The sequence below is a fragment of the Mesorhizobium sp. AA22 genome (genome assembly GCF_001672375.2).
GTDB classification, from domain to species: Bacteria; Pseudomonadota; Alphaproteobacteria; order Rhizobiales; family Rhizobiaceae; genus Mesorhizobium; species Mesorhizobium wenxiniae.
Genome location: NZ_CP048406.1, coordinates 5,073,312 through 5,128,999 on the forward strand (window position 1 = coordinate 5,073,312; position 55,688 = coordinate 5,128,999).

At 59.5% G+C, this 55,688-nt stretch carries 58 protein-coding genes and 1 pseudogene (1 of these 59 only partly in view); 25 read left to right on the forward strand and 34 right to left on the reverse strand.

Translation table 11 applies throughout. The features are described from left to right. The first annotated feature begins 352 nt into the window (after window positions 1-352). A complete protein-coding gene (locus tag A9K68_RS24325) occupies window positions 353-826 on the forward strand; it encodes a phosphatidylglycerophosphatase A (RefSeq protein ID WP_065007847.1) in 474 nt (157 codons plus the stop codon). Between the two features lie 94 nt (window positions 827-920). Here A9K68_RS24325 and A9K68_RS24330 read toward each other — a convergent pair whose 3' ends face one another. The 7 genes from A9K68_RS24330 to A9K68_RS24360 form a co-directional block, all read right to left on the reverse strand. After that, window positions 921-1,613 carry a class II aldolase/adducin family protein gene (locus tag A9K68_RS24330; protein ID WP_065007848.1) on the reverse strand — a complete coding sequence of 231 codons (693 nt, stop codon included), beginning with the start codon at window positions 1,611-1,613 and terminating at the stop codon, window positions 921-923. Beyond that, on the reverse strand, window positions 1,610-3,070 hold the full coding sequence (locus A9K68_RS24335) for an FGGY family carbohydrate kinase (protein ID WP_065007849.1): 1,461 nt from the start codon (window positions 3,068-3,070) through the stop codon (window positions 1,610-1,612). The genes A9K68_RS24330 and A9K68_RS24335 overlap by 4 nt, the downstream gene beginning before the upstream one ends. 4 nt (window positions 3,071-3,074) lie before the next feature. Next, complete coding sequence (locus A9K68_RS24340; RefSeq protein WP_065007850.1) at window positions 3,075-3,923, reverse strand: sugar phosphate isomerase/epimerase family protein; 849 nt, start codon at window positions 3,921-3,923, stop codon at window positions 3,075-3,077. Between the two features lie 5 nt (window positions 3,924-3,928). Beyond that, window positions 3,929-4,924, reverse strand: coding sequence for an ABC transporter permease (locus A9K68_RS24345; RefSeq protein WP_065007851.1), 996 nt, complete (start codon window positions 4,922-4,924; stop codon window positions 3,929-3,931). Continuing rightward, on the reverse strand, window positions 4,921-5,922 hold the full coding sequence (locus tag A9K68_RS24350; RefSeq protein ID WP_065007852.1) for an ABC transporter permease: 1,002 nt from the start codon (window positions 5,920-5,922) through the stop codon (window positions 4,921-4,923). Before A9K68_RS24350 ends, A9K68_RS24345 begins: the two co-directional genes overlap by 4 nt. Then, window positions 5,915-7,429: a sugar ABC transporter ATP-binding protein gene (locus A9K68_RS24355; protein ID WP_065007853.1), complete on the reverse strand. Its 1,515-nt coding sequence runs from the start codon at window positions 7,427-7,429 to the stop codon at window positions 5,915-5,917. Before A9K68_RS24355 ends, A9K68_RS24350 begins: the two co-directional genes overlap by 8 nt. A gap of 88 nt (window positions 7,430-7,517) precedes the next feature. Further along, entirely contained in the window at window positions 7,518-8,507 is a 990-nt protein-coding gene (locus tag A9K68_RS24360) for an autoinducer 2 ABC transporter substrate-binding protein (protein ID WP_065007854.1), read from the reverse strand. A gap of 208 nt (window positions 8,508-8,715) precedes the next feature. On the opposite strand from A9K68_RS24360, the gene A9K68_RS24365 reads away from it, so the two are divergent. Continuing rightward, entirely contained in the window at window positions 8,716-9,774 is a 1,059-nt protein-coding gene (locus A9K68_RS24365; RefSeq protein WP_065007855.1) for a LacI family DNA-binding transcriptional regulator, read from the forward strand. A 273-nt stretch (window positions 9,775-10,047) separates the two neighbouring features. Here A9K68_RS24365 and A9K68_RS24370 read toward each other — a convergent pair whose 3' ends face one another. Beyond that, window positions 10,048-10,692 carry a hypothetical protein gene (locus tag A9K68_RS24370; RefSeq protein WP_065007856.1) on the reverse strand — a complete coding sequence of 215 codons (645 nt, stop codon included), beginning with the start codon at window positions 10,690-10,692 and terminating at the stop codon, window positions 10,048-10,050. 244 nt (window positions 10,693-10,936) lie between these two features. Here A9K68_RS24370 and A9K68_RS24375 point away from each other — a divergent pair, with 244 nt between their 5' ends. After that, complete coding sequence (locus tag A9K68_RS24375) at window positions 10,937-12,412, forward strand: FAD-dependent oxidoreductase (protein ID WP_065007857.1); 1,476 nt, start codon at window positions 10,937-10,939, stop codon at window positions 12,410-12,412. 27 nt (window positions 12,413-12,439) lie between these two features. Here the strand turns inward: A9K68_RS24375 and A9K68_RS24380 are convergent, their stop codons facing one another. The 4 genes from A9K68_RS24380 to A9K68_RS24395 all read right to left on the reverse strand — a co-directional run bounded on the left by A9K68_RS24380 (window position 12,440) and on the right by A9K68_RS24395 (window position 15,230). After that, entirely contained in the window at window positions 12,440-12,904 is a 465-nt protein-coding gene (locus tag A9K68_RS24380) for a YbhB/YbcL family Raf kinase inhibitor-like protein (RefSeq protein WP_065007941.1), read from the reverse strand. Window positions 12,905-12,959: 55 nt separating this feature from the next. After that, window positions 12,960-13,397 carry a DUF2267 domain-containing protein gene (locus tag A9K68_RS24385; protein WP_065007858.1) on the reverse strand — a complete coding sequence of 146 codons (438 nt, stop codon included), beginning with the start codon at window positions 13,395-13,397 and terminating at the stop codon, window positions 12,960-12,962. Between the two features lie 156 nt (window positions 13,398-13,553). Beyond that, entirely contained in the window at window positions 13,554-14,960 is a 1,407-nt protein-coding gene (locus A9K68_RS24390; protein WP_065007859.1) for a Do family serine endopeptidase, read from the reverse strand. Window positions 14,961-15,023: 63 nt separating this feature from the next. Further along, entirely contained in the window at window positions 15,024-15,230 is a 207-nt protein-coding gene (locus A9K68_RS24395; protein ID WP_029356015.1) for a hypothetical protein, read from the reverse strand. Window positions 15,231-15,533: 303 nt separating this feature from the next. Here A9K68_RS24395 and A9K68_RS31890 point away from each other — a divergent pair, with 303 nt between their 5' ends. Continuing rightward, window positions 15,534-16,034, forward strand: a complete 501-nt coding sequence (locus tag A9K68_RS31890; protein WP_246811226.1) for a hypothetical protein — start codon at window positions 15,534-15,536, stop codon at window positions 16,032-16,034. Between the two features lie 41 nt (window positions 16,035-16,075). On the opposite strand, the gene A9K68_RS24405 is transcribed toward A9K68_RS31890, so the two are convergent. After that, entirely contained in the window at window positions 16,076-16,507 is a 432-nt protein-coding gene (locus A9K68_RS24405; protein ID WP_065007861.1) for a hypothetical protein, read from the reverse strand. A gap of 171 nt (window positions 16,508-16,678) precedes the next feature. Here A9K68_RS24405 and A9K68_RS24410 point away from each other — a divergent pair, with 171 nt between their 5' ends. The 4 genes from A9K68_RS24410 to A9K68_RS24425 all read left to right on the forward strand — a co-directional run bounded on the left by A9K68_RS24410 (window position 16,679) and on the right by A9K68_RS24425 (window position 19,226). After that, window positions 16,679-16,861 carry a hypothetical protein gene (locus tag A9K68_RS24410; protein ID WP_082982326.1) on the forward strand — a complete coding sequence of 61 codons (183 nt, stop codon included), beginning with the start codon at window positions 16,679-16,681 and terminating at the stop codon, window positions 16,859-16,861. Between the two features lie 8 nt (window positions 16,862-16,869). After that, window positions 16,870-17,091, forward strand: a complete 222-nt coding sequence (locus A9K68_RS24415; protein ID WP_029356010.1) for a hypothetical protein — start codon at window positions 16,870-16,872, stop codon at window positions 17,089-17,091. A 393-nt stretch (window positions 17,092-17,484) separates the two neighbouring features. Continuing rightward, window positions 17,485-17,649, forward strand: coding sequence for a DUF3309 family protein (locus A9K68_RS24420; protein ID WP_065007862.1), 165 nt, complete (start codon window positions 17,485-17,487; stop codon window positions 17,647-17,649). A gap of 170 nt (window positions 17,650-17,819) precedes the next feature. Then, a complete protein-coding gene (locus A9K68_RS24425; protein ID WP_246811227.1) occupies window positions 17,820-19,226 on the forward strand; it encodes a PAS domain S-box protein in 1,407 nt (468 codons plus the stop codon). Here A9K68_RS24425 and A9K68_RS31440 read toward each other — a convergent pair. After that, window positions 19,182-19,619, reverse strand: a complete 438-nt coding sequence (locus A9K68_RS31440; protein ID WP_203546861.1) for a hypothetical protein — start codon at window positions 19,617-19,619, stop codon at window positions 19,182-19,184. The genes A9K68_RS24425 and A9K68_RS31440 overlap by 45 nt on opposite strands. Window positions 19,620-19,872: 253 nt before the next feature. On the opposite strand from A9K68_RS31440, the gene A9K68_RS24435 reads away from it, so the two are divergent. Further along, the gene (locus A9K68_RS24435) at window positions 19,873-20,112 is read left to right on the forward strand and encodes a hypothetical protein (protein ID WP_065007863.1); all 240 of its coding nucleotides are present in this window, start codon (window positions 19,873-19,875) and stop codon (window positions 20,110-20,112) included. Between the two features lie 204 nt (window positions 20,113-20,316). Further along, window positions 20,317-20,733: an HD domain-containing protein gene (locus tag A9K68_RS24440; RefSeq protein WP_082982327.1), complete on the forward strand. Its 417-nt coding sequence runs from the start codon at window positions 20,317-20,319 to the stop codon at window positions 20,731-20,733. A 52-nt stretch (window positions 20,734-20,785) separates the two neighbouring features. Here A9K68_RS24440 and A9K68_RS24445 read toward each other — a convergent pair whose 3' ends face one another. Next, on the reverse strand, window positions 20,786-21,196 hold the full coding sequence (locus A9K68_RS24445) for a DUF427 domain-containing protein (RefSeq protein WP_065007864.1): 411 nt from the start codon (window positions 21,194-21,196) through the stop codon (window positions 20,786-20,788). Window positions 21,197-21,589: 393 nt separating this feature from the next. Between A9K68_RS24445 and A9K68_RS24450 the strand changes: the two genes are divergently transcribed. The 3 genes from A9K68_RS24450 (at window position 21,590) to A9K68_RS24460 (ending at window position 24,979) form a co-directional block, all read left to right on the forward strand. Continuing rightward, window positions 21,590-22,027, forward strand: coding sequence for a CBS domain-containing protein (locus A9K68_RS24450; RefSeq protein ID WP_065007865.1), 438 nt, complete (start codon window positions 21,590-21,592; stop codon window positions 22,025-22,027). A 471-nt stretch (window positions 22,028-22,498) separates the two neighbouring features. After that, a complete protein-coding gene (locus A9K68_RS24455; protein WP_065007866.1) occupies window positions 22,499-23,449 on the forward strand; it encodes a glyoxylate/hydroxypyruvate reductase A in 951 nt (316 codons plus the stop codon). A gap of 399 nt (window positions 23,450-23,848) precedes the next feature. Then, on the forward strand, window positions 23,849-24,979 hold the full coding sequence (locus tag A9K68_RS24460) for a site-2 protease family protein (RefSeq protein WP_065007867.1): 1,131 nt from the start codon (window positions 23,849-23,851) through the stop codon (window positions 24,977-24,979). A 160-nt stretch (window positions 24,980-25,139) separates the two neighbouring features. Here A9K68_RS24460 and A9K68_RS24465 read toward each other — a convergent pair whose 3' ends face one another. Beyond that, window positions 25,140-25,796 carry a TerC family protein gene (locus A9K68_RS24465; RefSeq protein ID WP_065007868.1) on the reverse strand — a complete coding sequence of 219 codons (657 nt, stop codon included), beginning with the start codon at window positions 25,794-25,796 and terminating at the stop codon, window positions 25,140-25,142. Between the two features lie 386 nt (window positions 25,797-26,182). Between A9K68_RS24465 and A9K68_RS24470 the strand changes: the two genes are divergently transcribed. Next, complete coding sequence (locus tag A9K68_RS24470) at window positions 26,183-27,292, forward strand: ionic transporter (protein WP_065007869.1); 1,110 nt, start codon at window positions 26,183-26,185, stop codon at window positions 27,290-27,292. A gap of 48 nt (window positions 27,293-27,340) precedes the next feature. On the opposite strand, the gene phnE is transcribed toward A9K68_RS24470, so the two are convergent. From phnE to A9K68_RS24485, 3 genes are all read right to left on the reverse strand, one after another. Further along, window positions 27,341-28,135, reverse strand: coding sequence for a phosphonate ABC transporter, permease protein PhnE (gene phnE, locus A9K68_RS24475; protein ID WP_065007870.1), 795 nt, complete (start codon window positions 28,133-28,135; stop codon window positions 27,341-27,343). Next, on the reverse strand, window positions 28,128-28,877 hold the full coding sequence (locus A9K68_RS24480; protein WP_065007871.1) for an ATP-binding cassette domain-containing protein: 750 nt from the start codon (window positions 28,875-28,877) through the stop codon (window positions 28,128-28,130). Before A9K68_RS24480 ends, phnE begins: the two co-directional genes overlap by 8 nt. 79 nt (window positions 28,878-28,956) lie before the next feature. Then, on the reverse strand, window positions 28,957-29,814 hold the full coding sequence (locus A9K68_RS24485; RefSeq protein WP_065007944.1) for a PhnD/SsuA/transferrin family substrate-binding protein: 858 nt from the start codon (window positions 29,812-29,814) through the stop codon (window positions 28,957-28,959). 119 nt (window positions 29,815-29,933) lie between these two features. Here A9K68_RS24485 and A9K68_RS24490 point away from each other — a divergent pair, with 119 nt between their 5' ends. Beyond that, a complete protein-coding gene (locus A9K68_RS24490) occupies window positions 29,934-31,115 on the forward strand; it encodes an alpha-D-ribose 1-methylphosphonate 5-triphosphate diphosphatase (protein WP_065007872.1) in 1,182 nt (393 codons plus the stop codon). Beyond that, complete coding sequence (phnF, locus tag A9K68_RS24495; RefSeq protein ID WP_065007873.1) at window positions 31,112-31,897, forward strand: phosphonate metabolism transcriptional regulator PhnF; 786 nt, start codon at window positions 31,112-31,114, stop codon at window positions 31,895-31,897. Before A9K68_RS24490 ends, phnF begins: the two co-directional genes overlap by 4 nt. Window positions 31,898-32,005: 108 nt before the next feature. Here the strand turns inward: phnF and A9K68_RS24500 are convergent, their stop codons facing one another. The 5 genes from A9K68_RS24500 to A9K68_RS24520 all read right to left on the reverse strand — a co-directional run bounded on the left by A9K68_RS24500 (window position 32,006) and on the right by A9K68_RS24520 (window position 36,440). Next, the gene (locus A9K68_RS24500; protein ID WP_065007874.1) at window positions 32,006-32,461 is read right to left on the reverse strand and encodes an NUDIX domain-containing protein; all 456 of its coding nucleotides are present in this window, start codon (window positions 32,459-32,461) and stop codon (window positions 32,006-32,008) included. Window positions 32,462-32,702: 241 nt separating this feature from the next. After that, window positions 32,703-33,434, reverse strand: coding sequence for a glycosyltransferase (locus A9K68_RS24505; protein WP_065007945.1), 732 nt, complete (start codon window positions 33,432-33,434; stop codon window positions 32,703-32,705). 78 nt (window positions 33,435-33,512) lie between these two features. Then, window positions 33,513-34,328 carry a glycosyltransferase family 2 protein gene (locus A9K68_RS24510; protein ID WP_065007875.1) on the reverse strand — a complete coding sequence of 272 codons (816 nt, stop codon included), beginning with the start codon at window positions 34,326-34,328 and terminating at the stop codon, window positions 33,513-33,515. 108 nt (window positions 34,329-34,436) lie between these two features. Beyond that, window positions 34,437-35,606 carry a glycosyltransferase family 4 protein gene (locus A9K68_RS24515; RefSeq protein ID WP_065007876.1) on the reverse strand — a complete coding sequence of 390 codons (1,170 nt, stop codon included), beginning with the start codon at window positions 35,604-35,606 and terminating at the stop codon, window positions 34,437-34,439. 120 nt (window positions 35,607-35,726) lie between these two features. Next, the gene (locus tag A9K68_RS24520) at window positions 35,727-36,440 is read right to left on the reverse strand and encodes a sulfotransferase domain-containing protein (RefSeq protein WP_082982329.1); all 714 of its coding nucleotides are present in this window, start codon (window positions 36,438-36,440) and stop codon (window positions 35,727-35,729) included. Window positions 36,441-36,683: 243 nt separating this feature from the next. Between A9K68_RS24520 and A9K68_RS24525 the strand changes: the two genes are divergently transcribed. Then, window positions 36,684-37,658 (forward strand): sulfotransferase family 2 domain-containing protein, encoded by a 975-nt coding sequence (locus A9K68_RS24525; RefSeq protein WP_156768286.1) that lies wholly within the window; start codon window positions 36,684-36,686, stop codon window positions 37,656-37,658. A gap of 18 nt (window positions 37,659-37,676) precedes the next feature. On the opposite strand, the gene A9K68_RS24530 is transcribed toward A9K68_RS24525, so the two are convergent. The 7 genes from A9K68_RS24530 to A9K68_RS24560 all read right to left on the reverse strand — a co-directional run bounded on the left by A9K68_RS24530 (window position 37,677) and on the right by A9K68_RS24560 (window position 45,821). Next, on the reverse strand, window positions 37,677-38,363 hold the full coding sequence (locus A9K68_RS24530) for a sulfotransferase (protein WP_065007879.1): 687 nt from the start codon (window positions 38,361-38,363) through the stop codon (window positions 37,677-37,679). Next, window positions 38,360-39,124: a sulfotransferase domain-containing protein gene (locus A9K68_RS24535; RefSeq protein WP_128344597.1), complete on the reverse strand. Its 765-nt coding sequence runs from the start codon at window positions 39,122-39,124 to the stop codon at window positions 38,360-38,362. Before A9K68_RS24535 ends, A9K68_RS24530 begins: the two co-directional genes overlap by 4 nt. A gap of 38 nt (window positions 39,125-39,162) precedes the next feature. Beyond that, complete coding sequence (locus A9K68_RS24540) at window positions 39,163-40,197, reverse strand: hypothetical protein (RefSeq protein ID WP_156768287.1); 1,035 nt, start codon at window positions 40,195-40,197, stop codon at window positions 39,163-39,165. A gap of 192 nt (window positions 40,198-40,389) precedes the next feature. After that, complete coding sequence (locus A9K68_RS24545) at window positions 40,390-41,562, reverse strand: hypothetical protein (RefSeq protein ID WP_065007882.1); 1,173 nt, start codon at window positions 41,560-41,562, stop codon at window positions 40,390-40,392. After that, a complete protein-coding gene (locus A9K68_RS24550; protein WP_065007883.1) occupies window positions 41,552-42,739 on the reverse strand; it encodes a hypothetical protein in 1,188 nt (395 codons plus the stop codon). The genes A9K68_RS24545 and A9K68_RS24550 overlap by 11 nt, the downstream gene beginning before the upstream one ends. 7 nt (window positions 42,740-42,746) lie before the next feature. Continuing rightward, window positions 42,747-43,925 carry a hypothetical protein gene (locus A9K68_RS24555; protein ID WP_065007884.1) on the reverse strand — a complete coding sequence of 393 codons (1,179 nt, stop codon included), beginning with the start codon at window positions 43,923-43,925 and terminating at the stop codon, window positions 42,747-42,749. A 6-nt stretch (window positions 43,926-43,931) separates the two neighbouring features. Next, window positions 43,932-45,821 carry an ABC transporter ATP-binding protein gene (locus A9K68_RS24560; protein WP_082982331.1) on the reverse strand — a complete coding sequence of 630 codons (1,890 nt, stop codon included), beginning with the start codon at window positions 45,819-45,821 and terminating at the stop codon, window positions 43,932-43,934. Between the two features lie 322 nt (window positions 45,822-46,143). Here A9K68_RS24560 and A9K68_RS24565 point away from each other — a divergent pair, with 322 nt between their 5' ends. Beyond that, complete coding sequence (locus tag A9K68_RS24565) at window positions 46,144-46,986, forward strand: GSCFA domain-containing protein (RefSeq protein ID WP_245485711.1); 843 nt, start codon at window positions 46,144-46,146, stop codon at window positions 46,984-46,986. Window positions 46,987-47,055: 69 nt separating this feature from the next. On the opposite strand, the gene A9K68_RS24570 is transcribed toward A9K68_RS24565, so the two are convergent. Both A9K68_RS24570 and A9K68_RS24575 read right to left on the reverse strand, forming a co-directional pair. Beyond that, window positions 47,056-47,793 carry a TylF/MycF/NovP-related O-methyltransferase gene (locus A9K68_RS24570; RefSeq protein ID WP_065007887.1) on the reverse strand — a complete coding sequence of 246 codons (738 nt, stop codon included), beginning with the start codon at window positions 47,791-47,793 and terminating at the stop codon, window positions 47,056-47,058. Between the two features lie 480 nt (window positions 47,794-48,273). Further along, window positions 48,274-48,846 (reverse strand): transglutaminase-like cysteine peptidase, encoded by a 573-nt coding sequence (locus A9K68_RS24575; protein ID WP_245477107.1) that lies wholly within the window; start codon window positions 48,844-48,846, stop codon window positions 48,274-48,276. Between the two features lie 566 nt (window positions 48,847-49,412). Here A9K68_RS24575 and A9K68_RS24580 point away from each other — a divergent pair. Further along, window positions 49,413-49,652: a hypothetical protein gene (locus A9K68_RS24580; protein WP_156768290.1), complete on the forward strand. Its 240-nt coding sequence runs from the start codon at window positions 49,413-49,415 to the stop codon at window positions 49,650-49,652. A gap of 336 nt (window positions 49,653-49,988) precedes the next feature. Here A9K68_RS24580 and A9K68_RS24585 read toward each other — a convergent pair. Further along, window positions 49,989-50,145, reverse strand: a pseudogene (locus A9K68_RS24585) (type II toxin-antitoxin system VapC family toxin); the annotation flags it as partial. A 134-nt stretch (window positions 50,146-50,279) separates the two neighbouring features. On the opposite strand from A9K68_RS24585, the gene A9K68_RS24590 reads away from it, so the two are divergent. The 6 genes from A9K68_RS24590 to hisD form a co-directional block, all read left to right on the forward strand. Continuing rightward, window positions 50,280-51,053, forward strand: a complete 774-nt coding sequence (locus A9K68_RS24590; protein WP_065007889.1) for a glucose 1-dehydrogenase — start codon at window positions 50,280-50,282, stop codon at window positions 51,051-51,053. A 117-nt stretch (window positions 51,054-51,170) separates the two neighbouring features. Further along, window positions 51,171-52,316 carry an ABC transporter ATP-binding protein gene (locus A9K68_RS24595; protein WP_065007890.1) on the forward strand — a complete coding sequence of 382 codons (1,146 nt, stop codon included), beginning with the start codon at window positions 51,171-51,173 and terminating at the stop codon, window positions 52,314-52,316. 35 nt (window positions 52,317-52,351) lie between these two features. Then, a complete protein-coding gene (locus A9K68_RS24600; RefSeq protein ID WP_065007946.1) occupies window positions 52,352-53,458 on the forward strand; it encodes a PotD/PotF family extracellular solute-binding protein in 1,107 nt (368 codons plus the stop codon). Window positions 53,459-53,524: 66 nt separating this feature from the next. Then, entirely contained in the window at window positions 53,525-54,469 is a 945-nt protein-coding gene (locus A9K68_RS24605; RefSeq protein WP_065007891.1) for an ABC transporter permease, read from the forward strand. Next, window positions 54,466-55,266, forward strand: a complete 801-nt coding sequence (locus A9K68_RS24610) for an ABC transporter permease (RefSeq protein WP_029355930.1) — start codon at window positions 54,466-54,468, stop codon at window positions 55,264-55,266. The genes A9K68_RS24605 and A9K68_RS24610 overlap by 4 nt, the downstream gene beginning before the upstream one ends. A gap of 35 nt (window positions 55,267-55,301) precedes the next feature. Next, window positions 55,302-55,688, forward strand: the 5' portion of a protein-coding gene (gene hisD / locus A9K68_RS24615) for a histidinol dehydrogenase (protein WP_065007947.1). It continues 936 nt past the right edge of the window; only the first 387 of its 1,323 coding nucleotides appear in the window; it begins with the start codon at window positions 55,302-55,304; the stop codon falls past the right edge of the window.

Consider the following 55,688-nt stretch of genomic DNA (forward strand, 5'->3'; position numbering starts at 1 on the left):
TGCTCCTCTGATGATGTCGTTCCGCGAAGCTTAACCGGCAAATTGTGGGTTCGTTCCAGCCCGTCGGCGCCGACCGAGGTGGTCAGCGCGGCGGAGACCGATCAGGCCCGGCTCAACCAGCAGCGTTTCTTTGGCGAATGCGGCCAATGGATTAAGGTAGCCAGAGAACTGTCAAGCTGTCGGCGAAACGGAAAATTTCGGTTGCTGCTATAACCGTCCGATGTTGTTCCGATGTTTCTGCAACGCCCGTCGTGTCTGCCGCCGCACATCGACTGGCAGTCTAGCGGCAGTAACCCGAAAGATGTGACTATAATGCCTATTTACAATTCACGGGGAAGCCGTCCGAAACTCCATGCGTAAATTTCTGCCTAAGTTTGCTTGCCTACTCGCGACCTCTGCCGGCGCAGGATTCTCTCCGTTATGGCCGGGCACGGCCGGCGCGGGCGTCGGAGTGGCTCTTGCCGCGGTCCTGATACCTGCATCGCCTTGGCTGATCGTGCTTGCCTATATGGCCTTATTCGCCGTGGGAGTATGGGCGTCGTCGCATGTCGTCTCCCATACCGGGACGGAGGATCCGCAGATCGTCGTCGTTGACGAGACCTTCGGCACCGCCGCAACACTTTCCATGCTGCCGCTCGACCCGGTCTGGTGGGCAGCAGGTTTCCTTGCCTTCCGGTTTTTCGATGTCGTCAAGCCTTGGCCCATCGGCGTCGTGCATGAGAAGGTAAGGGGTGGACTCGGCATCATGCTGGACGACGCGGCTGCGGCTGTCTTTGCCGGCGCGTTGCTGCTTTTGCTGAACGATTTGATTCAACGTTTGCCGTAAGGGGGACATCTTCGTCTTCACCTGCCACTGTCGAGCTTATTGCGGCCCACCGGGAAAAACAGACCTCTCGCCACCAAAATCTGCCGGAGCAGCGCTAGACCGCAGCGTCGCGCGGCCGTGCCAAATCGTTCGTTCCCTCCGGATCCGGCGCTTGGCCATAGCTCATCTTCTTCATCTGCTCGATCACCCGCGCCATCTCCTCGTCGGAAAGGACGGGCGGCTCACCAAGTGTAAGCGCCTGGACATACATGCGCGAAAGGGTTTCGACCTCGTTCGCCAGCCACAACGCCGCTTCCATGGTCTTGCCGAGCGAAATTTGGCCGTGCTGGCCAAGCAGGCAGGCGAAGCGTTCCTTGAGTGCAACCAAGGCATTGTCGGACAAGGCCTGCGTGCCAAAGGTTGCGTATTCCGCGCAGCGGATCGTCGTACCGCCAGCCACTCCTGTCATATAGTGGAAGCTCGGGATCGTCTTGTGATGGCAGGCCAGCGTCGTGGCGTAGAGCGAGTGGCAATGCAGCACGACGTTGATCTCCTGCCGCTCCCTCAAAATGTCACGGTGGAAGCGCCACTCCGAGGAGGGCCGTCGGCCGACATAGGTGCCGTCAAAGCCCATCTCGACGATGTCTTCGGGCGTCATCGTTTCGTAGGGCAGCGACGAGGGCGTGATCAGGAAACCGTCGCTGCAGCGCACCGACAGGTTGCCGGCATTGCCCTGGTTGATACCGCTGGAGTTCATCCGGCGGCAAACATCGACCATCTCGCGGCGCAGCGCGCTGTCATCGGTCATCGATTGTCCCTTTTGCTGGTGTTGCCCTGTTGCAAGTTGTTTCGCTTCGCCAGTTCGCGCCACCGCTGTGCATAGGCTGCGAGCGCGTTACGGTCGCCGGCAAAGGCGGTCGGCCGGCTGAGTGCGATGGGAGCCGGCGTGTCACGAGTTTCATGTTCGCCAAGTAACGCCGCACCCGAAGCGGTGCCGTAGGAGTCGAGGTTGTAGACCGTTTCGGCGTTTGGCCGCAGCGCGGCAACAAACGTGGCGTAGAGCGGATCCCTCAGGAAGGTGCCATCCAATGCAACCAACCCGTCTTCGTTCAGCGCATCGATACATTCGGTCGTCAGCAGCGCGGCATAGAGCACGGCGAGCCCTTTGCGCTCAGCAGGGGTTTCTGCAGGCGGCCCTTCAAACCGGCCGCGCCCAGTGCTGCCGGGAAACAGGCCGTCATCGTCGCCGAACGACGGCAATGCGAAGGTGCCGCGCTCAATCGACAAGCTGACCAGCGCAGCGTCGGCCGCAGTTTCTTCTTGCCCCTGTCCTGCCACATGACTGAACTCTCGTCCGCCCATGGTCAAAACGCCGCCGACCGGGCCTCCCGTCACGTCGCTGTTCAGCACCATTCCGCGGTTTTCATCGAGGTGGTCGAGAGGTGTCGCCGCGCACATTCCGACAATCCAGGTTCCGGTAGAGATCACGCAGGCGTCGCGCATGCCTGCCGCCTGGTAGCGGTAGAGGTTCAGGCTGCTGTCGTGGCCGCCAGTCAGGACAGACAGCTTTTCCGGTATGCCGTGCCGGCGCGCCAGATCGTGCCGGATTGGCCCCAACGTCTCCCAGGCCGGATGGAATGGTGGCATGAGGCGCTGCCACCCCTGCCCCGCGACAATGGGTGACCACTGCTTGCGCACATTGTTCCATAGATGCGATTGCGCCGAGAGGATCGTCGGTTCGGCCGATGGCACGCCTGACAGCCGCCAGGCCCAATATTGCGGCAAGCCCAGATACCAGCGAGCCTGAGCGACGCGCTCCGGATCAACCTGCTGCATCCAGTACAGCTGGCGCGCCTGGTGGGCGGCCTTTAGCATGATCGCGCTGCCGCGATCGAAGAAATCGCCCGAAAGCGGCGCGTAGCCATCGCGAATTGCGGGCGGCAGATCCTGCTCGTAGTCAATCATCGGCAGGGCGGACGTCTCGTCGGGATCTGCGTTCACCAGAACTCCCGCGGAGCCATGTCCGGTGCCGACCACCTTTTCCAGCGGATGATGACGGCACAAACTGGCAAGCGAGCCGAACAGCCAGTCGCTAATGCCCTTGAGGTCGTGCTGCCGCCAAGGTGGACCGGGCCGCACTTCGTTGTGGACAGAGAGGCTCTCTACGAGCACGCCGTCGAGCGTCATCGCGGAGAGCTTAATATTGGTCTTCCCGACATCGAAGACGGCGATCCTCGCGCCGTCCGCCTTCTGCCCGTCACCCATCGTGTCAGATCAAACCGTATTGGCGAGCCTTGTTGCGCAGGAACGGCAAGCCATTACCCATCACCTCGGCCTCATCCTTCGCGACCGGGCGCCAGACCGAGAGACCGTAGGAGACTTCCGGCGGCATGTTGATGAAGCTTTCCATGGCAAGTCCGCCCTTGAAACCGATCGCCGCCAGCGTTGCGTAAATCTCGTCCCAGGGGCAGTTGCCAGTGCCTGGTGTGCCGCGATCGCTCTCGGACAAGTGGATGTACTTCAGGTGATCGCGGGCGGCCAGAATGCCATTGGCCGCCCCCTTCTCCTCGATGTTCATATGGTAGGTGTCGAGATGAACAAAGATGTTGTCGGCCCCGATTTTCTCGACCATCCAGACGGCCTGCGCGCCGGTGTTGATCAAATGGTTCTCGTAGCGGTTCACGGCCTCGATTCCGAGTTCGATGCCGCGCTTCTTGGCGTGCTTGGCGGCGACGGTCAGCACATGCGCGATGTTGTCGTATTCCTTTTCGGTCGGTGGCACGCCGGTGCGTTCGCCGATACCGCCGAAAATCACGCCGGAAAGCGCCAGCGCGCCCATTTCCGCCGTCTTGTCGATGGCCTCTTCGAGATGTTTGATGGCGGCATCCGGCCGAACCGAGGCCCAGGCGCGCTCCGGCAGGCCGAGCGAGCAAACGGCAGGAAGATTGTGCTTTTTGAGCAAGGCGCGTGTATGCGCGGCATCGACCGCCGGCGCGTTCAGAAGCGCGATCTCGATAAAGTCCATCCCGTATTTGACCGAAGCCGCGATCGCCTTCTCCGCGCCGGCCCGGTCCCAGTTCATCGTCCACATCGAGGTGTGGACCCCAAAACCATGCATCTAACTCATCCTCTGTTTGTGTTTAGGAATTTGAGGCGCCCGGCAAGCCAGCGCAGGATCATCACCGTGATCATCAAAATCCCCCAGACTGCCGTCGCAAGATGCTGGTTCGCGCCCATCAGATTGAGTCCCGAGGACAGAAGCTGGAGCACGACCAGCGCAACGAAGACCGGGATCACTCGACCGAAGCCGCCGAACGGATTGACGCCGCCCAGAAAACAGGCAAGCACGGTGATCAGCAGGTAAGACTCGCCGTGGCCGACACGCACCGAATTGAAGCGCGCCAGCATGATGATGCCGGCAACCGCGCACATCGCTCCGGACAATGTGTAGACGAGAACCTGCACCTTGCGCGTATTGATACCGGAATAGCGCGTGGCCTCGATATTGGAGCCGATCATGTAGGTGTTGAAGCCTAGCTTCATGCGCGTCAGCAAGACCTGCCAGATCAGCACGCAAGCGATGAAGATGAGCAACGGTACCGGGATGCCAAAGATCGAACCGTAGCCGATCGCCGCGAAGAAGCCGGGAATGCCGGACACGTCGCCGCCGCGCGTCAGGAATTCGCCGAGACCGCGCAGGAAGATCATCATCGACAGCGAGACCAGAATCGGGTGAGCCTTGGTGTAGGCGATGACGAGCCCCATGATCAGCCCACTCAGTGCTCCGACCACGATGGCAAGGATCGAGCCAAGGACAAAGGCGTCGATGCCTGCGTCGACGCCTCCCTGGCTTTGCAGTACCCAAGCCAGCGTCAGGCCGGCCATGTTGGCCGTGAAGGTGATGGCCAGGTTCAAGCCGCCGGTCAGGATCGGCAGCAGCATGGCAAGCGTGAGGAGGCCGAGTTCCGGCAGCTGGAAGGCGACCGATCCAAAGGTGGCACGGGAAAAGAAGTTCGGCGCGGCAAAGCCGAACACGACCATAACCGCTACGAACGCGGCGAGCGGACCTGCTAATTCGGGGCCGAGCGCGTTGCGGGCGCGTTCAATCAAAACCGTCATGAAGGCACCCGCCGGCTTTTCAGGAACGGCAGCAGGCGTTCGATGCTGGTGTTCGACAGGGTGATGGCGGCAAGAATAATGGCGCCGACGATCATCTTGAACGCGAAAGGCGATACACCCATCAAATTGAGTCCGTTTTGGGTGATCGAGACCAACAGAACGCCCAGAATGCAGCCGAGCACGCTGCCTTTGCCGCCGCCGAGCCGCGCACCGCCAAGGACCACGGCTGCCAGGACGTCGAGTTCGCGACCATAAAGGGCGTTCGGCACCACTTCCTGCGCGTAATGCGCTTGCACGAGACCGGCGATGCCCGCCATCAGGCCCAGCCAGCCGAATGCAATAAACTGCATGGCACCAATATTGATGCCGAAGCGGCGCGCCCCCTCCGGATTGTCGCCAAATGCGTAGAGCTGGCGCCCAGTGGTGGTGCGCGTGATCAACGCCCAGGTAGCGAACACGCAGATAGCCATAATGAGCACAGGTAGGGTGATTTCCGCCCAGCTGCCGTCAGCCATCTCTCGCTCGAACAGCACGACACGGTTGGTGAGCCAGTCCGGAAGATTGTAGATCGACACGCCGCCTGTGAAGAACATCAGCAAGCCGAAGAAAATGTTGAAAGTCGAAATCGTGGCGACGATCGAAATGATTCTGAACCCGTGGATCAGGAAGGCGTTGATGCAGCCCAACGCGACGCCCAATGCGCCAGCGATGATGACGCCGATAATCCAATTGCCGCCGCCGACCCAGCCGAGGACGGTCGCCGTCAGATATTGCACAACGGAGGCAGCAACTGCGAAGGAAATGTCAATGCCACCGGCGACCAGCACGACGAGCAGGCCGACGGCGAAAATGATGTTGACCGAGCTGGTGTTCAGAAGGTCAAACGCGTTGCCGAGGGTGAAGAACCGGTCTGTCGCGAACGAAAGGAAGACGCAGATGACTGCGATAACGGCCAGCAAAGCCAGTTCCGTTGCGTGGGAGCGGACAAACCTACGCATAGACCGCCTCCTCGATCGCCTGGAGGGTCGTAGCGCCCGGTGCATATTCGCCGACAATGCGCCCCTGAGCCATGTGCAGCACACGGTCCGCGTTGAAATAGACTTCAGGCACCTCGTCCGAGATCAGGATAATGGCCAGGCCGCTGTCTGCGAGCTTGGAAACGATGTCGAAAATGCCGGCGCGCGCGCCGACATCGACGCCGACTGTCGGTGCGTCGAGGATAAGCAGCTTCGGACCGGTCGCCAGCCATTTTGCAATGGCGACACGTTGCTGATTTCCCCCCGACAGGGTCGAGATCGCGTCGTCCTGCTTTCCGATCCTGACGCCGAGATCCCTTATCCAGCGATTGACCAGAGATCGCTTGCGATCGCTCGAAATGAAACCGCTCGAAAGGATCTTGTCCAGCGAGGCGATGACCATGTTGTCGGCGATTGCCTGGGGCTGAATGAGGCCGAGCGACAGCCGGTCTTCCGAAAGATAGGCGACGCCGGCAGCGATCGCGTCACGGTTGGAACCGAAGCGAACGGGTTTGCCATCCAGGACGACAGAGCCCGATTTCGGCTTGCGCATGCCAAACAATGTCAGCGCCAGCTCGGTGCGCCCTGCCCCGAGCAACCCGGTGATGCCGAGCGTCTCGCCGCGCCGGACCGCCAAGGACACATCCTGGAATTCGCCGGGCCGCGACAGTCCCTCGACCTCAAGCATGACCGGGCTCTTGCTCAAATCCCGATGCAGGACGGAATAGTCGAAGGTCTTGCCCGTCATCAGCTCGGTGATGCGCGATTGGGTCAGGCCCTTGGTTGGATAGACGCCTACCAGCGCGCCGTCGCGCAGCACGGTGACGCGGCTGGAGATTTCAAGAACCTCCGCCAAGCGATGACTGACGAACACAACGGCGACGCCCGACGACGACAGATTGCGCACAATGTCCAGCAGATAGTCGGTTTCGGATTGGGTGAGCGACGCCGTCGGCTCGTCCATGAAGACGAGCTTCGCCTCGCCGACGAGGGCGCGCGCGATTGCTACGATCTGCCGCTGTGCGATGGGAAAATGGTGGAGTGCTAAATCGACATCGAGGGTAACACCAAGACGTTGCAGGGCGTTGGTCGCGACACGGCGCATTTCGGCATAGTTCACCAGCCGCGGCCAGCGGCCGATGACAGTCTGGAACGCGATGTTCTCGGCGACAGTCATCTCGGGAAACAGGGCGAGGTCCTGCCAGATGACCTGAATCCCGCCGGCCTGCGCCGTAACCGGCGACATATTGGAGTAGCTCTGGCCATCATAGTCGATCACGGCGCCCGCCTCGGGCTTGTACACGCCCGTAATGACCTTGATCAGCGTGCTCTTGCCGGAGCCGTTCTCGCCGGCGAGGCAATGCACCTCGCCCGGCAGCACCTCAAAGCTGACATTCTTCAGCGCCTTCACGCCGCCGAACGTCACGCTGATGTTGCGGAGCGACAGCAACGGCCGTGATGTGGCGCCATCGAGTGCCTGATCAGCCATCGAGTTGAAACCCTGGATTCAATCCCGTTTGCAGTCCTGCAGCCGGGCCGGCTCGAGGCCAGCCCGGCTGCCATAGCCTTGGGAGGCTTTACAGGCCCATCGCCGCGAGATCGTCGACAGTATCCTTGTTGATGGGGACCAGCTGATCGACGATGATGTTACGGTTTTCGAAGTCGGGCTTGACTGTCCCTAGCCCTTCGATCGTATCGCCGTCCTTGATCTCGTTGCCCTTCATGAGATGGTCGGCCAGCGTGACGAAAACCTCGCCCGCCTGCTTCGGATTCCACATGAAGCCGCCGGAGATCGCGTCGTTCTTGATGAGCTTCTGGCCCTGGCCTGGCGAGAATGGGCCGAGCACGAATATTTCCCCCACCTTCCGCCGCTCTTCGATTGCGCGCCCAGCGCCGATCGGGCCTTGGCTGCCGAAGGCCAGAAAGCCCTTCAAGCCGGAATTCGCGGAAATCAGGTCAAGCGCAGTGCTGCGGCTTTTGTCGACATCCTCGGCGACACCATAACGTTCGCCGACAAGCTTCATGTCGGGATAGTTCTTCTTTAGATACTCGATTGCCGCATCGGCCCAGGCATTGTGCAGCGGCACCGTCAGCGAGCCGACGAACACTGCATACTCACCCTTGCCGCCCATCTTCTCCGCCAGGAGCTTGGCATGAGCTTCGCCGAAGCCGGTCGCGGACGCGAGTTCGAAATCCCAGTCGGCGCCCTTCTGGCCAGGCGATTCATGCGTGATGACGATGATGCCGGCGTCCTTGGCCTTCTGCAGCACCGGTTCAAGCACTTTGGCATCGTTCGGCACCACACCGATGACCTTGACCCCCTGTGCGATCAGATCCTCGATGGCGCGAACTTGCAGTGCCGGATCGGCGCTGGTTGGGCCAACCATGAACGCGTCGACGCCGAGCTTCTGGCCGCGCTCCTTGATACCCGCCTCCATTGCGTTGAACCACGGAATGCCGCCGATCTTTACGACGACGCCGACCTTGCCGGCCTGCTGTGCCATCGCAGCGAACGATCCGCCAAGCAAAAGGGTCGCGGCAAGCGCCGCGATCATGAGCTTTTTCATCTGTACTCCTCCCATAAGTTCCTAGTGGAACACACTCGAGCCGTCGAACGACGGCGGCCGTTAGAAACCTCCCCGAAAAACACGGGCGCTTCCCCATCGATTATCCACCGGTTTCCGCTTGCACAATCGATGGTGCAGAAACTATTATGCATGGAGAAGCTCTCGTCAAGCCGGATATTTGCTCTAAAAAGACGCGCGGGAGGGCCAGATGGATCAGCGGGTCAAGAAAAAGGCGACGATCTATGACCTGTCCGTGCTATCGGGCAGTTCGCCATCGACCGTGAGTGCCGTCCTGAACGGCACTTGGCGCAAGCGCCGCATCAAGGAAAGTACGGCGCAAACAATTCTCGGCCTCGCCGAACTCCACCAATACACCACCAATCTGCAGGCGCGAGGCTTGCGACGCTCGCGATCGGGCCTGGTCGGCCTGATGCTGCCCGTCCACGACAATCGCTACTTCTCCTCCATGGCGCAGACGTTTGAGGGGCATGTGCGTAGCCGCGGCCAATGCCCGGTCGTGGTTAGCGCCAGCCGCGACCCGGAAGAGGAACGGCGGACCGCGGAGACGCTGATCTCCTATTCAATCGACCAGCTCTTCATCGTCGGCGCCACCGATCCGGACGGCGTGCACGAGGTCTGCGAACCGGCGGGGCTGAGGCATATCAACATCGACCTGCCGGGAGCGAAGGCGCATTCGGTGATCAGCGACAATTATGAGGGCGCACGGATGCTGACGGAAGCAATCATCCGCCGCTTCGGCAACGACGATCCTCTGCGGCCGGACGAGCTGTTTCTGTTTGGCGGCCGCAACGACCATGCCAGCCGCGAACGCATCGCCGCTTTCCATGCGACCAAGAAGGCACTGCTGGGCGCCGACCCTGAAGACGGTGTGCAGTCCTCCGGGTATTCGCCCGATATAACTTTGCGTGCCTTCGAGGCGTTTTACCAACGCCACGGCAAGCTGCCGCGCGCGCTGTTTGTCAATTCGTCGATCAATATGGAAGGTCTGCTGCGTTTCATGGCGGGCCGGCCGGCGGAGATGTTTAGTGAGCTCGTCGTCGGTTGCTACGACTACGATCCGTTCGGCTCCTTCCTGCCCTTCCCGGTAATCATGGTGCGGCAGAACATTGAGGCGATGATTACGAAGGCGTTCGAGCTGATCGATAACGCGACGACGACGCCACAGACCTTCCTGATTGCGCCAGAGTTGATCCAGCCCAGGTCTGCGCTCAAAGGGCCGCTCGACACTCTGAAGGATATAGCGTGAGTGCGAAATGGCGCGACAGGGTGACCCTGCACGCCCTGAGATTTCAATGGCTTATCATGCCGATCGGCATTGAGACCGGTGCCGAACCGCCGCAGAACCTCTTCTCCGAAAGTGCCGCCGGCCGCCTTCTCCTGGCTGCTTCGCTCACAAGTGATCCCATATTGGAGCCACAGTCGCCATCTCCGTGCAAACCTATCACGAAAGTGTCGCCGGTTCACTGTGAGCCCAATACGGGACACGTGGGCGCAGGCCAAAGACCAACAGCAGCGAGCATTAGAAGCGATAACGGATTCCAAGAGTGTTCGCATTAGAACCCTCGTTCATATCGCCAATTGTACCATCGGCGCCGGATCTATGGTGGAGTTGGTAGACAAGTTCGACATTGGGAGCTTGCCTGACTCTGAACGAAAGCTCCGCACCAACGAAGCCGAGGAATGATGCATCGCCATCGTAGCGGATTTCGCGATCGCGCTCGATCTCGGTAGGGCCTGTAACGGCACTGAATCCAGCGGTCAGTGCGGGCGCAATCGCCAAATCACCAATGACAAGGCCCTGGTGGCGAAGTCGCGCTCCGGCCCAAAGTTCGCCAGACGTATCGTCGTCCTGGCCAAATCTTATGGCCACGCCGGTGACGCCACCAAGAACGAAACCAGCGCCTATATCGACGAGATCGCGACCGTATGCAGCTCCGATTATATAGTTGTCCGTGTAGTCGGCACCAAAAACATTGATCGTGTCCCCGAAGGCCCCGCTCGCAAACACGCCACCAAAGACATAAACATCATTCTTGGTCGGCAGACCGTCTGTGAAAGGGTCTTGGGTCGCAAAATAAATAAAGGGAGAATTGTCATCGGCGAGTCCAGAACTGACTGAAGTGCTCAAGATCACCGCAGCCAGGGCCGCTTGCAGTGCGTGCATAGACAAGCTCCGAATCAATCCATGCCATTGTTCGCAATTGCACAGGGGAAAACAAGGTACGAATTGGTTTGTCGCCAGAATACTGGATGTGGTTCATCCCATACCTCGAACTCTTCTTTTGGCTCTGCCAAGCGGCTTGCGACACCTGCCTCAGGTAACCCGGTGGTGCGCGCCGTAAATCCGGGAACGTTTTCGCGTCGGCGCGGGTTGTGGAGATGCCTCAAACGCATGGGACGCCGGTGAAATGGCCATTCTTTCAGGAAAATCGGGAAGCTGTTGGGTGGCGGCAGCCCCCGCTACGAATTATCCCCCGCTCGAGGGCTCGATCCATGCGGAGGCCGTTGTCGTGGGCGCCGGGATTGTCGGGCTCACGACGGCGCTTCGCCTTTGCGAGGCCGGTCGGTCGGTGATCGTCATCGAAGGCCTGCGGACAGGCGGCCAGGTGACCGGCCGCTCGACGGCCAAGATCACGACGCAGCACGCGCTGATCTACCACCATCTCATCGACACCTTCGGCCGGGACCTGGCGCAAGCCTATGCCGATGCGAATTCCGCCGGCGCTGTTCAGATCCGGGAATGGGTTCGCAACTATGGCATTCCCTGCGATCTCGAGGCCAAAGACGCCTATACCTACACCTGCGATGCAAGCCGGCGCGCGGAGATCGTGGCCGAGGCAGAGGCCGCGCGGCAAGTTGGGCTGAACGCCGATAGTCTCGAGCGCGCGCCGCTCCCTTTCGAAACGGCCGCCGCTCTGCGTTTTTCAGACCAGGCGCAGTTCAATCCGGCGATGTATCTGGTTGGCCTGGCTCGAGCGGTGACGGCCCGTGGCGGACGGATGTTCGAAAACAGCCGCGCGATCTCGATCGGCGAGGCAAGCCGCTGGCGCGTCGTCACCGACAGCGGCACCGTCCACGCCGAGCATGTGGTCGTCGCCACCAACATGACGGTGAAGAGCCCCGTCGGTATGGCGAACCGGACCCAGCCGCGCTGCCACACTGCCATGGCGTTCCGGATCGATGACCCTCTTGCTGTCGACGGCATGTTCATCGGCATCGACCATCCAACGCATTCCATCCGCACCGGCCGCGATGCCGAAGGCCCGCTGCTGGTCGCGCTCGGCCCCAAATTCGACACAGGCCAGGATGGCGACGTGGCGAAACGGTTCGTCGAGCTGGAACAATGGGCCAGAATGAGCCTTCCGGTTGGGGACGTTGCGTGGCGCTGGTGTAATGAGGACTATGATACGGCCGATAGAGTTCCGTATGCCGGCGAACCCGATCCGGACAAAGCCTCCGGTTTTCATATTGCCACGGGATTCAACGCCTGGGGCATCACCAATGGAACGGCCGCAGGCACGATGATCGCGGATTTGATCTGCGCTCGGCCGAGCCCATGGCAAAAGCTCTATGATCCGACGCGGTCTTATCCCGAGGACTTTCATAGGAATGGCCGCAGCCAATCGATTGTCTCAAGCATCGACGACATCGTGCCCGGCATGGGCGGTGTGATCGTCAGGGGTGACGAAAAGATCGCGGCGTGGAGAGACACTGAAGGAGTACTCCACCCCGTTTCGGCGACATGCACCCACAAAGGCTGCACCGTGACCTGGAACAACGCGGACAACACCTGGGATTGTCCCTGCCATGGCTCGATTTTCGCCGCCGACGGCACGGTTATCCACGGCCCGGCTCGAAAACCGCTTGCCCCGGCCGCGCTGTAAAAAAGGCGGCGACCGACACGGCCGGCGTTACCGCGCGTAGGTTCCGACCAGCTCAGTCTGCTCCAGCGCATGCTTCTGGGCTTCCTTCCAGACAGACTGCACGCCCGCCTGTCCCGGCACACTGAGGCTCGGCACGTCGAGCACGGCCAGCCGGAAATGATAATGATGGACGCCATGTCCCACCGGCGGCTGTGGGCCGTCGTAATAGGCATTGCCGAAATCGTTGGTGCCTTGCCGAAGTGCCGACGGACCTGGCTTGCCATCTTGCGCCTCGGCTAGCTCGCTGGCATCGGGCGGGATATTGAACACCGCCCAGTGCCCGAAGGTGCCGCTCGGCGCGTCGGGATCCTGCACGACAAGAACAAGGCTCTTCGCACCATCCGGAACCCCGGACCACTTCAGCGGCGGCGAGACGTTCTGGCCGTCACGGGTATACCTTTCAGGGATTTTCCCGCCCGCCGGAAACGCAGGGCTGATAAGGGTGAGTGGCATTTTCATTTCCCCAAAGAAGCGTTACGGCCGAGACCATCGAGGTCTGGGCGCCATTTCACGCCGCTTGCTGAGCTTCCGCGGCGCGCCTGATTTCTGCCGGCAAGGATTCCCAAACCTTGGTCATTTGCCCCTCGTCCACGTGGTGAACGAGCACCTTGGATACGACCCTGAATGCAACGTTGGAATCGACCGGCCGGGTGAATTCCAGCTCTGCCTTGATTTTGGCGAGAAACTCATCGAGCGACCGCAACTTCTCGGGCGTCTTGGAAGGCTGATATTGGTCGTAATAGGCGCCGCGTACCAGGATCGGCAGCTGCGAGCCGAGGTGGGCTGCAAGATCCGGCTGCATGCGGTCTCGCAGCGCGTGCAGCACCGCTCCAAGAACATGCCATGCGATCTGCCGATCCGGTCCCATCTCGGCCATGATATCGTCGAGCCAGATGTTTGTGGTCTGCAGCGTCTTGTCGAATACATCGAGTCCGGTGGCGCTCATCGAAGCCTCCTGTTCAACGGTTTGAACGCCTCATCAGACGAAACGACCGTGGGTCGGCTGTTGTTCCCGTCCGCAAGCTTAAAGGCCGTCTCTCGCGAGGCGTGTGATCCATCCGGCCAAGCTTTCGCTGCGTGTGTTTCCGCCAAGATTGCCCCGTCAAGATTTGGCCTTGGCGACGGCAACGAAAAGCGATTGTCCTTGCCTGTTGATGCGGAACAATATGGGCCTGTTCTGTTGGCGCGATTTCGCCCACTCCTCTTGGATGTCCGACGGCTGCGTCACGTTCCGGTTGTTGGCCGAGACGATCACATCGCCAGGCTGAATGCCGTTTTCGGCGGCGAGGCCGTTGGGGGCCACTTCTTGCACGAATACGCCCGTAATGTCCGGCTGGAGTCCGAGCTGCTGGCGCGCCTCATCCGGGATTGGGCTGAGCGACAAACCAAGACGTGTGTCGGCCGTTTCCGACTTTGGAACGGCGCCGGTCTGTTGCTCCTCATCGTTGCGCTGTCCGATGGTCAGAGCTATTTCCTGTTGGCTGCCTCCACGATTTCTTGTCAGCGTCGTTTTTGTTCCCGGCGTTTGGCTCGCAGCCGCGAGCGTCAAATCGTGGACGTTCTGGATGTCCTTGCCGTTAAAGCGTGTAATCACGTCTCCTGCCTGTATGCCTGCCTGCTCCGCCGGACTGCCGGGTTCGACCGAAGCGACCAGCGCTCCCTTGCTGTCGGGTATTCCAAGCGCCTCAGCAATCGACGGCGTGATCTCCTGGAGACGTACTCCGATGAAGCCGCGCTCGATCCGGCCGGTGCGGATCAACTGGTCGACAATGTTGCGGGCGGTGCGGGATGGTACCGCAAAGCCAATCCCTATGCTGCCACCTGTGGGAGATACGATGGCCGTGTTGACCCCGATCACTTCGCCGCGCGCATTGAACAGCGGGCCGCCGGAATTGCCGCGATTGATTGAGGCGTCGGTCTGGAGAAAGTCGTCGTATGGACCGGCATTGATGTCGCGCGAACGGGCCGAAAGCACGCCGACGGTGACGGTCCCACCGAGTCCGAACGGACTGCCGATGGCGATGGTCCATGCGCCGGGTTGTACTGCATCTGAGTCACCCCAGGCGGTGGTTGTCATGTTGGGCCGTGGGTCGATCTTCAGCACCGCGAGGTCGGTTGCCGCATCGCGGCCGACGAGCCGCGCAGGCAGCGTCTCCTTGTCGGAGAATACGACATGAATTTCGCTGGCATCGGCAACGACATGGTTGTTGGTGACGATGTATCCATCGGGGCTGATCACAAAGCCGGAGCCAAGTGCCTCTCGCACCCGCGGTTGAGCCGGTCCAAGGCCGCGGCCATAGAAAGGACTAAGAAGGTCGTTCAACGTCGCCTGGTCTTGGATAATCTGTCGGGTGGTTATTGCGACCACGGCCGGAATTTTCTCGCGCACGATTGCCGTGAAGTCGTTCGGGATTTCCTGGGCTGCGAGCGGAGCAAAGCCGCCGGCCGAGAGCATCAGAGTTCCGGCGATCAGGCCGGAGCAAAGTCTTTTGTTCAAAACCGGAAACATGGTCTGCGACTCCTCCAGCGTTCAGTGATCAAGCATGCGACAGCTCCAGCATGAGAAAGCGGTTCACCAGCGGATTACTACAACCTTGTCGTTCCCGTTGGCGAGTTCGACAGCTTCGGTGCCGTCCGGTTTGCGGCTTTCGATCCGGGCGCTTTCTATTGTTTCTATGCCAGCGATATTGGCTGCAAAGGCTTCGTCAATCTCGGCGGCACAGACCAGGGTATCCGGTGGCAGATCCTTTACTTGGTCCATCAACTCGCGAAGCTTCATGGCGAATCTCCTTGCACGGCCCCGGGTTCTTTCGACCGCACATTTCAACCATGTCCCTCAAGAAAAGTTCCCGGAGAGGATTGCGGGAATCTCACAGGATGATCTCTGCGCAAGGGGTCTCTCGTAGAGCCCGAGAGAACGGTCTTTGAATAACCACGACCGGCCTCGGAAATCATCTGAACTCCAGCTCGCAATCCGGCGGGCGGGGATCTGCCCGTTACGCTCGGCCACGATGTATCGGGCGTGGTGGAGCTGTCCGGCACGCGGGCGCAACTTTGAAGAAGGGCGATCCGATGTTTTGCCATGCTTGGCAATGACCGCCGCGGTAACGCCGAATACGTCGTGGTCAAGGCGACGGAAGCGGCAGCAAAACCGGAACGTCTAACCCATGTGGAAGCCGCCGCCGTGCGGCTTGCCGGCATACAGCATGGCAGGGCCTTTTCGACCATGGCGACCCTAAAATCCGGGCAGCGGGTTCTCATCCATGGCGGCGCCGGCGTTGTCGGGCATCAGGCGATTCAGTTTGCCAAGGCTGCGGGCGCATTTGTCGTGACGACTGTTGCTGCCAACGATTTCGATTTCGCCCCGCGAGGATGCACATGTGGTGGCATGGATCGTATGAGCGCGGGCTGTGTTCACTTAAGAGGGCGCTCGAATTGCTTCTCTATACGGTATACGGTCGCCGACAAAGGGCCTGACCGGGCGAGCATGAAATCTTCACCCGGCCGCTCTGAAAGCACGCATTCGCTCCACGATCCACTGTGTTGCCGGCGACGCCACCAGCATCTGGCGGCCAGCCGCTAACGAGAACGATCAAGACTTGTCGTCACCGTTCTGCGCTGGCCTCAATGCACAAACCTTGCCCTCAGCCAAGCCAGAAGTCTGTTGCCGGTAATTGTCCGGCGAACTCTGGCGGCAGCCCATCGCGCTTGCATGGTAGCACCGACGTGGCAGTGACAGACGATGTTGTGCAACTGCCAGTCACTCAGCTCGAAGAAGCGCTTTGCCTCACCGTAGGTGTCATCTTTCAGACCCATGGCGCGCAGCACCGGATCCTCATAGGCAACAGTGATCGGCGACCCCGCGCCACGCGCTACGGCACGGGCTTCAGGACTGAGATATTCGGTGCCTGAAAGCGCTCCGAGGCAACGCCGTGGATTTTGCTCGAGAAGCTTTGCCCAACGCTCGATCCGTTGCGTCCGAGACATGGCCGGGTATGTCGCCGAGGGCTCAACTGTTGCAATTGTTTGCAGTTGCTCGAGTGTTTGATGTTTCATGGTCGGCTCCTTTCATTAGGTCGAAGCGCCCACGCCCTCACAGAAGATTATTGCGCTGCGACGCGCCGACAAGGCCAGAATTGGCGATGTTAGGAGTTTGCCCCTCGCAGGGGTTCTTATCAGGAACCTTCTCGGGGGCCTGCTTGTTTTGGCTAGTGAAAGGAGAGCGTCATGAGCACAAAACCACCACCCGTTCCGGCAGAGAACAAGAGCCCTAAGGGTCCGGGCGATAAGAAGTCGATTCCCGTCGACCCAACGCAGCACGGCCATTCCGCCCCAGATCCCGACAAACAGGGCCAGCAGGGCAACACTAGGGTCAATACGACCCATCAAGGCTACCAGCAGGACCGTTAGGTGATTTCATGTCTACGTCGAAGAAGACCCGCGCCAGCATCCGCCATGGCGGTCCTGGCGCATCGCACGAGAATGCCAAGAAGCCGCTGGTGATAGAAAAGCCGCCAGCCGATTCCGATCAGCGCAGCCGCAGCAAGATCTCAGGCGGTGGAGGCGAACGCGACAGCCACCATACTCATGACTCGGAAAAGAAGGGCGGCGGCACCCGACCGGCACACCAAGCAAGGTGAATGGTTGTTCACGTCCCGGCGAAGCCTGCGGCCCGGCACCTCGCATTTCTGCTGAAAATGGCGAGGTGCCAAACATCATCAGGTCGTCTGATTGTGAGCACCGCCTCGGCAGTGGCTGTGGCTTTTTTGCCCTATCGCCGAAACTTCGGCCCGCGTCAGGCATCCTGCTGTGATTGCCCGTCCCTCCAGGTGGTCCGAGGCTGAAAGCCTGTTGCCCGCTTGCTCCCGGCCGGCGGGCTTTCCCGTCAGCCTACCGGCTTTTTCCCGCTAGACGAGCGACACGATGCTACTTCCGGTGGAACAGGAAGCCCCTTCTGGGAGTTCATACCGTCATCAACAGGCGCATGGACGTGCCCTTGTATGGCGCGGCAGCGCAAGAATGGGAGAACCACCATGACCCTCGGCACCATACTCATCATCATTTTGATCCTTGTCTTGCTTGGCGGGTTCAGCGGTCTGGGTGGCGGGCCGTTCTACGGCACCGGCTATTATGGTGGCGGCGGCCTCGGTCTCGTGCTACTCATCGTCATTATCCTGGTCCTTCTCGGACGCATCTAGTGCCCGCTCGATTAGGCCGATAACTTCAGGGTGATCCACGGTCGCGCTAGTACCTTGTCCAGGAATGTGGCGGCTGCAGGCAAAGGGGGGCGCACGTGATTGTCCGGACGGAACCGAAATCGGTCAAGTGCATTATAGCCGCTCGGAAATCCACGAGAATGGCGCCATAAGTGAACTTCGTTGAACAAGCCGATGTCGGCCTCGGAGTTTCGGGCATTCCCGCTGCCGATCTGATGCAGGCACTGCCGGTCGCCATCTACACCGTCGACGGGCAGGGACGCATCACCTTCTTCAACGAAGCCGCAGCTGAGCTCTGGGGCCATCGTCCCGTTATCGGTCGGGACCTATGGTGCGGTTCGTGGAAACTTCGTCATCTCGACGGTCGAGATATGGCACATGGCGAGTGTCCGATGGCCGTGGCGCTGCGCGAAGGACGGGATGTCTCATGGGACCAGGCGATTGCGGAGCGGCCGGACGGCGAACTCGTCCCGTTCAGGGCTCACCCACGCCTGCTTCGCGACGAAGCGGGCAATGTTGTCGGTGCCATCAACACGCTGCTCGACCTGCGCACCCAGAAGCTGGGCGATGAAGCCCGCATGCGTCTTGCCGCCATTGTCGAGTCGTCGATGGACGCCATCGTGTCGAAGGACATGAATGGCATCATCACCAGTTGGAACGATGCTGCAGAGCGCTTGTTCGGCTACACGCCTGCCGAGGCGGTCGGCCGGCCGGTGACGATGCTCATTCCGCCCGACCGTCTCGACGAGGAAGTCTCGATCATCAGCCGCATCCGCGCCGGCGAACGCGTCCCCTCCTATGAGACGATGCGCCTGCGCAAGGACGGCACGCTCGTTTCGGTCTCGCTCACCGTCTCGCCGATCCGCGACGGGATCGGGCGGGTCGTCGGTGCCTCCAAGATCGCGCGCGACATCAGTTCTCACAAGGAGAACGAGCGGCGCATCCGTCTGCTCATGCGCGAGGTCAATCATCGGGTGAAGAACCAGTTTTCGGTCATCATCTCGATGATCCGCGAGACCAGCAGGCTGACGAGCACACCTGAGGCTTTCCTCGGGCAGGTTCGGGAGCGCATCATGGCGCTTTCGGAATCCCACGATCTCCTGGTCAATGCCGAGTGGCGCGGGGCGACCGTCGGGGAGCTCATCCAGGCACAGCTCAAGGCTTTTGCAGCCCAGTCCCGCGTGTCGATGGCCGGGCCAATGGTGATACTGCAGCCGAACGCCGTCCAGTATCTCGGTATCGCCTTCCACGAACTCGCCACCAATTCGGCAAAACATGGAGCGCTGTCCTGTAGCGGCGGACGTGTCGAAATCGATTGGAATGTGATCCCTACCGGTGACGGCGCCGACACCTTTCGACTGGTCTGGCATGAGTTGGACGGGCCGATCCTAGATGCTGTCAGGGGGCGCGGCTTCGGAGTTGTCGTTCTCGAGCGGGTGGCGCCGCAGGCACTCAGCGGCAGCGGGCGGCTGGAATTCCACGAGCAAGGCGTCACCTGGACGCTCGAGGCGCCGCTACCCTTCGTCCAGACGTCTGTCGCGGATAACGCGGCCGTTTGAAAGCGCCCGTGAAGCTGAACCCTCCCCTCCGACCGACTGCCCTGACGCCGACCTATTACTTCGGTCCGGCTTGCGATGATAGAACGAAACAGTCCTGTCCTCCAGAACATCGAAGCCGCCGCTGCCAGGCAGAACATCGCAATTCACTGAGTCCCGATGGACGTTATGTGATTCAAGAACTGTGAGGCTGTCGAATTCCATGGCCGCCCCGCAGAACTGGGCCGCTTGCAGTACCAGGCATTCGATGTCTTCAAGCGCGACGTTTTCTGCGAGGTTTCGCAGCCGCACGGCCTCGGCCACCGCGGTCACATTGACCAATCCCTTAAAGCAGGCGGCTGCCCTAACTTGCAGGTTAACGTCTTGACACAAATGAGGCGAGTAACCGTATTTCATGGAAAACCCTCTTTTTCAGGAGCGGTTTGTCCCTCGTTGGTAAGCATGCGCCATAACGATCCGAATGGCAACGGGATCAATAAAATTATACCGTTAAATCAATAAGTTAGCATATGTCGCGGACTGTGCAGTCGACGCCTCACAGTCACTGTCAGCCTTGCACGCCGACAGCGTATGAACCGGCCTTGACGGGCGATGAGACTCCTCCTAATTCTTAGATAAATACTAACTTTGAGCGGCTGGAGGGAAAAAAATGGGCGACCTGGAAAGACCCGAACGACTGCAGATCATGCTAACGGCTGACGAATTGGCTGCATTGGAGAACTGGCGCTTCGAAAGGCGCATGCCAAGCCGGTCGGCGGCGGTAAGAGAGCTGCTGCGGCGCGGTCTCCATGCAGACGGGTTTTTGACGGCAGCACAAGGTGCCAAGTCACAGGATTTTGGGATTCTGCCCAGTTCCGGGATTGTCGATGGACCGTCCGACGGCGGCTAGCGGTCTCGAACTGTCGCTCAAGGCTAGCAACCTATGACCGGTGCTTCCTTTCGACGTGCCGGAGCCTTGCCCGCGCTCTGGAACCTCAGGCAATCGTCGCGCGTTCGGTGACACGGGGCTACGGTGCCACACGCTTTTGAGGCACGTTGTGTACCGGAGCAAAAGCCTGTTGCATCATCACACAGGCCAGCAAGGATCGAAGCAGTGAGCGTGCTTTATCGGGCGGCAAAAATCGCCGAACAAGCTCATGCCGGGCAGATGGACAAGTCCGGACGGCCCTATATCGAACATTGCCGCCGGGTCGTTGACGCCGTCGAAACGCTCGATCAGAAGGCCGTTGCCTATCTTCACGACGTTCTAGAGAAAAGCGACGGTTGGGACCGCGATCGGCTCGCGGCGGCTGGTTTTGGAACATCCATCGTGTCGGCAGTCGACGCCTTGACACGCAGGCCGGACGAGGACGACCTCGCTTTCGTGCGCAGAGCAGCATCCAACCCGTTGGCGCTGCCGGTCAAGCGCGCAGATCTCGCCGACAATCTGTGGCAGGCACGGCAGATTGGCGCGCCGACATCAAAGTATGAAGACGGTCTGCGGATCCTCGACCAAGAATTCTCCGAATGACAAAAGATTGCCGCCTGCCGCGTTACCCGCCGATGTGGAAATTCAAGCGCTTCTACTCGGGGATGTGAGGCGTATGTCGCTTGTCCTCGGCAGGATCGGCATCGATCCGCGCTTTGTCGGGATCAAAGGCACCATGGCGGGCGATGGCCAATGCCGGGGTGTCGGGCGTCTCGTAGGCCCACATGAAGTCGTCAGCCGCTCCGCCGACCGCGTGAACCCGCCAGTAACTCGCCGTGCCCTTCAGCGGGGAGCCCGTTGTGGTGTTCGTCTTCTCCAGAAGCTCGAAATAGATATCTTCGAAAGGGATATAGAAAACGGGATCACGTCCTTCTTCGTGAAGCACTTTTGCCCGCTCGGTAGAGGCAACGATCGCGTCGGAGAACCTGACCGTCACGGTCCCATTGAAAGGGGTGACTGTAAGCGCGCCGGGGTGGCGGGCGGAATTTGCGGCTGAGGGCTGCATTCGACTTCTCCGTTGGCTGCGCTGTCTCACTGAAACGTAGCACGGCCCACCAGGGTTCCAGGTCGGCCAGGCATCGGCGTCTCAACAAAATGCAATCGGTGCCTATCCTGAGTTCCGTCGCTCGGGCAGCGATGGCTGCCTCGATGCCTCAGCCGCGACGGAGAACGTGCTGCCGCTGCAGTACGGCAATAGGCGCACTGGAGCGCGCGACCGTGGGTGCGGCTTCGCGTCAAAGCGCGACCGCAAGCTTCCCGCAACGCAGCCTTTCTCAGCCCTGCCAGCTGAAACCCTGTGCGGGCAATCCACTTTCAAGGGAACGCTACCGCCGAAACTTCGTTCATCGGTCACCAATACCGTATCGGCGGCGGGCTTCGCAAATGAAGGGAGATTGCCATGAAAGTCGGCAACTGCATGACGAGGAATGTCCAGGTCGCGAACCCCGAACAGTCCATTCGCGAAGTAGCGCAGATCATGGGCAAGCTTGACGCCGGAGTGATGCCCGTGGGCGACCACGACCGGCTGGTCGGGATGATCACCGATCGTGATATCGCGATCCGCGGCGTAGCATTGGGTATGGGACCTGACACCAAGGTGCGTGATGTCATGACCCCGGAGGTCAAATACTGCTTCGATGACGAAGACGTCGAGCATGTGCTTGAGAACATGGGCGACCTGCAGGTGCGTCGGCTTCCGGTTCTGAACCGCGAAAAGAGGCTCGTCGGGATCATCTCTCTTGGCGATCTCGCGACGAACGGCGAAGCGGCAGAAGCGGGAGATGCTCTAAGCGACATCTCGAAGCCCGGCGGCGAGCACTCGCAAACTGCTCACTGACTGACGCGGCGACACGTTTAGCGCGAGGTCGACATATCTCTTCTTCCGCGGAGCGTCGGCTAACGCTGGCGCCCCGCCCGGCGGGTATATGGTCTTCGGCCAGGAACATCCATGGATGACGATCCGATTCCGAAGCAACGGGTCTTAGCGCCGAAAACCCGCAAGCGTCCGGCGTCCTGCGCAGCGTGAGCGTTACGAGGACGCATTCGAGCTCCGAGGAAAGTTGACAGACTACTTCATTGACTCGACCTTCTACAGAGCCGTGATGCTCGCGGAACTCGGTCGCCTTGACGAGGCGCGACAATGAGCCGAGCGGGCTGGTGCAAGGCTTCCCCAGCACCCTGGAAGCGCATTGCACCCTACCGCAGCCCGGCGGGCCAGCAGCATTTCGCAGATTCGTTGAGCACGGCCGGTGTGCTAGGATAGGCGGGAATATGCATCCGATCATTGCCTGTATCTTGGAGGTGCAAAGTGTCCGGCCAACCCATTACCGTTCTGATGGTCAATGAGTATCCTGACTACATCGACGCCGAAGTGTGGGCTGCTGAGCTGAAGAAGCGTGTGCCGCAGCTGGAGTTCAGGCTTTGGCCAGACGTCGGGAACAAAGGTGACATAGATATAGCGCTGATCGACAAGGGCGCCAGTCCTGGCTTTTTCGACGCGATGACAGGACTGCGCGCGGTCGTCTATTTGGGGGCAGGTGTCGACGGTATGGATCTCCAAAGCTTTCCCAAGAGTGTTCCGCTCATTAGGCTCGCAACGCGTGAGCAGGCTTCGGAAGTGGTGCAGTACATCGTCCTTCGCGTTCTCTTCCAGCAACGGCACGTTGCGGAGTACCTGAGTCAGCAAGCCCGCAAGATTTGGAAACCGATCGCGCCGCGGAAGGTCTCCGAGACAAGAATTGTTGTGCTGGGTGCGGGCCGGATCGGTGGATGGGCCGCAAAGCTGTTTGCGGAACTGGGCTACGACACTGCTGTCTGGTCTCGTCACCAGAAGACGCTTCCTGGCATACAGAGTTACTTTGGCGGTGCCCAGCTTGCGGACGCACTCACACTCCAGGACTACGTTATCTGTTCACTTCCCCTGACTGGTGACACTCGTGGGATACTGAACTCCAGTGCCTTTGGAAAAATGAAGCGAGGTGCCTACCTCGTGAATGTCGCCAGGGGCGCGCATGTCAAGGAAGCCGACCTGATCCGCGCTCTCGACGAAGATCAGCTTTCTGGTGCTTGCCTTGACGTGTTTCAGCGTGAACCGCTGGAGGCCTCATCGCCACTGTGGAATCATCCCAAGGTGACCATCACACCTCATGTCGCGAGCTTCTGGGTGGATTCTGGAATCGACCAGGCCGCCGATCTCTGCGGTCAAGTCGCAAGAGGAGAGCCTCTGTCCAACAAGATCGACCTCGAAGTGGGTTACTGACTCGAGGTAAGGGCCTCGCCCGAGACGCGCAGAGCGGAGTGACCAGCCCGCACCGAGTGGTCCAGGGAGAATGTTAGTGTGGCCTTAGCTGCTGCGCCAAAGGCAGCATGCCCGGCGGAGTCGGTTGCGCCCGCAAGCGGGCTTCCTAAAGGGTCGAAGTTCAAACGTCGAAGTTCAAACCATGACGGCGTTCAAACCATGACGGCGCAAGAAGTTCACCGGGATGTCGTGTCGTGATAAACTCTCCTTGCGACGGGACCGCGACACTAAGGCGGAGCATCTCGCGGCCGGGTGGGTCTTAGTCGCAGACGATGAGCTTGAGCGCCAGATGTTCTCGGATGATTGCAAGCGTCCTGCCAAAGCCTATGCTGAAGGTGGGGCCCCTCGGAGTGGACAGATTTGGGTTGGTCGCTGAACCTCGGGACGATCGCCGGCACCACCGTGCGCGTTCACTTTACTTTCCTGCTTCTGCTCGTCTGGATTTGGCTCACGCACTATCGGATTGGCGGCACGCCAGCGGCTTGGGAAGGCGTTGCCTTCATCATTGCCGTCTTTGCGTGCGTGGTCCTGCATGAGTTCGGCCATATCGCCGCCGCACGTTATTTCGGCATCGGCACGCCGGACATCACACTTTTCCCGATCGGCGGCGTGGCCAGGCTGGAACGCATGCCCGAAGAGCCGGGACAGGAGTTCGTGATCGCGGTCGCGGGGCCGCTGGTCAATGTCGCGATCGCCGCGCTGATCTTCGCCTTGCTAGGTGGGTCGGCGGGTGTCGAACAGATGGCCGGGATCGAGGATCCGCGCATGAATTTTCTCGCCAGGCTTGCCGGGGTCAATGTCTTCTTGGTCCTTTTCAACATGATCCCGGCCTTCCCTATGGATGGCGGCCGTATCCTGCGCGCAGCCCTCGCAGCCCGCCTTTCCTGGTCGCGCGCGACCCAGATCGCCGCCACGATCGGGCAAGGATTGGCCTTCGTCTTCGGTTTCGTTGGGCTGTTCTACAATCCGCTGCTGATCTTCATCGGCATCTTCGTCTATCTCGCCGCGGCAGCAGAAGCCCAGAACGCACAGATCCGCGAGGTTGCCACAAGCGTCCTGGTCGGTGACGTGATGATTACCGAGTTCGCCCGGCTGGAACGGTCGGCGACGCTTGACGAGGCAATCGAGATGCTGCTCGCGACCACGCAGCACGACTTCCCTGTCACCGACACCGCCGGCCATCTTAAGGGATTGGTGACACGCAACGACATGATCCGAACATTGAAAGAAAAGGGGCCTGGTGAACCGGTAGCGAGCGCAATGCGGAGCGATATCCCGAAAATACATTACCGCAAAAGTCTCGAGGAAAGCCTGCGGCTCATGCAGCAGGCAGATGTGCCTGCTGTCGCCGTCGTGGACAGTTCCGATCGGCTGGTCGGGCTCATGACACACGAAACCATAGGCGAGATGCTTATGGTCCGCTCGGCGGTTTCAGATGCCTTCCGATTTGGTCGTTTGCGTGGGAGCAACCCGCGACTCACACGGATCTGAGCAGGAGGATATTCTTTTTACCGCCTGATCGAGTGAGTGCGCTCTAAATGGTAAGGAAGCGAGCCGAGGCAGGATAATTGCGCCGACACGGGCCATTAGCCTTGCCTGGGAGCAGAACCGGCCGGAACGACGTCGTTCCGGCCGGCCTATCTTCTGTGTCTCAAGCGCCCGCGACGTGAGGCAGAAGTTCAAGCGCACCGCGATAGATCATGTCGCCAGCTACGTAGAGGATGACCACTAGGCCGACATAGGCAATCCAACGGTGCTTCTGAAGCAGATTGGCGATGAGGTTTGCAGCAATGCCCATCAGCGCGACGGAGAGGACAAGGCCGAAGATCAATACGTTCGGATGTTCGCGCGCGGCTCCCGCTACCGCCAGAACATTGTCGAGCGACATCGAGACGTCGGCGATGATGATCTGCCAGGTTGCCTGCGCCAGGGTCTTGCGCGGAGCTTTGCCAGCTATGATGCCGTCGTAGTCGACGTCACTTTCCGAAAGCGCTTCGATCGCCTGTGTTTCCTGCGCATGGTTTTGCCGGAGTTCGCGCCACATCTTCCAGCACACCCACAACAGCAATATACCGCCAGCCAACAGCAACCCGACGATCTGCAGGAGTTGAGTTGTCGCGGCCGCAAAGCCGATGCGCAGAACGGCGGCTGCGATTATACCAACGACGATTGCGTTTCTGCGCTGCTCTTTGGGTAGTCCGGCCGCGGCAAGGCCGATAACGATGGCGTTGTCACCGGCCAGCACCAGGTCGATCATGATGACCTGCAACAGAGCGCTCATTGCTTCAGGACTAAAAAATTCTGTCATACGGCACCCTTGCGTTCAGCTAGGGGTGACGCGGCTTGCGAGCATAACCGTAGAGCAACGCGGACACCGCGTATGACAAGAGAAATGCCGCTACAGCTGAAGAAATCTCAAAGCCAGGCCACCCGGATTGAATTCCAGTCCGACATCACAGTCCTGATGGACTGCCAGAGGGGCCCGGCCTGGTAGCACCTAGCTATTGCCGGAAACGCAAAAACTCAAGGCTTAATTGTAATTCGGGATGTGTGGCATCGACCCTCGGCAAGTTTCGTACGCCAAGTCGATCGGGCACGCGGCCATTGTACGGGCCGGCAGCCGCAAGTACACTGAGACCTGGGCTTCGGTCAGTCTCGATGTGCGACCGTCGATGGCGATGAAGGAAATCCGTCTTGGCTGTTCATCGACGACCGATCGGCCAATATCTGTTCCCAATCGGCTCCTTGGGTCTGGCCGCACTGATGCATTTCGGCGCCGCGTCGATCGAGCATTCGCTGCTTTCGATCAAGATCCTGGCGATGATCGTGGTCGCTATCTTCATCTTCGCGACCGTGTTTGTGGTTTTGCATCATGCCGAAGCCGTCGCACGGCGGCTCGGTGAACCTTACGGCACGCTGCTTTTGACATTTTCGGTCACGGCCATCGAAGCATCGGTCATCGTTTCGATGATGCTGCATGGCGAGAACAACCCGACGCTGGCACGCGAGTCCGTGTTTTCAACGGTCATGATCGTGTGCGCTGGTGTTGTCGGGGTCTGCCTCACACTGGGTGGGCTGAAGCATCGATATCAGGACATCAAACGACAGGGCACCAACGCTTCTCTTGCCGTCATTATGGCGCTGACGGTTCTTACGCTGATCCTTCCAAACTACACGCTTGCAACAAGCCCCGGTACGTTCTCCGCATCGCAACTCGCTTTCGTGAGCGTTCTTTCAATCCTCCTCTATGGTGCCTTCGTCTTTGCCCAGATGGTACGCCATCGGGGTGATTTTATCGAGGATCTGACGTCCAGCGCGGAACATGAGGCGCATGTATCTGAGGGTGGGAACGTGGCCACAAACGTGCTCCTCTTATTTGTTGGACTGGCAGGGATCGTTCTTCTGACCGAGCAGGTGGCCGGCAGCATCGAGAATGGGCTCGAGTTTCTTCAAGTTACTCAGGCGGACGCAATCGTGGGCTTCTTCGTCGCTGCGCTGGTGCTTATGCCGGAGGCGGTGTCGGCGGTTCGGGCAGCGCTGAATAACGAACTGCAGCGAGGACTGAATGTCGCTCTCGGCTCTGCCTGCGCCACAATCGGCCTGACAATCCCGGCAATCGGTGCGGCGAGCCTGCTCACCGGACGGAGCCTGACTCTTGGTCTGGGCCCGGGGGATACCGTGCTTCTCATCCTCGCGCTTGCCATCAGCATCGTGAGCTTTGGGACGGGCCGAACAACGATGCTGACGGGGCTTGTTCATCTCGTCGTGTTTGTCGCCTATCTGTTCCTTATCTTCGTGCCGTAGAGCGCCGGGCCTGTCGTGTCGATTTGCGCGCAAATGGCTAGCCTGCAATTACTGGACCTTCGAGCGCAAGCGATCCGTCACGAACTCCATCAACACCACGATGGTGAAGATCACGAGAATGATGGTCGAGGCATTCTTGTATTGGAAAAGATCGAACGCGACCTTCAGCTCCTGGCCGATGCCACCGGCTCCAACGAGGCCGAGAACAACAGACGAGCGCACTGCCTTTTCAAGCGCAAAGAGCGTGGTGTTTATCAGGGACGGCATAGCGTCGGGCAGAACTGCCCCGCAGAGGACAGAGAACCGACTGGCCCCGATTGCAAACAGCGCTTCCTGAGGTCTTTCGTCGGCATCCTCCATCGCCTCGGCGAAGAAGCGCCCGCAAAAACCGATCGTATCGACGACGATGGTCATGGTTCCAGCAACCGCCCCGAGACCAACGGCTGACACGAAAAGAAGTGCCCAGACCAAATCTGGAACGGTCCTAAACAATGAGACCAGGATTCTGGAGATATGCCGGAACGGGCCGAGCGGGGTTATGTCCTTGGCCGAGAGCCAGGCAAATGGCAAGCTGAGGACGACACCTATTGCTGTCCCCACGACCGCTATCTGAAACGTTTCGATCATGCGCCAGAAAACCCGCAGGAGGAACTCTGGCTCGACATTTGGGGGTATCATGCGGCCGAGGAGCTGGGCCATGCGGGGCACTCCCCCTGCCAGTTGTTCCGGCGAAGGTGCGACCTGCCCGGCGGAAACGATCACGAGAGCAGCCAAAGCGACGGCAAAGCTGAAAGTGAGGGGCGAGATCGATGGAATCCGGCTCGGCGAAAGGCGGTCATGCATCGAAGACGTCTTTCAAATCAGCGCGGGTGACATGCGCCGTCGGCCGGTCGAAGAAGACCTTGCCCGCCTTGAGCGCTATCAAGCGATCGGAGTAGTCGAGAGCATGTTCCATGTCGTGCGTGGTGTAGACCAAGGTGATCGCTTGTTCCTGGGTGAGCTCGGAGAAAACTCGCATCACATCATGTCCAGCCGCCGGATCGAGACTTGCCGCCGGTTCGTCTGCTATCAAAAGCTTCGGACGCCGGATCAACGCACGGGCAATCGCCACCCGCTGCGCCTGCCCTCCAGAAAGCGCGTCGGCGCGGGCGCCTGCCTTGCCGAGAAGCCGCACGTCGGCGAGCGCCTGCATTGCTTCCTCGCGCCAGTGTTGCTTTGCGATGGAATGGTGCCAGCCGCGCCAGCCGCCGGGCAGCCCGAGCTTGCCTTGCAAAACGTTTGTAAGAACGGATTGGCGGCTAACCAGTCCGTGGTGCTGGAAGACAAATCCGATCTGCCTGCGTATGCGCCGCAGCTGGGCGACGGACGGCGCCGAGCGGAAGCTCTCGCCGAGGGTGACGACCTCGCCACCGCTCGACGGTAAAAGACCGATGAGGCATTTGAGCAGGGTGGATTTTCCAGCACCGTTCGAGCCAATCAGGGCAACCCGTTCGCGCGATGCTATGTCGAGGCCAATACTGGAGAAAACGACCTTTCCGTTCGCATAGCTCTTCGCAAGATCGTGCGCGGCAATGATTGCTGTCATAGTGACCTCTTGGCCCAGACGGGACTACGAAATAGACCGGCGGTTAACCGCCGGCCTTTGCCATGAAAAGAAGCAAGCCTCAGTTTACGAAGTCGGTGAGGGTCTCGATTCCGATCGTGCGGTACATCGAGCGGACATAGTCGTAGTCCGAGTCCCTGACATCAGTCAGAAAGAAACCGCCCTTGAATTTCTGGTTGTCCTCGCCTGTCAGGATCGCTTTCATCAGCTCGTTGCCATTCTTCGCAAAGGCATCGCGGACCTTGACGAACACGTCGTCTGAAATGTCCTTACGGGCGACAAGAATGTCGTTCGGCAGATCGCGGCCCCGTGCGATTACCGAGAAGGCAGTGTCGGGGAACGCTTCCCGGACCGAGTTCAGATAACCGAAATTCAAGCCGATAGCGGCGATGTCGCCGCGGATGAGAGCCTCAGCCGCGATATTGCGCGATATGATCACTGGCTCGTAATCGGTGGCATATTTCAGGTTGAAATCGGCCAGCGCCTGCGCGGGGCCGAGGTGCTGGGAGGTCGAGCCTACCGAGCCGAATGCAATCTTCTTGCCCTTCAAGTCTTCAATCGAGCGGATCGGTCCATTCGCCAGCACGGCGATCTGAGCGAAATAATCGGGGCGCTGCCAGGCAACAACAATCTTCGGCTGGCTTAATTCCTTCATGACCACGTATTCAGCAGGACCGGTCAGGACGAGATCGACCTGCCCGGAATTCATGGCCTCGACGGCGGTGGTCCGCGAGCTGACCGGAAACAGCTCGATATCCAGGCTGGTCGCCTCTTCAAGAGCGGTCTGGAAAGCGCCGAATTCCTGCTGAAGAGCCTCCAGTCCCTCCATGTCGGTTACCGCGAATTTCACCGGCTCCGCAAAAGCTGGAAGAGCGGAGGCAAGCGTCAGCGCGAGTGCGGTTGCGATGGTGCGGATCATCATTTTTCCTTTGCTGTATAGACAGGAAACTGTTACCCGCTAATCCGTATACGCAGCAGATGACGTGCTCGTGACATTTCGTCGGCGCCAGCGGCAGGCTTTGCTTTTAGAGGGATACAGTGAACTGGCACATCCAGGGTGGTCGCATCCTTACCGACCGGGGACTTGAAACCGCGGACCTGAGCATTGCAGGCGGGATACTGTCAGAGATCCAAGCGGCCCATGCGTCCATAATCGATGCCGATGGTCTGCTCGTGCTTCCGGGGATCGTCGATATCCACGGCGACGGCTTCGAGCGGCAAATCATGCCGCGGCCGGGTGTCCGCTTCGACACGGCGCTGGCGTTGAAAGATACGGACCGCCAGCTTGTCGCCAATGGAGTAACCACAGCCTTTCACGGCGTCACGGTGTCATGGGAGCCCGGACTTCGCTCGCTCGAAGCCGCCAAGCAACTGATCGGCGCGCTCTGCGATCTCCGCGATACTCTTAGCTGCGATACGCGTGTGCATCTGCGCTGGGAGACCTTCGCACTTGATCAGATGGCGCAGGTCATACAATGGCTCTCTCTTTGGCCGCGACCGATCATTGCTCTCAACGACCATACGACCGGGTCGGTATTGAACGGCACGATCGCCCGCAAGATCGGCCAGATGGCGGAACGGTCCGGCTTGAGCCGTGAGCAGTATATGGCGTTGCTCGATCAGATTTGGTCCCGCCGGGCCGACGTAGAGATCGCGATCGGGAAGCTGGCCGCGACTGCACGGGCCAATGGCAATGTGCTTCTTGCCCATGACGAAGCGTCTCCTGAAGAACGTATGTATTTCCGCGGTCTCGGTGCAAAGGCTTCGGAATTTCCACTGACGCTCGAAACGGCGAAAGCCGCGCGGCAAATGGGCGAGGATGTGATCCTCGGCGCGCCCAATGTCGTGCGCGGCGGCAGCCATAATGGAGCGCTGAATGCCACCGAGGCCATCAGAGCCGGGCTCTGCACGGTGCTGACCAGTGACTACCACTATCCCTCGCCTCTGCATGCGGCCTTCAGGCTGTCTTCTCCGGGGGCCAGCGATTTCCCCATGATCTGGAATCTGGTCTCGGCAAATCCGGCCCGGGTAGCCGGCCTTGACGATCGCGGATTGCTTGTTGCCGGCCGCCGAGCGGATCTGATCCTCGTCGATGCCGGCGATCCAGAGCATCCGCGTGTGGTGGCCACCATGGTTCACGGACAAATTGTCTATTCCTCTGGACTCTCGCGCGTAAACCGACGGTCGGCACACCGATCGCCGGTGAATAAGGCTTCATGAACCAGAATACGAAAATCCCAACACCACACGAGCGCAGCGTCAATCGTCTTCTGGCCTTTGACGGGCTGGTCTTTCGGCCACGCAGCGATTCGCCGATCTGGCAGCAGATCTACGATCACATCTTCAATCTGATCGAGAGCGGCTGTCTTCCGCCGGGCAGCCAACTTCCCGGAGAAACGCATCTGGCGGAGAAACTCGCGGTCACCCGCATTACACTTCGCCGGGCGCTGCAGCAGTTACAGCATGAGGGCCACCTCACCGCTCGCAAGGGCGTCGGTATCTTCGTGCGAAACCTACCCTCGACATTCACGGTTCGCGACGGACAGCGCTTTCTCGACAATTTCGAAGCTCATGGCCAGGAAATCGGCACCAAGACGCTGCTGATCGTCCGGGAACCAGCAGAACCGGCCGTGGCGGAGCGGTTGCGTCTCGCACCTGATGCCACCATTATCCGGCTGTGCCGGATCAGAACGTCCGATAAGCAGCCGGTTTACGTCAATACCAAGGTCTTTCCAGCCCATCTCTTTCCTGATTTCGAGCAGACGTACGACGTGCGTCAGTCGGTGACCGATGTTTTCCGCGCGCATGGCATCGAGAATTACCGGCGGGCCGAGACGCGCATCAGTGGCGGCTTTGCGTCCCCTGATGAAGCCGAAATCCTGCGGCTGACACCCGGAACACCAGTATTCCGCATCAATGCCGTCAACGAGGACCGCAACGGCATACCAATCGAATGGACCCGCGGCTGCTGGCCGCTAACGTCTGTCGAGTTCGTGTTCTGATCCTGGCGCGATGGCGCGCTCAACATGCTCTTCGCCTCAGCCCATGGTTCCTGGGGCGTAGCGATCAGCACGACCAGTTCATGATGTCGGTCGGCCATTGGGTCGGCTTTAGACGGACCCCACAAGCCGGTCGAGAAAAGGCCGCTGGCCAATAAGCATCTTTTCCCGGGCCATATCGAGGCCGAACCACCCTGCGCGATCGATCTCCGGAAAGAATTGCATGCGGCCGCTGCGCGGTGGCCATTCCATCTCGAACATGTTGCTCCGCAAAGTGCCGGCGTCGAAATCGCATTCGACGCCGAAGGCTGTAATAAGCTTGCCGCCGCGCTGGCGCAGCTCCCCCAACGCAAGCAGTGCTCCCGCGAGCTCCCAGCCGGTTTCCTCCACGAATTCGCGACGTGCCGCAGCTTCCGGCTGTTCGTCATCACCATACTCGCCCTTTGCAATCGACCATGCGCCAAGATCGCGGCTTTGCCAGAACGGCCCGCCCGGATGAACAAGCAACACCTGCAGTTCGTTGCTCGATCTGCGGTAAGGCAGGATGCCCGCACTTCTTTTCGCCATGGCCTCAAGCCTCTGCCATGCAGCATGCCGCAACAACGACAAAGCAGATGCCGGCTTGGCGCAGCAGACGCCGTGCCCACGCCGCGCGCTGGAAAGCACGTCGCCAAAATGGCTGTTCGACAACCCGCTCGGTTCGATTTCGACCAGGCACGCCTAGTCTGTTCACAGATCTGCACGAACCGCGCGTTGCCGGCGACCTCGACGAAACGTCCGATATGGTCGGGCCGATCGGTTGGATTAGCTACCGGCTCGCCGAGCGCGAAAGAGAAGCTTCCGTTTGTTCGGCATTACTCAAGAATTCGTCGCGTTCGGCTATCCACAGATCCGCATAGTCGACATTCTGCCACTCGGCAAACCACGGACCACCGCTTGTATAGTGGACCGCCTTAGGTGTGCCATGCGTCGGCTTTTCGTTCCAACCTTCAAGCCAGTTCCACTCTACTGGCAGCGAGCCCAGGTCCTCATCGGCGACCCACTGCATTCGATGGAGGTAGGCACCACTTTCGCGGTTCACGACCTCTGGCGTAAGCGATTTAACCGAAGGGTGCGCGCAGTTGAACAGCATCAGCGAGGACCAGTTTTTTCGTGGGTAGGATGTCTGGACCACGCCGTCCATCTTGGTAGTGGCCTTCGGCGTATAATCATGCTGGACGCAATAGACCGCCTTGTTCGACTTCGTGTATTCCAGCAAACCTGCGACGTCACCGAGCCACAGGAAGTCGCAATCGCAGAACAAAGCCCAACCCGTGTAGTCGGCGAGAAAAGGCGTGAGAAACCGCGTATAGGTGAACTCTGTTGACGCGAGTGGATCTTTTTCCCTCCAATACAGTCCACGGGCACGCAGTTCGTCCTGTTTGATTGGAATGACGGAGACAGGCACCGAAGCGTTTTTAAGCAAAGAGTGCCGTGCTACGTCGTAGGCGATCGGCTCGCGGCTGTCCCATCCAACGAATACCCTAAACGCATCAGTCATATTCAGTACCTTGGCTCCAATTTCAAAACGGCCATACACTAACTGTCTGGCAACAGCTCGGCAACAATGGTGCAGAAATTAGCCAGGACGATTTCTGAATCGCACGGATTTGCCTTTCACGCCGGTCCTGCTTTTTTCGGCGGATTTCGCCTCGCTGCCCAATGCGACAAGCGCCCATTTCTGATAGGTGTAGCTGGCTGAATAAGCGGCAACCATCGCGCCGGTCGAACCGTCCAGAAATCCCAGCTTGAAAACATAGCTGTTCATATAGGCCCAGACCGAGCGCAACACCGCCTTGCTTATCGAGCTTCTTTTGCCCTCGGTAAGCAGCCGCGCCGCGGACGCTTCTGCGTATCGGCCGATCTTGTCATGCGCGTCTGCCAGGTCGGCGATGGAGTCATGCTCCATAGGATGGGACAATCGCGTAACCTTCCCATTCACCACAACTTTCTCGTGCACCGTGTCGTTGCTGAAGCGCCCGGACTGTCGCCGGAAAAGCCGGAGCACCAGGTCGGGCGACCAGCCGCCATGGCGGACGATGTGCCCACAAAAGCGGGATCTTCTTGGTATTTCGAAGCCATGATAGCCTTTTGGGTTGGCGATAGCAGCTCTGATTTCTGCAGCGAGGGGTGGCTCGACCCACTCGTCGGCATCAAGCGAAAGGACCCAATCCCCTGTCGCCGCTGCCAGGGCACGGTTTTTTTGCGCGCCGAAACCGGGCCAATCGAGGGTAATCAGGACCTTGGCCCCGAGTGCACTGGCGATGTCCCTGGTTTGATCGGTGCTGTTGTTGTCGAGGACGACGATTTCGTCGGCAAAATGTACCGAGCGAAGGCAACGTGCAATGCACGCTTCCTCATTGCGGCTGATTATGATGACTGAGAGCGCCGGCACTGTCAGACGGTTCCGGCGTCAAAACTGCAACAGTTGTTCAAAGAAACTGGTCCCCCGGCCTGTTAGCACTCCGAGCGATACTAACGGATTCAAAAAAAATGTCGAAAATTATCTCAGGTCGAGACTTTCGTAGAGCGCTATCATTCTCCTGATCATGACGTTGAAATCGTAATGTTCGGCCGCCGCTCTGACCTTTGCCGCAGTCTCAGGCCGTGACGACAGCTGCAACGCACGGGCAAGCCCGGCGGCGAGGTCGTTTACGCTGGCTGCGTCGCAAACAAGCGTCGGCTCGAACCGATCGACCAGCTCGCGCGCGCCACACCCGGTGCTTACCACGGCGGGCAAGCCGCTGGCCATGGCTTCGATCACCACTGTGCCGAATGGGTCATAAATGGAAGGCAGCACGGCAATGTCGGCCGCGCCGTACCATGGCAACATATCTTTCTGCGGCCCCAACATCCTGAGCCTTGCGCCCAGACCCAGTCTGTCGCCGGCCTGTTTGAAGGCATTGGCGCGCGAATCATGGCCAATGACCCACACCTCCGGATCACCGTCCAGCGTAGCGACAGCCTTCATCAATGGAAGAAGTCCTTTTCGCGCGAAACCCGAGCCGACAAACAGGACGACCGGCCTGTTATCGTCGACATCGAGCTGCGCGCGGACCGCGGCCCGATGCTGTTGGCGCAGCTCCAGGTTGAAGCGGCCCAGGTCAACCCCGTTGGGAACATGGTGCACACGTTCCGCCGGATAGTCGTAGTGACGGATAATGTCCTCAGCCACCATTTTCGAAATGGCAATCACAGCTTTAAGCCGTGGGCTGGCATAGGTTGTGCGTTCAAGGCGCAGCGTCTGGCGATGAAAGGGACTCAGCGCCGTCGCTGCCCTGCCAAGCCGCGTCTCGAAACGACGCCGCTCGGCAAGATAGGCGGCATGAACGCCTTCCCCGGCCCGGAAGACATCGCAGCACGGAAGACGATCGTTGCTCTGCACGAGGGCCGGTGGCATTTCGGCGATCTTGCGGCATGCGGCTCGGGCAAAGGACGTCGCCCGCAGGGAGCGGGGAAAGCGGCGGCCGGCACAATGGATGAATTCTATGCCTTCGTATCGCGGCCAGTCGCCGGACAGCACGGCCACCGGCCGTTGACGCGCGGCGAACGCCGCCATGATGTTTTCCAGCATGATCTCGCCTCCGCCAAAGGGCGCATAGCGCTGGCGTACGAACAGGATAGGCGTCTTCGGTTCCGCCTGAACCCGTTGATTATGCTGTGACAAATCCATGCGATCTCGCTATGCCGTTGAGCACTCCGGAACCGGCGGATTCTATAAATCACGCGGATGAGCGCGATTTGACCAGTTTGGCTATCCGCCTGCACTGCTGGAGTGAAGATGTGGTTATCGCTAGGCAGTTATTCCATAATTTTCCATGATATTTTTGCAGTATATAATTTCTTTTTCGGTAAGGTAGTCCTTATACCCGCCAACTACGCCGCGTCTAACTTTAAAACTATCGGAATCGGTGCTGTCTACCGCTCTTAAGCGGTGACCATAGCGCTCATCGCTTTGCCCAGAGGATTCCTTGTTTCTCATGGACTCAAATCGACCGACGTCAATTGCTTTCGTAATTTCCTCCTCGTCTGGTTCTGCATTTAACCATTTCGCGATTCGGCTAAGCTCGGAGAGGGCATCGCTGTGGAGCGTTTCGTATCGTGTGATCAACACATCGTCTCTTTCGCTTATTGCCGCCAGCCACATTGCATTGAAGCGGAGGGTCCTCTCGATACCAAACTGTGGGTCTCGTACAAAGCTCGACAAATCGCCTTGGAATAAGCCGCGCCACGCTTCGCGTTTGGTGACGTGAAAATATCCGGAAATTGTTGTGTCGATCGGATTGCGATGCAAAAAAATCAGGGGCCGCTTTCCCAAAAAAGCGTCGGCAGAGCGGAAATCTTTTCTGTGGAACGCGCTGCCGCCGTGGGTGTAATCGAGGCCGACGACAAGCTGATCAAGCATGACTCTTAACCATGTCCGCCCTGATTTGGGGTAGGAAATGCAAAGGCCTAAATTACTGGAATTTTCTTCTGCCTTCGGTTTGAGCCACCGCAGTAATTTCATGGTCACCTCGCAAACATTCCTATCAGTTGCCGATTGCTAAGGACCCCGCTTCCGGACCTTATGACATGACGACTCATGTCGATCAAACTTGGCCGATGAGCAACCACGTCTTTTGTCGCGCCTCGTCCATACGCTTCCCAATCTCGGCGGCCGGTTGCGCGTCAACCGTAAATCACTGTTGTGGTAGATCAGGAAGTCGGTGCTGGCGCGCGGCGAAAACAGATTTGGGGCGATTGTCCACTGTTGCTTGCGGTTTTCCCAGCGGTGAGGCATTTAGAAATTAATAGGAAAGAGCGGATGAACACCAGCACCCCCGACCTGTCGTATGAGATTCCCGTCCCGAAATCGAAGCAGACTCGTGGATTGAGGAAAATCGAACGCCAGTTGAGGCCGAAACTGCGGTCGCTTCGGTGGCGGGTTGTCGAGCAGGTTTTGAGCTGGCGCAATCCCGAGGCGTTGGCTTTTTACCGCAGAGCCATGGAAACCGCATATCTGCCTGACGACCTGATCGACGTAGTCCCGCAACTCAAGATCCTGTACCTCGCCACGCCAAAGGCGGCGAGTAGCCGCATTCGCAGCAACCTTGCAGCCATGATCGGAAACGACACCGTGTCGGGGTGGCGCAGCGACCAGAACTGGAAGGTGCACAACCGAAAGGCGTCGAACTTGCAGGCGCCCCGCCATGGCGTCCTGCAGTTCTATCGCATGGCCACCAGTCCGGAAGCCTTGCGATTTACCTTCGTTCGCAACCCCTATACCCGGCTGTTGTCGTGCTGGGCCGACCAATATCGTGACCGTCCGCTTGTGCCTGGTTATGGCAGGGTGGAGGTCTATTTAGCCTACCGCGAAAGGGCTGATCCGGCGCTGCCTGTAGGACCCGACAAGAGCCTGTCCTTTGCAGATTTCGTCGCCTTTGCCTGCACGACTTCCACATGGCGGATCGACAAGCATTGGCAGAGGCAAAGCGACATCATCGACCTTCCAGGTGTGGCGTTCGACCTCGTCGGCAAGACGGAGACTTTCGCACAGGACTTCGAACCGGTTCTCGATCATGTCGGTGCAAGCGACGAGATGCGACGCGCGGCGATGCCACCTCTGCACACCTCCTCCCGCCGCAGACTTGCCGACTATTTCACGCCAGAACTGGCTGATACCATCTATCGCGCGTATGAGCGCGACTTCGATCAGTTTGGCTATCCGCGCGCGCTTCCCGAGTAAAGTGGTCGCGCGGCGGTCTCAAATGTACCCGAACGCCTGCATCAGGGGTTTCCCACGCCCCTCGGTAAGCTCCATCAATTCCTGCTGACCCAGTTCGGTCTTCCAGCGGCCGCGGCCATCATAAATTGGCTGGTTCACTTGCTGGTTGCGCAATGCTGCATGTTGGGGTTGCGCATTAAGTGTGAACCATCGTTGCGGGTTCCGATGATAATCGAGCAGGCTCTGGTCGAATGACAATCCCAGGAAGGTGCAGATCTTTTCGACGGTCGCTTCCGGGTCATCGACAAGATCTTCGTAGCGGTAAATCAGGACGTCCGTGCTGCCGCGCTCGGCAAGGACCATTGTGTTGTCCGAAATCCAGCGATCCAGGCTCGCGGTCGCATCGCCAAGCCGCCTTGTCAGCGAAGCAACGGTATCGCGCCCATCGCGTACCGGCATCACGAACTTCGCGCCCGGCACCAGGCGTCGTATCCGGTCGACACGCCTGATATGACGCGGTGTCTTTTCAAGCAGCACCGACTTGCCCGCCCCAATGGCCGCCCGTTTCAGCTTTGAGTAGCGATACAGCGCAAGTGGAGCCCATTTGAAAAACACGTTCGTTTCTTCGAATGGCAAAAAGACATCGGCATGCGAGGCAAGAATCGTAGCTATCAGCGTGGTGCCGCTATGTCCGCATCCGCAGACAAAGCCGGTGCATCGGATCAATTCACACCTGCCCTGTCGTCGGCATAAGATATGCCATGCCGCTGAAAGGCTTCATCAAGCCGCGTCCAGTAATCGAGCCGCGCAAGCACATTGTCACAAAAGGCAATATCATCCGCGCTGAGGTAGTCCAAATAACCACCGACCTTACCTTTTCGAACCTTGAAGCTTTCCGGGTCGTCAGGATTGCGCGGTTGCAATCTCCCGCCATAGCGCGCACCCAGCTCTCCTGAGATTTCAGATTGCTGCATTCGTTTGAACGATCTGCTGACGGCAACATCGGCAAGCTGGGACTCCTCAAAGGATTTTCCCAAGAATTTTCCGATGCTGCGCAATGCGTCGTTTGTATCCCGCTGCACATCTTCATAGCGCAGAAGCGCAATCTTTCGCATGTGACGTGCGGCTGCAAACCATTGCAGGTTGAAAAGGGCAATCTTCTCGACACCGTGTTTGGGGCTTCTTATACAATCGCCGATCGGACCTGCTTCCAGCCCATGGCGTTTGTTGACCTGAAAATATCCAGATACCGCAGTGTCGCGGGGGTCTCGCGTCAGGAATAGAATCCGTTGGCGTTTGTAGCGAGATTTGTCGGGGCTGATCTGCGCAATGTCACGCAGATCCTTGTGGTCGGAACCGTCATGCGTGTAAGCCGCATCCACGCCCAGATCGTCAAGCATTACGCGCAGCCAGGTCCGCCCGGATTTGGGAAACGAGACGACAAGGAGGGGCGGCTTTCTTGCAAAAAAGTTGGAAAACAAACTCAACTTGCGGACTCCGATTGCGGGCACTTTGATCGAGCAGATCAGCGATTGTAAATATCGATTAAGGCATTGGCGATCCGTTGCGAAGCCGGCACCTTTGGATCAATCGACAGATTGGCATTGAGGAAGTCCCGGCTTTGCTCAAAATAAGTCGGCCTTGACCTGACCGCAGCGCGGATATCCTCGACGAGGTCATGCTCCGACAATGTTGGTTTGAAAGCGCCCATAGGGCTGTCGAACTCGACCATGGGAGAAACCAGCGGAAACAGCACCACCGGAATGCCGCAGGCGATTGCTTCGTAAACAGTGGTGCTTGGGCGCGTTACGAGCGCCAGAGCCTGCGGGAGCAGCTGTGCGAAATCCAGGGTCGATTTGTTCGGCAAATCGACTTTTGCGAACATCGTGGGGTGGACGCTGACGACATAGGCAAGGCCGAGTTTCGCACATGCGCCTGCCACAGCTTCAATCGCTTGGCGATCTGCGGGCTTTTCGATATCCCCCTTGAAGTTCACCAGCACAAAAAGCCCTTTATCGTGCCTGGCGCCAGCACCTTCGACGGCACGCTCAATCACCGGGGAGCCGACAACGTATGTCGGCTGGCGTCTTTGCTGCAGCGCCGCTGGTCCCATCGAAAGGATGTAGTCAGCTCTCACAAATCGATGCGGCTGCAGCAGTCGCGCACCGCCGATCAGCCCGACCACACGGACCATGCCGAAGTTGATGGAGTCTATGAATCGCCTAAAGAATTGCGGCGCATAGTCATTTCCAGTCACCAGCATGTCGCCGGGTCTGATCATCCGCTCGAGCTCGGCAAAGCCGATATGCGATATTCCCCGGGCGTTGAGTTCAGGTCGCGCTACGCCGCCGCGTTTCAATCCATCGAGATGCGCGAACACGCAGCGGATGCCGCGGTCAACCAGAATTTCTGCCGCGTCAGCCAGCAGCCGAACATTGTTGCGGTTGTGTGGGACGAAGTAGACAGTCCTCGTCGCTGCCCTGCCGCGGGCGTAGATACGCCCGCGCTTGAACAGATTTCCTGGATGAACAAGCCGGTACGCGGCGAGGAGCCGCTGCACAAAGCCTTCGCTGACAGGAGAAGCCGCCTTGGTTCTCGACCTACCCAAAGATATGCATCGCCTCTTATCCGTGAAATTCAGAACGGCCGCCCCGCCGGGTAGTTTACAATGCTCTTGCCGTCAAGAAAGGCGCTTGACCACTTCGCCGGTTTGGACCTGCCTGGCACACTCGCGATGCCTTGCGTGGTGGATTCAAACAGTGCTGATGAGCAAGCCCATGTGGTTTTGTGCGTCTTCCATCACCGCGGCCCAAGGCCTTTCCCGTTTCGAGACCAGCACGGCGGAAGGATAGTAGGGTGTGCAATCGCCCTCGACCGGCCAGGAACGTTTGAACCCATCGCCAAGGATAAAGACCGACGGGATGCCGAGCGCGCCCGCCAGATGCGCCCCGGTATTGCTGATGGTTACCACGGCGTCCATGGCGGCAACCTGCGCCGCGAAAAGGTCCATGTCGACAAGTTGGTCGATTGATCCGTCATGGAGAATACGCGCGAGCTCGCCATCGGTCAGGATCTCCAGGTCGGACTCGACCTGGCCATATTGCAGCGAAACGAACCGGAGGTCCGGACGGCTGATAAGCCCGCGCCATGCCGTAAGTGGCGGCAGGTCCTTGCCAGGATTGGAGCTGCCCCATGCGATGCCGACCAACGGCCGGCCATCCTTCCGATAGCGAGCGCGAAGTTCAGCGACCCGCGCGGAGTCCGGCTTCAGCGGGATGAAATGCTCCCGGATCGTGGTCTCATCTGTCTCGAACACGGCCGTCAGATGCTGAACGCCCGCAAAGGCCTGGGCCTCGCCATAGGCGGCCTTGTTCCCCTGACCGACAGCTCGCACATCGGCGGCGGGAAATGTCCGCTGAAAGAGCGGCACCAACCGGTGCTCGACCAGGACGATCAAACGAGCGGCCCGGGCGAGCGCGCGGCCGACGGAACTCGCATGATGGATCGCGGTGGCCAGACCCTGCTTTTCGGTCTCCATCAGATCAACGAGTAAGACCTGGTTCGAGATATCCTGGCCGAGCCATTCGCCGTTGACGTGGCCCTCAACGATGTGGCGCCGGGCGATCTTGAGCTCGGCCGCCGGGCCGTAGGCGCCCATACGCATCAGCGCCTTGCTAAGCTCGTCGAGCAGGCGAACCTCGCCCCGCGACTTCGCAATCGACCCCAGGGCCAGGGCTTTCGGCAGTGCGGCCGACCAATCGCGCGCCTCGATGCTTCGCCGATAATCCGCCATCTGATCGGCAACGTCGCCATCACGCCAGCGAAGGAAAAGCTGCCGCCGGTGGCGACGGAACCAGACCTTGTACTTGTAGCCTGCAAGCGCGACACCGCGGCGGAACCGGCGAAGGAGTTGGCTACCGGCCATCACCAACTCCACTGATGATTTGCGTAACCCGTCCACCTGCTTCCTGCATTGCGGATGCCCATGCCTGGCTGCCCTTCCGAACCAGTCGAACGCTTGGATATGTGGCTACCGTTTCGCCGAAGGCAGGCCACGACAGCCGAAACCCATCGTCAAGCATGACGACAGTCGAAACGCCAAGCGCTCCCGCTAGATTGGCGCCGGTGTTGCTGATCGTCACCACCGCATCGAGTGCTGAGATTTGCGCGGCAAAGCGGTCCATATCCGACAACTGGTCGATGGAAGCGTCATGGATGATGCGTCCCGGCGCCCAGCGTTCGAATTCGGCGAGCGCTGGCCCGACATCGCCATATTGCATACTGATGAAACGTCCCGGCAGATTGCCGAGCAGCGCCCGCCAATCGTCCAGAGCCGGCAGGTCCTTGCTCTTGTTCAGGCTTCCCCAGGCGAAGCCGATCAGAGGCCCCGAGCCGCGATTGAGATAGGTGCTGCGTAGCTCGGCCACCAGTCGGCGGTCCGGCTCCAACGGAATGAATGGCGCGCGCGCTGTCGGCTCATCCGGCCAGAAGTGCTTCGCCAGTGTCTCGAAGCAGGCGAAGACATCGGCGTCCGTCGCCGCCACCTCCCCTTCTCCTTCTAGCCTGATATCGAGCGCAGGATATGTTCTGCGATAAAGTGGCGCGAGTCGCGGCTCGACCAGAACGGTGCATCGTTCGGCAGCTGCGACCACCGGCCCCAGCAGCGACGCGAACTGGAAGAAGATTGCAAGATCGCCTTCGCGCCGCTCGACGGCAAGCCTGCGACCCGCAAGATCACTGCCATCCCATTCGGGCCGGCCGGGCACTTGCTTGCTCGACGCGATCAACTGCCAGGCACGATTCCCGCCGCCGAGGCGTCTCAGTCCACGCCCGGCTTTTTTGACAAGCCCGGGATCGCCAAGCTGCTCACCGAGCAGGCCGAGTGCCAGCGCATGTTCCCGGGCCGCCTGCCAGTCACGCCGCTCGACACTCTGCGCCATCAGGCTCACATGCCGTTCGACGCTTTCGTCAGCATGGCGCGAGGGACGCCTGAAAAACTTCTTTGCTCGTTCAAGAACCTTCTGCAGCCGCTTGCCGTCAACACCTTGCGGGCGCAGGTCGGCGGCTTTTGCCTTTTCAAGGATGGATCGTCTGCTCGGCACAGCGACCTCAACTGTCGCTGGGCGGCGTCGAACGCACCGTCAGGATTGACGAGAGCCGCCGGCCGACGTCGTCGAGCACCACCGACCACGCACGTCCTTCCTTGCGAATGACGAGCCCCTTCGGATACCAGGGGGTTCGATCGCCAATCACTGGCCACGCTGTCTGAAACTTGTCGTCGATCAGGAAAATGGTCGGAACACCGAGTGCTCCGGACAGATGGGCCGCCGTATTGCTGATCGTTACGACCGCATCGAGCGCGGCGATCTGCGCGGCGAAACGGTCCATATCAACCATCTGGTCGACACTGTCATCATAGATAAGCCGCGCATCATTGCCATTGCGCAGGCGCCGCAGCGCCGGCTTGATCTGTCCGTACTGGAGGGAAACGAATGTCGCATGTGTCTGGGCGATGAACCGTGCCCATTCGGGGAAATCAGGGACGTCCTTGGTGTGTGATTTGCTGCCCCAGGACAGACCCACCAGTGGTAGATCCGTCATCGAGCGATAGCGCTTGCGGAATGTCTGGACGAGTTCAGGATCTACCCGCAGCGGCACGAAATCGGCGGCAAGTCTTTCGGCATCGCGGCCGAAAACCCAGGCGAGATTTTCGAAGGTCGCAAATTTGTCACCAACGACATTCTGCTGCGCTGGAACCACGGTCGCATTCGGGAACGTCCGCTGCAGAAGCGATACGAGGCGCGGCTCGACCCGAATTGTCGCGCTTTGCGCACATCCAGCGGCGGCGCCGGCCAGTCGCGCATGGCGGATAACCCGGCCAAGACTGCGAGGATCATCCTCTACAAGATCGATCAGCAGTGTATTCGAACCGAGGTCTTCTCCGGTCCACTCATTGGCACCTTCCCCTTTTCGTTGCCGGCGAGCGGAAAGCCGAAGCTCGGCCGCCCGCGCGAAGTTGCCCAGCCGTTCGAACGCCTGGCCTGCCTTCTGCATCAACTCCGGGTCGCGGACACGCTCGGCCATGATGGCCATTTGATTGGTACTTGCTTCAAGGCCTGTCCAGTCCCTGCGCGCGATCAGCGCGTCGACCTTGGCCTGCTGCTCAAGAACGGAACGAGGCTTGGAGCCGGTATACATCGCCCGCACGGCCTTTGTGAATCGGCGCAACTGCAGGCCCAATCCACCTATCACATACCGGATGTAGGAACCGTGGTAAAAACTGGTCATCGGCCTTCAGCGCAATACGCTCTGCCGCAGCGTTTTGCCGCCTTCGACGATTGGAGCGGACGCTTCCAAATGGAAGATCGAGCGATAGATTTCGCTGCGCATGGCGAGTTCGTCATGGGTCCCGGAGTCCGCAAGCATACCAGCGTCAAATACCAGGATGCGATCGGCCGCCTTGATGGTTGAAAGCCTGTGCGCAATGCAGATCACAGTGCGCTGAAATGCATCGTCGAACGCAGCCTCCATGACCGCCCGTTCGTTTTCGCCGTCGAGCGCGGATGTTGCTTCATCGTAGACAATCACCGGAGCATTTTTGAGTAGGGCGCGCGCGATGGCAACGCGTTGTTTCTGCCCGCCCGACAGATTGGTGCCGCTCGGACCAACCAGCGTGTCGAGCCCGTCTTCCAGGCTCGAAGCAAAGCTTGTGACCCGGGCGAGGTCCGCCGCGGACTCGATTTCCAGATCGCTGGCGTTCGGGCGTCCGTCCCGAATATTGTCACGGATCGAGCCTTCGAACAGGAAAACATCCTGTGAAACCAGGGCGATATTGTCGCGAACGTCGGCCAGGCTGATCTTCGAAATGTCCTTTCCGTCGAGGAGAATCCTGCCCCTGTCCGGCTCCATCAGGCGCAGGATGAGATTGACGATGGTCGTTTTGCCGGCGCCGGAGCGGCCGACGATCGCCAGCTTCTCACGAGGCCGCACCTCGAAGGAAACACCGTGCAGCGCAGGGCTATTACCTTCATAGGAGAAGGCCACATCTTCAAAACGGAGGCCGCCCTCGACATCGGTGAGGTGCTCACCCGCGGTTGCGAGTTGCCGCTGTTCGGGCGTGTCGATCAAATCATACATCTGACCGACGGCCACCATTTGCTTCTGGATGTCGACATTGACCCGGGCCAGCCGCTTGGCGGGTTCATAGGCAAGCATAAAGGCGGTTATGAAGGCCATAAATTCGCCCGGCGTCTTGCCGTTGCCGAGGGTCTGCCAACTGGCGTAAATAATGAAAAGGCCAATGATGAAGCCGCCGCCTGTCTCCATCAAAGGACTCATCAACGCCGATGTGCGGTTGATCTGGATGCCGCGCCTTTCCATCTTGCGGACGGCCTTCGCGAAGCTGGCGGCCGCCTTGTCTTCGAGTTGGAAGGACTTGATGGTGCGGATACCTTCGACGGCTTCCGTGCCGATCGACTGGACCAGTGCTGCCAACTCCGTCTCGCCCCTTGCCAGCGCCTTGAGCTTCCTGGTTATCGCGCCCACCGATAGGAATAGCAGGGGTAGAACCGCCACCGATATCAGCGACATCATTGGATCCTGCTTGACCATGACGCTTGCCAGGGCAATCAGCTTCAGCACATCGGAGACGGTGCTGCTCGTGATGGTGAGAATAACGGCGGCCCCGGCGCGCGCGTTGAACATGATCTTGGAGACGAATTTCGCCGGATGCTGGTTAGCGAAGCGGTTGATGTCGAAACGCACCATTCGGGAAAACTGGCGGTTTTGAAGGTCCGAAACGATAGCCCGGCGAACCTTCCCCGTTGTGATGGTCTGGCAGTAGTCGGCGATCCCCTTGACCAGGAAAATGCCGACAATCACGGCGCTAATACCCCATGCGGCGGCAGCGTTCCGTTCTACATAAATGCTATTGATCATGACACTCATGATCCAAGCCGTTGCGCCGGTCGCCGCCGCAGCGACGATCGAACACAGCAAACCGGTGAGATACAGCCTTATGTGCGGCGGCAGGTTCTCCACGATCAGGCGCTTGACCAGCGGGTATGCCAGGGCCGCTGAAATTCGTTTCTTTGCGCTCATTCCGTTTCCCGATGCGATGTATCGTTCTCTGACGACCCTCGCTCCTGCCGATCCATGAAAATTTTTCTCGGCGCCGTCACACATGCGCCAAACTGATACCAGACGTCTGACTTCGTTCGAAGTTATAGTCAATCTTGAATCCTCCTGATTGCGGCTAGCGGCGAAGCGGACTAAGTGTCGGGCATTGCTGTCGTCGGCCGGCTATGGAGATCATGGAGCAATTGTGACATTGCTAGAGCGAGTTCGACGAAAGTATTTTCGACTCCGCCACCAACTCGGATACATTAAACCTATTCGCTTGATGGCATCGAACAAATCAAACACGAAGTATGCAGACTTTGTCAGTTCTGGCACCATTACAATCCGCAAAACCTCAATATTCACTTCTGACGATATATTCTTTACGATGGGGAGTTGCTTCGCGCAGGAAATTCGACGTGCATTGACAAGCAGACAGATCGCATGCGTTCCGTCTTACAGATATATCAGCTTCGACCCGACACAGGCCATTGTAGATGAGCTGCCTCGGCAGGAGCATATGAACTTCTACAACACCTTCACTGTTCGCCTTCAGGTCGAGCAAATGCTTGGGTTGTGGGATCAGGCCCATGACGACTGGTGGCAGGTCAAGAAACGTGCTCCTTGGGGCCCAATCTGCTTTCAGGACCCGTACCGCCGCGGCATCTTCGCCAAATCTCCGCAAGTTCTCAGAGAGGTGATCGAGAGCATAAATGGAGAGATGCGGGTTGGCTTCGATGCAGCCACGGCATTCATATTCACCTTCGGAATGACTGAGGTCTTCATCAACAAATCCAGTGGCAAAGCAGCAGCACAGAAACCGCTTTATCGTGGCGGAGGCGGAATGCAGGAAACGACGCTTCACGTCAGCGGCTTTCAGGAAAACTACGCCAACGTGATGGCTACCGTGGACATGGTCCGTCAACACAAGCCCGATGCACCGATAATTCTCACAGTCTCACCGGTTGCATTGGCTCGGACGTTTCAAGACATGGATGTCGTCACTGCGAGCACTGAAGGGAAGTCCGTTCTTCGGGCTGTGCTTGGTCAAGTCTGCCGGGAACGGGACAATGTCCATTACCTTCCCTCATTCGAGCTTGTCACCTATAGAGGCCTTGCTCGCAGCTATAGAGAGGACTTACGGCACGTAAAGAAATCGGTCGTCGAGGAGATCGTTGAACAGTTTTTCAATGCATACTTTTCTCCGTCGGCGTCATCACGCGGGAATTGACATCCCGTGCCTTGCCGCCGTGACATCCCTCTCTTGATGTCTATGGAAAGTAGCCGCAGCCATTCAGCGCTAGCTTGCCTTTACGACAATCGCCTGCCCCGTTGGGAGCTCGATGATACCTTCCGGGCGGTTTTCAAAGAATTGATCAAAGGCCTTTCGGGCTCCAGGACAGAGTCCAGAGCCGTAGTCGTCACATATGATCATGCCATTCGCGCACACCCGATCGTAGAAGAAGGCAAGCGCGTCACGTGTCGGCTCGTATAGATCGACGTCAATATGGACCAGGGCGAAACGCCGGTCGGATACGTTGGAAAAGGTCTCTGGTATCCATCCCACATGAAAAGTGGTGTTGCTGAAGCCGGAAATATTCTCTCTGGCTATCTTCTCGTCGGTGCTGAGATCGCCGGACTTCCATGGCGTTCGGCCGTTTGGCTTGCGATCCTCTGCGGTTGGTTCGGAGAGGCCAGCGAACGAGTCGAAAAGGTGGTAGTGCCGTGGCCGAAGATCGCTGATCAGCATGAATATCGTCGACCGGCCTTGCCTTACGCCGCATTCGGCCACATCGCCATCGATACGCTCGATCGATCGCAAGCAGCTTTGCAGGACGAAAGCCCGGGGATCTGGAATCCCGCGGATGTTTTTGACCCGCTGCAGCGCCTTTCGGAAAAATGGCTGGTCCTTCCAGATCATATGACTGGAATAAACATAGAAGCCGTATTTGTCGGCCTGCTTCTGAGAAACCTTATACCAAGCCACGCCTCTGCGTTTCTTCGAAACAACAGCGCGTGCCATATCTCTTAATTTCATCGGTACCCAGCATTTTCGGTAGGTTCATAAAACGGGCGGAATCGAAAGCTCTGCCGGCATCAGACGCGGAATGAAGTCGAGTTCCGGCTGCAGGACATGGGCTTCTCGAGCGCGCAAGAAAGCACTTTCTGGTGCCCGCAATAAGGCGACGTCGAGGTTGGAACTTGCATGGGGTGCGACTCAAGATCACGGGCCACGTGCCTGGGCCGGTCCGGAAACAGTCAAACGCCCGGGCTGTCGGAGTTATCCCACTGCCCGGCCTGCGCTGCGCGCGCCGCGAGTGATGGCGCCTGCGGCAGACACCCATCGAAAAGCTCAGGCATCGCGCTTGGCGGCGGCAGGCAGCCCCATAACATCGATCGTGGCGGAGGAAGACCCAGGTTCAATGAAGCGGTAATCGAAAGGCTGGCTGGCGCATTCCTGCCATTCTCGGGCATGGCGCGGGTGCGCCAGGTATTGTTCAGTCGCAAATCGAGAGGTTCAGTCGACTGCCCCGACCAGAACATCGGGGTGTTCAAGTATCGCGACCCAGCGCCCGGTATGCGTGGACGATTGCCTTTTTAGAAATCTATATCCAGTTTCCGACCAAAGCTTCACATCGTCGTTGAGGTTGTCGAGCACATAATCGCCTTTGTCGGTCTTGACCGTCAGCACTGCGTGCCCCTCGCCGTCTTTTTTTCTGACGACAGTGATCAGAAGGTTTGACAGCGATATGCCCTCCAAATTGAGCATCTGACGCTTAAGCAGGACGTAGTCCTCGCAGTCGCCGATCGCGCTGACAGGATAGGACCAAAATTCCATCGTGCCGTGAACGGCAAAATCGCTCACGGGCTTGATCGATCTATTCACGAGTTTGGTGACGGACGCGAGCTTATCTTCCATTCCACTGGTCATAAGAACCGGCGGGATCTTGCCTGATCGTATCCTGCATTCTGCGGCCTGCCTTCGGCAGAATTCCATGTAGCCGACTGGAATGGAGGTCCGCTGCCCGGTGGCCATGGCACCAGGCACCGCATCGGCCGAAGCTTTCTCCATCGGCGTCGCGGACATCATCAAGCCTATCAGTAGGCCGGCACACAGCCATGCCCGCGGTATCACCAATCCCATTCGCCCCGCCCAAAGGTAACGACCCGAAACAATCTTTAATATCGCGTTACCATCTTTTCATGGGGACATCAACGCAGCCGACACACAATTTGAAGCTACGGTCGCGAACAATCATCAATGACCTGTTGCTGGGCGCCGCGGTCAATGCTGGAGAACTTCCATAACCACTGGAAGATCATGACATTCGCGTGTTGTCGCATGGCCACATCGGCGCATTTCGGTCATCGACGGCTCAAACGCGGACAGGGCGGCCGAGAAAAATTGTAGCCAAACTTGTCGAAGCAAAAAAGTCCAAGAGCTACGGGGCTCTCGCGTAGATTCGCATACATTCGGATACATTTCGCTGGCACTCGGGCAAACCTCTGCGACAGGCGTGGCGTAAGTTTCGATCGTGAGCAGGAAGCCTCGTCATAGTGACGGGACAGAAAGCCGACAGCGATTTCGCAAGCAGGAGTCAATTCCGCGCGAGGCGCCGATTGGCAGGTCTGCTCATTCAAGAAAGGAAAAATACGATGAACAATCTTGCAACGGCTTTCGCCCTCCTCGCCTTGTCGACAGGAGTGTCTCTCGCTGCCGCTCAAAATCCGGACCGCGATCCGACCCGCGGATTTGCTCCTGATGTCGACAACAGAAAAATGACCTTAGACACCAATCATACGGCTTCCTTGCCGCTACCCGTGATAGCCCCGAAAGAACAACAACCACGGCCCGGCAAGGTCCTCAGGGGTCGTGCACCATGGGCGGGCCGTTAATATACTGATTGTCCTCCCATGCACAAAGTCCAACCACCCGCCATGCAACAAAGGGTGGTTGGACAAGGCGCAAGAAAATCCTGCAGCCATGGGTGAATTGGCCGTCTCTGGCGAGAGTATTGAATGCGTCAGGTCGCGAACTCAGGAAAATCGTGGCGAGGCTTCGAGGGCCGCGTCTGCTTGCGCCGCTGTCAATCGGCCGTCACGTCGGCCGCTGACATCCCCTCCAGCGCCGCCGCGAACGGTTGCCCGTCAACCTGACCAAAGCGACCAGACCGTAGGCGATAAGTCTTTCCCCCTGCCCTGCTCCGGTCCTGAATGAGCCCATATCCCAGGTCAGAAATCCCACGAAGAGAACAACTCGAGACCGGTCGTGCCGAAGTCGCCCAAGTTCCGCGTCGCCAAGCTGGTCGCCATTCACTCTTGAGATTGCAGCAATCATGCCGTCGGGCGCCGACATCCCCCGGCCCTGCCGCATGGCGGTACTCATGATTCCCCATAGGCCTAATGGCGCTGGTCAGTGATCCGCCGCCAGCGAGATCGCAAGATGTATAGACAACCGGTCGCAACTGGTGTTCGTTTCCAATCCGATCGCATGCAATTTCGGAAAATGCAGGAATCGTGACTATGGACGCCGCTTCCTTGTTCGATCTGACGGGAAAAAAGGCGCTGGTGACGGGCGCCAGCCGCGGGATCGGCCAGGCTATGGCTGAGGCGCTTTCCGCGGCAGGTGCCGACGTCGCGGTGACCGCCCGCGACGAAGCGTCCCTTTTTGAGACGGCGGACCGAATTAGCGCTAACGGGCGAAGATCGCTTTGCCGGTCTCTCGACGTGCTCGACACCGATCGCATCCGCGTGGTGGTCGACGAGGCGGCGGATACCTTTGGCGGGCTCGACATCTTGGTCAACAACGCCGGCTATGAGCAAGTCCAGCCGTCGCTCGACGTGGACGAAGCGCTGTGGGACCGCATCGTATCGACCAATCTGAAGGGCGCCTTCTTCTGCGCGCAGGCTGCGGCGCGGCGGATGGCTGCCGACAGCAGCGGTGGCGCGATCATCAATCTTTGCTCCCTGACCTCCTATGTCGGCATTCCGACCGCGGCACCTTACGGCTCCTCGAAGTCTGGGCTTCTGGGCATGACGCGCGCGCTGGCCACGGAATGGGCATCGCTCGGCATCCGCGTCAATGCCATCGCTCCGGGGTATTTCCATACGGCGATGACGGATGCTTTTTATCAGGATCCCGACTGGCAGACGGCAATGCTGGCCAAGATACCGCAGCGGCGTTTCGGCACGATGGAGGATCTGGCCGGAGCCGTTGTATTCCTGGCGAGCGGGGCATCCGCCTATGTCACCGGGCATTGCCTCCCAGTTGACGGCGGCTATCTCGCATCCATCTGAGCGACTGAGGGCGGGTGCAACAAGAACCGTGTAGACCCACCTTGTATATGGTTGTATATACCACCTCGCAACGCTGGACGTCCTTGCATGCGGCCGGCGACAAAAAGGGGAACCACAATGCAGGAGCCTTTCCGGGCCGGAGCTTCGCGGGAAGCGGAAGGCGGCAGGGAAATTGCAGTCACAGTCCGCAACGTCGGGATGGACTTCGATGGGGTTCATGCCGTCAAGAATGCGTCCTTCGATCTACCGAAGGGCCGGTTCCTCACCATTCTGGGGCCTTCGGGGTCCGGCAAGACAACCCTCCTGCGCATGATCGCCGGATTCCAGACCCCGAGCAGCGGCGAGATCTTCATCAACGGTGAAGCGGTGAGCGCGGTGCCACCGCACAAGCGGTCGATCGGCATGGTCTTTCAGAGGCTTGCGTTGTTTCCACATATGACGGCGGCTGAGAATGTCGCCTTCCCGCTGAAGATGCGTCGGCGCGATGCACGCACCATTCCCGAACGCGTCGAGCGATACCTCGCGCTGGTCCGGCTCGGAGGCTATGGCGGCAGGCGCATTCACGAACTTTCCGGCGGGCAGCAGCAACGCGTCGCGATCGCGCGGGCGCTGGTGTTCGAGCCCGACCTGCTGCTGCTCGACGAGCCGCTGGCTGCGCTCGACCGCAAGCTGCGCGAGGAAATGCAGCTCGAATTCCGCCGCATCCAGCGAGAGCTCGGCGTCACCACGATCAACGTCACCCACGACCAGCGCGAGGCGCTGGTGGTTTCCGACGACATTGTGGTCATGGATCAGGGCGAGATCCAGCAGAAGGCGCGGCCAATCCATACCTACCGCCAGCCCCGCAACGCCTTCGTCGCCAATTTCATTGGCGTCACCAACTTCATTGCCGGTACGGTACGGTCCGTATCGGAAGGGGGCGACGTCTCCATCCTTCGCGGTGCTCTGACGCTTGCCGGAAAAATCGGCGATCCGGTCAATCCACCTGGGGAGGGCGGCAAGGCGTCGGGAGCAATCCGCGCCGAGCAGATCCGTCTCGCCGGCGACCCTGCTCAGCTGTCGAAGCTCGATTGCGTGCTGGCCGGGACTGTCATCGATACGATCTTCGAAGGCGAGCGCATGGTTTACGAGGTAGCCTGCGCCGCGATTGGCGACGAGGTCATTCGCGTTTTTGACCATGATCCCGCCGCGCACACGCAGTTCGACATAGGCGAAAGCGTGTTCCTGGGGTGGAATGCCAGGGACATGCTTGTTTTTCGATAGAACCGGAAACCGGTCAAACCCAGAGGAGAATGCAGATGAAGCGCTTCAAGCCGACATTATCCCATCTTTCCCGCAGAACCTTCCTTCAGGCCACCGCCGCGCTCGGCGGCGCCTCAGCCCTCGGCCTGCGCAGTTCTTATGCGCAGGAACCGGAAAAGCCGGCGGAGATCATCGTGCGCGCCTGGGGCGGCAGCTGGGTGGATAGCCTGAAGGCCGGCGTGTCCGACAGCTTCACCAAAATGACGGGGATCGCTGTCCGTCACGACCTGACTGAAGACAACGAGATCCAGCCGAAAGTCTGGGCGGCTGTGGCGCAGAATCGGGTCCCGCCGATCCACATCAACTGGGACACCACCACCAATGCCACGAAGTCGGCACTGCGCGGCGTAACGGAAGACCTCTCCGACCTGCCGAACCTCGCCAATGTGACGGACCTTGCCAAGCCGGCCGGCCTGGAAGGCTTCCCGATCGTCAATACCTACGGCTATGTCTATGTGCTGGCCTATCGGCCTGCGGCGTTCCCGGACGGACCGCCGAAGTCCTGGAAAGATCTGCTCGACCCGAAGTTCAAGGGCCGGCTTGCCTTCTACAATGACGGCATCGGCTTCCACTTCCCAGCCCAGGTCGCCGGTGGCGGCAAGCTGGAGGACATACCCGGTAACATGCAGCCGGCTTGGGATTTCATCACCAAGATGAAGGCGCAGCAGCCGCTGCTCGGCGAAGATCCCGACTTCACCACCTGGTTCCAGAACGGCGAAATCGATGCCGCCTGCACCATCTCCACCAACGCCCGAGAGGCCCGCAAGAACGGCGTGAAAATCGAATGGGTCGTGCCGGAGGAGGGTGCGAAATTCGACACGGACGGTTTGTGGATCCCCAAGGGCCTGCCGAAAAACGAACTCTACTGGGCCAAGCAGTACATCAACCATGCGCTGACCAAGGAAGCCCAGCAGGTCTGGCTGGACGGCCTCGGCTTGCCGGGCGTCGTGCCGGGCCTCACACCGCCGAAGGATCTGGTGGGCGATCCGTCCTATCCGACCACCGAAGCGGATTTCCAGCGCCTCATTCGCATCTCGTCGAAGATCCAGGTCGAGAACGAGAGCGAGTGGTTTTCCAAGTTCAAGGCGATCATGCAGGGCTGACGCCAGGTTGGCCGGTGCTGCGCTGGCGGCACCGGCTCCTTTATGAGGTCGGTTACGGATTTTCTCATGCGGGCAGCCAGGACAGCCTATCCCTTGAAATGGCGTATCATGGATGCGCTGGAAGGCATTGCCGCCGCCATCTGGCCAGCGCGATTCAGGCGCGCCACGCCCTATCTGATGCTGCTTCCGGCAGTGCTGCTGGTCGGACTGCTCGTGCTCGGTCTCATCCAGATCGCGGATGCAAGCCTGCGCACGCTCGACACCACCACCTTCCAATTCTCGGACGACTATTCCATCGCCAACTTCCGGCGGGCGCTGACAGAGCCCCTGTTCCTCGTTGTCGCGCATCGCAGCCTCGTCGCCGCCCTGATCGTCACCGCGGTGACACTCGTCTTCGCCTTTCCCTACGCCTATCTGATGGTGCGCACGCGTTCGCCAAGACTGCGCAAATTCCTGCTGATTGCGCTGTTCCTGCCCTTCTTCATCGGCCAGGTTGTGCGTGCATATGGCTGGCTGATCATCCTCGGCAATCAGGGCATGGTGAACGAGGCGCTCGGCCTTATCGGGGTCGCCCCGATGCGGCTCATCTACAACTATCCCGCCGTGCTGTTCGGCCTCGTCCAGTACATGCTGCCCTTCGCCGTACTGATGCTCGCGCCGGCACTCACCGCCATTCCCGAAGAGCTGGAGGCGGCCGCTGGATCGCTCGGTGCGAACTGGGTTCGCACGTTCATCCATGTCGTGTTGCCACTCGCTCGTCCGGGCTTCATCGGCGCCGGCGTGGTGGTGCTGACGCTTTCGCTCACCGATTTCGCAGTCCCCGCGATCCTTGGCGGCGGCTCGCAGGACTTCATCGCCAACGCTATTTACGATCAGTTCTTCCGAACGTCTGACCAGGGCCTCGGCGCGACGCTGGCGCTTATGCTTGTCGCGCTCGGGTCAATCCTCGTCGGCTTGGTGTTCGCGCTGTTCGGAGCCGGAACGCTTGCGATGGGGAGGTCACGGGCGTGAACGGCTCGCGCAGCAAATCCGTTGTCTTGTGGACCCTGGTCACGATCGCCCTGGTGACGCTTTCAGCGCCGACGATCGTCGTGCTCGGCGCTTCCTTCACCGGCGGCAACATCATCACGTTTCCGCCGGACGGGCTCTCGCTGCGGTGGTACGCGCGCATCTCACAGGCCTCCGACCTGCGCAACGCTTTCCTGCGTACGCTCCATGTCGCGACGGTCTGTACGATCGTTGCCATTCCCGTGGGCACGCTGGCTGGCATCGCGCTGGCGAAATATGCGGTGCGTTTTGAGAAAACGATCCAGATTTATCTGCTGCTGCCCTTTACTATCCCGCTGATCGGATCGGGCATCGGCCTCATGCTGATTTTCGGCAACGCCGGCATTCTCGGCCAGCTTTGGCCGGTCGGCATCGCCTGCTGCGTCATCAACCTTCCCTTCATGATCTGGGCGGTGACGGCGAGTGCCACCGGGCTTGACCCGGACCTGGAACTGGCCGCCGCCAACTGCGGCGCACCGCCGCTCCAGGTGTTCTTCTCCGTCACCCTGCCGGCGGTGATGCCGGGGGTGATCACCGGCTCGCTGCTGATGTTCATCCTTGCGCTCAACGAGTTCCTGGTCAGCCTGCTGCTCGTCGATGCGCGCATCGTGACGCTGCCGGTGCTGATCTACAACTCCATCCGCTCGATCATCACACCGGATCTTGCCGCGATCTCCGTGGTCTTCATCGCCTGCTCGGCTGTCGCCATCTTCCTGCTCGACAGGCTGGTCGGGCTCGACATCTTCCTGAAATCGAAATGAGGAATGCCGGCCTGCCGGCCGCAAAGGGAAATCCTATGCCAAACGTATCGTTCCACGACCTGAGCCAGATCGACGCCGCCGGTCGTTCGGCACTGATGCGGCGCTCAGAGACCGATCTCTCTGGCTTTATGGAGAAGGCCGCACCGATCATCGAGGCGGTCCGAACAGAAGGCGACGCCGCGCTCGTCCGCTTCGCCCGCGACTTTGACAAGGCAGATCTCGATGCCACGCGGCTGAAGGTCAGCCCCGCCGACTTCGACGCCGCCTTCGACATGGTGGACGAGAACGTGGTCGCCGCCATTCGCTTCGGCATCGACAACATCCGGCATTTCCACGAAGAACAGAGGCCGGAAGCGATGTGGCTCAAGGAAATGCGGCCCGGCGCCTATGCCGGCGACCGCTTCACGCCGATCCGCTCGGTG

What these genes read in the sequence shown, in the direction of transcription:
- A9K68_RS24590 (WP_065007889.1), top strand. Translation starts at nt 50,280, where the DNA reads ATGGACGCCGCTTCCTTGTTCGATCTGACGGGAAAAAAGGCGCTGGTG.
- A9K68_RS24580 (WP_156768290.1), top strand. Translation starts at nt 49,413, where the DNA reads ATGAACAATCTTGCAACGGCTTTCGCCCTCCTCGCCTTGTCGACAGGA.
- A9K68_RS24410 (WP_082982326.1), top strand. Translation starts at nt 16,679, where the DNA reads ATGAGCACAAAACCACCACCCGTTCCGGCAGAGAACAAGAGCCCTAAG.
- A9K68_RS24480 (WP_065007871.1), bottom strand. Translation starts at nt 28,877, where the DNA reads ATGACAGCAATCATTGCCGCGCACGATCTTGCGAAGAGCTATGCGAAC.
- A9K68_RS24520 (WP_082982329.1), bottom strand. Translation starts at nt 36,440, where the DNA reads ATGAAATTACTGCGGTGGCTCAAACCGAAGGCAGAAGAAAATTCCAGT.
- A9K68_RS24505 (WP_065007945.1), bottom strand. Translation starts at nt 33,434, where the DNA reads ATGACTGATGCGTTTAGGGTATTCGTTGGATGGGACAGCCGCGAGCCG.
- A9K68_RS31440 (WP_203546861.1), bottom strand. Translation starts at nt 19,619, where the DNA reads ATGAAATACGGTTACTCGCCTCATTTGTGTCAAGACGTTAACCTGCAA.
- A9K68_RS24565 (WP_245485711.1), top strand. Translation starts at nt 46,144, where the DNA reads ATGGGGAGTTGCTTCGCGCAGGAAATTCGACGTGCATTGACAAGCAGA.
- A9K68_RS24575 (WP_245477107.1), bottom strand. Translation starts at nt 48,846, where the DNA reads ATGATGTCCGCGACGCCGATGGAGAAAGCTTCGGCCGATGCGGTGCCT.
- A9K68_RS24515 (WP_065007876.1), bottom strand. Translation starts at nt 35,606, where the DNA reads ATGGATTTGTCACAGCATAATCAACGGGTTCAGGCGGAACCGAAGACG.
- phnF (WP_065007873.1), top strand. Translation starts at nt 31,112, where the DNA reads ATGAACCAGAATACGAAAATCCCAACACCACACGAGCGCAGCGTCAAT.
- A9K68_RS24405 (WP_065007861.1), bottom strand. Translation starts at nt 16,507, where the DNA reads ATGAAACATCAAACACTCGAGCAACTGCAAACAATTGCAACAGTTGAG.
- A9K68_RS24330 (WP_065007848.1), bottom strand. Translation starts at nt 1,613, where the DNA reads ATGACCGATGACAGCGCGCTGCGCCGCGAGATGGTCGATGTTTGCCGC.
- A9K68_RS24545 (WP_065007882.1), bottom strand. Translation starts at nt 41,562, where the DNA reads ATGGCCGGTAGCCAACTCCTTCGCCGGTTCCGCCGCGGTGTCGCGCTT.
- A9K68_RS24395 (WP_029356015.1), bottom strand. Translation starts at nt 15,230, where the DNA reads ATGAAGCTTCGCGAGTTGATGGACCAAGTAAAGGATCTGCCACCGGAT.
- A9K68_RS24370 (WP_065007856.1), bottom strand. Translation starts at nt 10,692, where the DNA reads ATGCACGCACTGCAAGCGGCCCTGGCTGCGGTGATCTTGAGCACTTCA.
- A9K68_RS24380 (WP_065007941.1), bottom strand. Translation starts at nt 12,904, where the DNA reads ATGCCACTCACCCTTATCAGCCCTGCGTTTCCGGCGGGCGGGAAAATC.
- A9K68_RS24420 (WP_065007862.1), top strand. Translation starts at nt 17,485, where the DNA reads ATGACCCTCGGCACCATACTCATCATCATTTTGATCCTTGTCTTGCTT.
- A9K68_RS24570 (WP_065007887.1), bottom strand. Translation starts at nt 47,793, where the DNA reads ATGAAATTAAGAGATATGGCACGCGCTGTTGTTTCGAAGAAACGCAGA.
- A9K68_RS24435 (WP_065007863.1), top strand. Translation starts at nt 19,873, where the DNA reads ATGGGCGACCTGGAAAGACCCGAACGACTGCAGATCATGCTAACGGCT.
- A9K68_RS24375 (WP_065007857.1), top strand. Translation starts at nt 10,937, where the DNA reads ATGGCCATTCTTTCAGGAAAATCGGGAAGCTGTTGGGTGGCGGCAGCC.
- A9K68_RS24605 (WP_065007891.1), top strand. Translation starts at nt 53,525, where the DNA reads ATGCGGGCAGCCAGGACAGCCTATCCCTTGAAATGGCGTATCATGGAT.
- A9K68_RS24600 (WP_065007946.1), top strand. Translation starts at nt 52,352, where the DNA reads ATGAAGCGCTTCAAGCCGACATTATCCCATCTTTCCCGCAGAACCTTC.
- phnE (WP_065007870.1), bottom strand. Translation starts at nt 28,135, where the DNA reads ATGCATGACCGCCTTTCGCCGAGCCGGATTCCATCGATCTCGCCCCTC.
- A9K68_RS31890 (WP_246811226.1), top strand. Translation starts at nt 15,534, where the DNA reads ATGCTTGGCAATGACCGCCGCGGTAACGCCGAATACGTCGTGGTCAAG.
- A9K68_RS24360 (WP_065007854.1), bottom strand. Translation starts at nt 8,507, where the DNA reads ATGAAAAAGCTCATGATCGCGGCGCTTGCCGCGACCCTTTTGCTTGGC.
- A9K68_RS24325 (WP_065007847.1), top strand. Translation starts at nt 353, where the DNA reads ATGCGTAAATTTCTGCCTAAGTTTGCTTGCCTACTCGCGACCTCTGCC.
- A9K68_RS24415 (WP_029356010.1), top strand. Translation starts at nt 16,870, where the DNA reads ATGTCTACGTCGAAGAAGACCCGCGCCAGCATCCGCCATGGCGGTCCT.
- A9K68_RS24355 (WP_065007853.1), bottom strand. Translation starts at nt 7,429, where the DNA reads ATGGCTGATCAGGCACTCGATGGCGCCACATCACGGCCGTTGCTGTCG.
- A9K68_RS24485 (WP_065007944.1), bottom strand. Translation starts at nt 29,814, where the DNA reads ATGATCCGCACCATCGCAACCGCACTCGCGCTGACGCTTGCCTCCGCT.
- A9K68_RS24345 (WP_065007851.1), bottom strand. Translation starts at nt 4,924, where the DNA reads ATGACGGTTTTGATTGAACGCGCCCGCAACGCGCTCGGCCCCGAATTA.
- A9K68_RS24335 (WP_065007849.1), bottom strand. Translation starts at nt 3,070, where the DNA reads ATGGGTGACGGGCAGAAGGCGGACGGCGCGAGGATCGCCGTCTTCGAT.
- A9K68_RS24500 (WP_065007874.1), bottom strand. Translation starts at nt 32,461, where the DNA reads ATGGCGAAAAGAAGTGCGGGCATCCTGCCTTACCGCAGATCGAGCAAC.
- A9K68_RS24465 (WP_065007868.1), bottom strand. Translation starts at nt 25,796, where the DNA reads ATGACAGAATTTTTTAGTCCTGAAGCAATGAGCGCTCTGTTGCAGGTC.
- A9K68_RS24450 (WP_065007865.1), top strand. Translation starts at nt 21,590, where the DNA reads ATGAAAGTCGGCAACTGCATGACGAGGAATGTCCAGGTCGCGAACCCC.
- A9K68_RS24340 (WP_065007850.1), bottom strand. Translation starts at nt 3,923, where the DNA reads ATGCATGGTTTTGGGGTCCACACCTCGATGTGGACGATGAACTGGGAC.
- A9K68_RS24385 (WP_065007858.1), bottom strand. Translation starts at nt 13,397, where the DNA reads ATGAGCGCCACCGGACTCGATGTATTCGACAAGACGCTGCAGACCACA.
- A9K68_RS24365 (WP_065007855.1), top strand. Translation starts at nt 8,716, where the DNA reads ATGGATCAGCGGGTCAAGAAAAAGGCGACGATCTATGACCTGTCCGTG.
- A9K68_RS24595 (WP_065007890.1), top strand. Translation starts at nt 51,171, where the DNA reads ATGCAGGAGCCTTTCCGGGCCGGAGCTTCGCGGGAAGCGGAAGGCGGC.
- A9K68_RS24560 (WP_082982331.1), bottom strand. Translation starts at nt 45,821, where the DNA reads ATGTGTGACGGCGCCGAGAAAAATTTTCATGGATCGGCAGGAGCGAGG.
- A9K68_RS24555 (WP_065007884.1), bottom strand. Translation starts at nt 43,925, where the DNA reads ATGACCAGTTTTTACCACGGTTCCTACATCCGGTATGTGATAGGTGGA.
- A9K68_RS24445 (WP_065007864.1), bottom strand. Translation starts at nt 21,196, where the DNA reads ATGCAGCCCTCAGCCGCAAATTCCGCCCGCCACCCCGGCGCGCTTACA.
- A9K68_RS24390 (WP_065007859.1), bottom strand. Translation starts at nt 14,960, where the DNA reads ATGTTTCCGGTTTTGAACAAAAGACTTTGCTCCGGCCTGATCGCCGGA.
- A9K68_RS24350 (WP_065007852.1), bottom strand. Translation starts at nt 5,922, where the DNA reads ATGCGTAGGTTTGTCCGCTCCCACGCAACGGAACTGGCTTTGCTGGCC.